This is a genomic window from Agromyces badenianii (assembly GCF_003070885.1).
GTDB classification, from domain to species: domain Bacteria; phylum Actinomycetota; class Actinomycetes; order Actinomycetales; family Microbacteriaceae; genus Agromyces; species Agromyces badenianii.
Window position 1 is genome coordinate 2,221,402 of sequence record NZ_CP028913.1, and the last position, 55,499, is coordinate 2,276,900.

Genomic DNA, 55,499 nt, shown 5'->3' on the forward strand with positions numbered 1-55,499 from the left:
TCGTGATCGCGCGGCCGGTGATGAGCTCGGTCGTCCAGATGAGCACCGACGCCGAGGCGACCGCCATGACCGCGCCGGCCAGTCCGAAGTAGCTCGCGAGCCAGAGCGTCGGAAACACCCACAGGAGTCCGACGCCCCCCGCCGGGTCGCTCATCCGCATGAGTCCGACCGCCACGATGTCGATGAGCGGCACGATCATGATGACGCCGCGCGGCAGTCGATGCCACGGGGTCACGATGCACACGCCGGTGGTGACGAAGACGAGCACGATCGCCGCGAGCATCAGGGGCTGCGATGCCGACGCAGTCGAGAAGATCTGCAGCGTGAAGACGACGACGATGACCACGGCGCCGAAGAGCAGCTGCGAGAGGATGACGGAGCGATCCAGTGTGGCGCTCATCCGCCGGGGTTCCCCCGATCCCATGCCCCGAGCCTAGTGGGACACGCGGCGCATCCGTGGACGACGGGCAGGCGGCGCGGCGACTTCAGCACCGCGTTGGCCACCACGTGTCGTGCGAGCGTGTCAGACGGCGGCCGGCAGCTTCGCCGCGACGAGTTCCGCGATCTGCACGGCGTTCAGCGCCGCGCCCTTGCGCAGGTTGTCGTTCGAGACGAAGAGCACGAGGCCGGTGCCGTCGGGTGCCGACTGGTCTTGGCGGATGCGACCGACGAAGCTCGGGTCGGCGCCCGCCGCCTGCAGCGGGGTGGGCACGTCGGAGAGCTCGACACCCGGTGCGGCCGCGAGCAGCTCCGTGGCACGCTCGGGGGTGATCGGGTTGGCGAATTCGGCGTGGATGGAGAGCGAGTGCCCCGTGAAGACGGGCACACGCACGCACGTGCCCGCGACCCGCAGCCCCGGCAGCTCGAGGATCTTGCGGCTCTCGTTGCGGAGCTTCTTCTCTTCGTCGGTCTCGTTGTCGCCGTCGTCGACGATCGAGCCGGCGAGCGGGATCACATCGAAGGCGATCGGCCGAGGGAACTTCACGGGCTCGGGGAAGACGACGGATGCCCCGTCGTGCACGAGCCCGATCGCGTCCTGTGCGACCGCCGCGCGCGCCTGCTCGAGCAGTTCTTCGCCGCCGGCGAGACCGGCCCCGGAAACGGCCTGGTAGGTCGAGATCATGAGTCGCTCGAGACCGGCTTCGTCGTGCAGCACCTTCAGCACGGGCATCGCGGCCATCGTCGTGCAGTTCGGGTTGGCGATGATGCCCTTCACGGCTTCGTCGATCGCGTGCGGGTTGACCTCGCTGACCACGAGCGGCACCTCGGGGTCCATGCGCCAGCCGCTCGAGTTGTCGATGACGGTGACACCGGCGGCGGCGAAGCGAGGGGCCTGCGCCTTCGAGAGGGTGGCTCCTGCGGAGAAGATCGCGATGTCGAGGCCGCTCGGATCAGCCGTCGAGGCGTCTTCGATGACCACGTCGTCGCCCCTCCACGGCAAGGTCGAGCCTGCCGACCGTGCCGACGCGAAGTAGCGGATCGAGGCGACCGGGAAGTCCCGCTCCTCGAGCAGCTTGCGCACGACCGCGCCGACCTGGCCGGTCGCGCCGACGATGCCGATGTTCACTCCGTTGCCCACGTGCACTCCTCCATCACCCCTCGGCCGCTCGGCCGTCGGGAAGCGTTGTTCCATTCTCCCAGCCGTGGCGAATGACGGCCGTCGGTTCGCGGAACCTTGGCAGGAATACCCCGGGATCCGCGAGGATGTCGATGATCGGGCGGATGCACGCATCCGCCCGCCGGTCAGCGCCCGGTGCCCGCGTGCACGATCGCGTCGTCGTCGCCGTCGAGCTCGAACGCCGAGTGCACGGCTCGCGCGGCGGCGTGCACGCTGTCGGCGCGGGTCACGACCGAGATGCGGATCTCGCTCGTCGAGATCATCTCGATGTTGATGCCCGCGTCGTAGAGCGCCTCGAAGAGCCGCGCCGAGACACCCGTGGCCGAGCGCATGGCCGCGCCCACGAGCGAGAGCTTGCCGATCTGGTCGTCGTACTGCAGCGAGAGGAAGCCGACGGCCTCCTGCGAACCCGCGAGCGCGGTGAGCGCACGTTCGCCGTCGGACTTCGGGAGGGTGAACGAGATGTCCGTGCGCCCGGTCGACGCGGCGGAGACGTTCTGCACGATCATGTCGACGTTCGCGTTCGCACCGGCGACGATCTTGAAGATCTTCGCTGCGACGCCCGGCTTGTCGGGCACGCCGACGACCGTGATCTTCGCCTCGCTCAGATCGACGGCGACACCGGCGATGACGGACTCTTCCACAGCTTCTCCTTCGGGAAGGCGCGCGGGGTCGTAGACGATGGTCCCCTCGCTGTTGTTGAACGACGAGCGCACGTGCAGGGTGACGCCGTGCCGGCGGGCGTATTCCACTGCGCGGATGTGAAGGACCTTGGCACCGGACGACGCGAGCTCGAGCATCTCTTCGCTCGTGATGCGGTCGAGCTTGCGGGCCTTCTTCACGACGCGCGGGTCGGCGGTGAACACGCCGTCGACGTCGGTGTAGATCTCGCACACATCGGCTTGGAGCGCGGCTGCGAGGGCGACCGCCGTGGTGTCGCTGCCGCCCCGGCCGAGGGTCGTGATGTCGCGGGTGTCGCGGTTGAAGCCCTGGAATCCGGCGACGATCACTATGGCGCCGTCGTCGAGCGCCTCGCGCAGCCGAACCGGCGTGACGTCGACGATGCGCGCTGCGCCGTGCGTGGCATCCGTGATCATGCCGGCCTGGCTGCCCGTGAACGAGCGCGCCTCGTGGCCCATGCCCTTGATCGCCATCGCGAGCAGCGCCATCGAGATGCGCTCGCCGGCGGAGAGCAGCATGTCGAGTTCGCGCGGCGCGGGGATCGGCGTAACCTCGTTCGCCAGATCGAGCAGTTCGTCGGTCGAGTCGCCCATCGCGGAAACCGCCACGACGACGTCGTTGCCCGCCTTGCGGGTCTCGACGATGCGCTTGGCGACCCGCTTGATGCTCTCGGCGTCGGCGACGGAGGACCCGCCGAACTTCTGCACGATCAAGCTCACGTGGTCTCCCAGGGGTGGTTTCGCTGGCGGCCGCTCGGGTGGCCCGCGCCGAAATCACCATCATACGGCGGGGCGCATACGCGCCCGACCATGTGACGCTCGGCCGGGCGACGGTAGCGTGAGCACATGTCGGAGGCGCTCGAGGGCTGGACGGAGTTCAATGTCGCGATGGTCGGCGCGACCGCCGCCCTCGCGGGCCTGCTCATCGTCGCGATGTCGGTGAACATCTCGACGATCATGACCTCGAAGACCCTGCCCCCTCGGGCCGCATCCTCGATCGCGACGCTCGTGCTCGCGATCGTCGCCGGAGCGCTCGGGCTCGTACCCGGACAGCCGGTCTGGGCGTACGGAGCGGTGGTGCTCATCGCGTCGCTCGTCGCCACCGCGTTCCAGGTGCACGCGATGCGCGTCATCGCCCGCGAACCGGGATCCGGGGCCGGCGACCGCGCACTGAAGTCGATCGCTGGCGTGCTGCCGGTCGCCGTGTTCCTCCTCGGTGCGGTGCTGATCGTCGCCGGCGCTGCCGGCGCCGGCCTCATCCTGGTGGCGGTCGGCTCCGTCCTCGCGATCGTCAGCGCCATCCTGATGGCGTGGATCGTGCTCGTCGAAGTGCTCCGCTGACTCGGATGCCGCGGAGACCGAGTGGTGCGCAACGCATCGCCTGCCGCGATGCGCCGGCGCCGAACGCTCAGCCCTCGTGCGGGCGCGGCATGTACCACTCGGTGAACTCGGCGGCTCGGCCGTCGTCCGCGAGGCGGACGATCCAGAGGTTCAGGTAATTCTGCTCTGCACGATAGTCGGTGCGCCCCTGCACGACGACGAACCCGTCGTGTTCGTGCAGGATGTGCCAGTCGAAGGCCCACGTGCCGGGGTCATCGATATCTTCGAGCCAGCCCGCGACGATCGCATCGCGACCGATGCGCGGTTCGGCGTCGGGGCTCGTGAGGTACCGGGCATCGTCGGCGAAGAGCGCGCCGACCTGTTCGGGATCGTTCGATTCCCATGCCGCGAGGTACCCGGCGACCCACTCCGCACCGTTTCTTGCCATGGCTCCGTTCTAGCGGCGGGAGTGGGGACCGTCAAGGGTCAGCCGACGACGCGCCGGCCCTCGAACGCGCGGCCGAGCGTGACCTCGTCGGCGTACTCGAGGTCTCCGCCGACGGGCAGGCCCGAGGCGAGCCGGGTGACCCGGATCTCGAGCGTGGTGAGCAGCCGGCTGAGGTAGGTCGCGGTCGCCTCGCCCTCGAGGTTCGGGTCGGTGGCGATGATCACCTCGGTGACCGTGCCGTCGGCCAGTCGCTGCATCAGCTGGCGGATGCGCAGCTCGTCTGGCCCGATGCCGTCGATCGGGCTGATGGCGCCGCCGAGCACGTGATAGAACCCGCGGAATTCCCGGGTGCGCTCGATCGCGACGACGTCTTTCGCCTCTTCGACGACGCAGATGAGCGCCGGATCGCGACGCGGGTCACGGCAGATGCCGCAGGTCGCCTCTTCGGAGACGTTGCCGCAGATCTCGCAGAATCGCACCTTCTCGCGGATCTGCATCAGGATCTCGGCGAGCCGGGAGACGTCGAAATGCTCGGTCTGCACGATGTGGAATGCGATGCGCTGCGCCGACTTCGGCCCGATGCCGGGGAGGCGGCCGAGTTCATCGATCAACTCTTGGACGATGCCTTCGTACACGGGCTACCCACGCTCCCCGAAGCCGGGTCGCGCCGGCGCCTCGACCTCTTCGAGGAAGGTCGCACCGAGCACCTCGCGAACGACGGCCTCGCCGTAGCGCTGGACGCCGCCGTCGACGGCGGCCCGCGCCGTGGCCGGCAGCGGGCGAGCTCGAGCCGGGGCCGGGGCGGGCGCCGGGGCGGGGGCGTGCGCCGGGGCCTCGACGACCATCTCGGGCTCGGGCCCGGGGTCGAAGGGCGGCTCTTCGTCTTCGGGCGGGGCATCGGCATCGTCGGGCAGCTCGTCGAGCCCGGTCGGACCGGACGCGGGTGCCGGAGCGATCGCGGGAGCAGACGAGGGGCCGCTCGATCGGTCATCGGATGCTGCCGCATCGCCCTGCGGACGCTCGGCGACGGCGGTCGCCGTGCGGGCGCTTGCCGACGTGTACACGGCACCCGCGCCGACGGCTGCATCTGCATCGGAGGTCGGGTCGCGTGGGATGGCGACGGTCGCCCAGGAGTCCACCGGGCCGGCCGGTGCGGCCGAGGTCGAGCCGGCCTCGGCCGTGGCAGCAGCCGGCGTGGCCGCCGCGGTCGACAGCATGCCCGCAGAGCCGCTCGGTGCAGGCCGTGCCGCACCTGACGCGGACCGGGTCGGCGCGCGATCGGAATCCGAGCGGGAACCCGCCGGCGACGGCCCGCCGGGAGCCGACGCGCTGGGAGCAGCTTCGGCGGGAGCCGAAGCGGCGGAGGCCGCTGACGGAGCCGGCGCAGCTGACGGAGCCGCCTCTGGCACGGCCGGAGCCGCCGTCTGCGCTCCGCCCGGCGCGTCGACCCTGGCGATGAACTTCACGCGCACCCCGAGCACCTCGACGATCGCCCCGCGGAGCAGTTCGCTGACGCTCTGCCCGGGCGCACCACCACGGAACCCCGCGACATCGTGCTCGCTCGGGAAGGTGAGCACGAGCACGTCGCCGTCACGGAAGTCGCGCACCTGGGCGGTGAACGCCACCATCCACGCGCTGCGCTTCGTGCGCTGGAGCGAGGCGAGCACCTCGGGCCACGCGTCGCGGATCTGCTGCAGGGTGACCGGTCCGACCGGTTTCACCGGTGCGGCTGCCTCGGCCGCGGGCTTCGCCGCTGCGACGGTGGCTGCCGCGACGGCGTCTGCCGCCGGCACAGCCGGCGACGTCGCGGCAGCGGCCGTCTGCCGCGCCGGCTCGGGTGCGGTTCGAGCCGCGGGAGCGACCGGCGCCGCGGTCGCCTGCGCCGCGGGGCGCGACTCGGTACCGGCCGCCGGCCCTTCTGCGGCAGCGGCGACACCGACGCGACGTTCGAGCCGCTCGACCCGGGCGAGCGCGCCGCGCTCGGTGTCGTCGGCCGACGGCACGAGCACGCGCGCGAGCATGAGTTCGAGGTGGAGCCTCGGCGAGGTGGCGCCCGTCATCTCGGTGAGCGTCTGATTGACGAGGTCGGCCACTCGCGAGAGCTCGGCCTGACCGAACGCGGCCGCCTGGGCGGCCATGCGGGCGAGCTCGTCTTCGGGAACGCCGCGCAGCACGGCCGCGGCCGCCTCTGGCGACGAGGCGGCGACGACGATGAGGTCGCGCAGGCGCTCGAGCAGGTCTTCGACGAAACGCCTCGGGTCTTGACCGGTCTGCACGACCCGATCGGCCGCGGCGAAGGCACCGGCTGCGTCGCCGGCGCCGATGGCATCGACGACCTCGTCGAGCAGCGCACCGTGGGTGTAGCCGAGCAGCGCGACTGCTCGCTCGTAGTCGATCGTCGGCCCTTCGGAGCCGGCGATGAGCTGATCGAGCAACGACAGCGCGTCTCGCGGCGACCCGCCGCCGGCGCGCACCACGAGGGGCAGCACGCCGGGCGCGACCTCGACGCCCTCTTCGGTGCAGAGCTGCTGCACGTACTCGAGCATGGGGCCCGGCGGCACCAGTCGGAACGGGTAGTGGTGCGTACGCGAGCGGATGGTGCCGAGCACCTTGTCGGGCTCGGTGGTCGCGAAGATGAACTTGATGTGCTCGGGCGGCTCTTCGACGAGCTTCAGCAGTGCGTTGAAGCCCTGCGGCGTGACCATGTGGGCCTCATCGAGGATGAAGATCTTGAACCGGTCGCGGGCTGGAGCGAAGACGGCGCGCTCGCGCAGGTCGCGAGCGTCGTCGACGCCGTTGTGGCTCGCGGCATCGATCTCGACGACATCGAGCGAACCGCCGCCGCCACGAGAGAGCTCGACGCAGCTGGGGCAGACCCCGCACGGGACATCCGTCGGGCCCTCTGCGCAGTTGAGGCAGCGCGCGAGAATGCGCGCCGACGTCGTCTTGCCGCAGCCGCGGGGGCCGCTGAACAGGTAGGCGTGATTGACACGATCGGTGCGGAGCGCCGTCATGAGCGGCTCCGTCACCTGGGACTGGCCGATCATCTCGGCGAATGTCTCGGGCCGGTAGCGGCGATAGAGGGCGGTGACCACGCATCAATCGTAGTTGCCGCGTCTGACACGACGGCAGGATGTCTCTGGCGTACCATTCGGGGATCGGAAGGGGGCGCGATGACATCGATGATGACACCGGCACAGCTCGAACGGTTCCAGGCGAAGTTGCTGAAGGAACGGGCGGATGCCGAGGGCCGATTCGCCGAGTTCGGCGACGTCATGACCGAGGTGCGAGCCGCTAGGTCGGGCGCGTCGGCCGACGACGAGCACGACCCCGAGGGCCCCACGATGACGCAGGAGTGGTCGCAGCGCACCGCGGTGCTCGCCGACGCGCGTGCCGAGCTCGCCGACATCGATCATGCCCTGGCCCGCATCGCCGACGGCACCTACGGCACGTGCAACAAATGCGGGAAGCGCATCACCGTGCCGCGCCTCGAGGCCCGGCCGACGGCCGAGCTCTGCATCGACTGCGCCCGGCTCGCGCGCTGACGGCGACGGCCGGAGCCGGCGGCCGGCGATCGCCCGCGCTCTCGCCGAACCTCAGTCGCGGCGGCGGTATTCGGAGATCATCGGGCAGTCGAAGGGGTCGCGCGCGGCGAGTCCGACGCGGTTCAGGTACGCGATGACGATCGCGTACGACTCGACGAGACCGGTCTCGGTGTAGCGCACGTCGTTCTCACGGCAGTACTCGCGCACGATCTGCTGCGTGCGCGCGAGCGCGGGCCGCGCCATGCTCGGGAACAGGTGGTGCTCGATCTGGTAGTTCAGGCCGCCCATGAACGAGTCCATGAACCTGCCGCCGCGGATGTTGCGGCTCGTGAGCACCTGGCGCTCGAGGAAGTCGACGCGCACGCCCCGCGGAATGAGGGGCATGCCCTTGTGGTTGGGGGCGAACGAGGCCCCCATGTACACCCCGAACACCCCGAGCTGCACGAGCAGGAACACGGTTGCGAGCAGCGGCGGGAAGGCCCAGAACACGAGTGCCACGACGCCGACCAGGCGAACTGCGATGAGCGTGATCTCGAGCCGGCGACGCTTCACTGCGCCCTTGCCGAGCACGTGGCGGATGCCGTGCACGTGCAGGTTGATGCCCTCGAGCAGCAGCAGCGGGAAGAAGAGGTAGCCCTGCTTGCGCGTGATCAACCGCACGAGCCCACGGCTCGCCGCGGCATCCTCTTCGAGGAAGGAGATCGTGTCCTTCGCGATGTCGGGGTCTCTGCCGATGACGTTGGGGTTGCCGTGATGGCGGGTGTGCTTGTTCATCCACCAGCTGTAGCTGATGCCGACCACGAGGTTCGCGAGGATCAGTCCGGCCCAGTCGTTGGCCGGCCCCGAACGGAACACCTGCCGATGCGAGGCCTCGTGCGCCATGAAGGCGAACTGCGTGAAGACGACACCGAGCGCGCCGGCGACGGCGAGCTGCCACCACGAATCGCCGATGGCGACGGATGCCGCGACGGCCGCGCCGAGCACGAGCGCCCAGAACACGGCCTTTCGCACGTAGAAGCCCACGAACCGGTCGAGCAGCCCCTCGGCCTTGATCTGGCGCGAGAGCCGGGCGAATCCGCTCTGCGCCGGATCGACGTCGTCCCTGCGGCGGCCGGCCGTGCGGATGACGGGCGACATGGTGCCCTGTGCACCGTCAGGGCGTTCTACGATCTGCAGGCTCACGTGCGCTCATCTCCTCGGCCGAATGCACGAATGAGACTCAGACGAACGCTTCGGGTGCGTGGACTACCACGGTCGGTTCGACCGTCAGGCGAGCGTAGGAAGCTCCCGGTGCCCGTCGCATCACACGGGTGAGCCATTTCACCCCCGTACCCCGGTAGGGGTGCGTACTAGTGCGAGCCCGGCGAACGGGCGCAGGACCACGAACGCGCCCGCCCCGATGGCGCGGGGATCCGACCGAATGCGCCCGCGCCGTGCGCCGGCGAGGCTGAAGCGACGCGGATCAGGCGGCGACGAGCTCGAGCGTCTGGCGGGCGATCTCGAGCTCTTCATTCGTCGGCACGACGAGCACGGCGGTCTTCGAGGCGTCGGTCGAGATGCGGCGGGCGTCGTCACCCCGTGCGTGATTGCGCTCGGCGTCGAGCTCGACCCCGAACGCCTCGAGCCCGGCGAGCGAGAGCTCGCGCACGAGGGGCGCATTCTCGCCGACACCCGCGGTGAAGACGATCGCGTCGACCCGGCCGAGCTGCGCCGCGTACGCGCCCACGTAGCCGCGGACGCGGTGCGCGTACACGTCGAGCGCGAGGGTCGCCGCCTCGTCGCCCGCATCACGTGCGGCCACGAGATCGCGCATGTCGGCGTGCCCGCCGAGACCGAGGATGCCGCTCTGCGAGTTCAGCAGGCGATCGACGCCATCGGCGTCGAGGCCGGCCCGGCGCTCGAGGTGCAGCAGCACCGCGGGATCGATGTCGCCGGAGCGGGTGCCCATGACGAGCCCCTCGAGCGGAGTCATGCCCATGCTCGTCTCGACCGAACGACCTTCGGCGACCGCGCACGCGGATGCCCCGTTGCCGAGGTGCAGCACGATCATGCGCAACTCTTCGACGGGACGCCCGAGGAAGGCGGCCGCAGCCCGCGAGACTAAGCGGTGCGAGGTGCCGTGGAAGCCGTAGCGGCGGATGCGGTGCTTCGCCGCGAGCTCGCGGTCGATCGCGTAGGTGTAGGCGGCCGGCGGCATCGTCTGGTGGAACGCGGTGTCGAAGACGGCGACGTGCGGCACGTCGGGAAACGCGCGCTGCGCCGCCTCGATGCCCTCGAGGTTCGCGGGGTTGTGGAGCGGCGCGAGCGCCGCGAGCTCGTCGATGTTGATCTTCACGAGCGGCGTGATGACGGTCGGCTCGAAGAAGCGTGCACCGCCCTGCACGACCCGGTGGCCGACCGCGATCGGCGGGTGCGCCTCGAGCGACGGGCCGTGGGCGGCGAAGGCCTCGAGCATCACCGCGAAGGCGGCCTCGTGGTCGGGCACCTCGACGGCCGCGTCCCACGTCGAGCCTGCGGCATCGTCGCCCGAACCGTCACGGTGATGACGGGCGTGGCCGACGCCGCGGCCGATGCGCTCGACGAGCCCGCTCGCGAGCGTCTGCGACGCCTCGACGTCGATGAGCTGGTACTTCAGTGACGAGGAACCCGAGTTCACGACGAGCACGATGCTCACGAGGCATCCGCCGCCTGGATCGCCGTGATCGCCACGGTGTTGACGATGTCTTGCACGAGCGCGCCGCGGGAGAGGTCGTTGATCGGCTTGCGCAGGCCCTGCAGCACCGGCCCGATCGCCACGGCCCCCGAGGAGCGCTGCACCGCCTTGTAGGTGTTGTTGCCCGTGTTGAGGTCGGGGAAGATGAACACCGTCGCCCGCCCGGCGACCTCCGACTCCGGCAGCTTCGTGCGCGCCACTGCGGCATCGGCGGCCGCGTCGTATTGGATCGGCCCCTCGACGGCGAGGTGCGGGGCGCGCTCACGCACGAGCTCGGTGGCCCGTCGCACTTTGTCGACATCGGCCCCCGAACCTGATTCACCGGTCGAGTACGAGAGCATCGCGACGCGCGGCGCGATTCCGAACTGGGTCGCCGTCTCGGCCGAGGAGATCGCGATGTCGGCGAGCTGCTCGGCCGTCGGGTCGGGCACGATCGCGCAGTCGCCGTAGACGAGCACCCGGTCGGCGAGGGCCATCAGGAAGACGCTCGAGACCACGTCGACGCCGGGCTTCGTCTTGATCACCTCGAACGACGGCCGGATCGTGTGCGCGGTCGTGTGCGCGGCGCCCGAGACCATGCCGTCGGCGAGGCCGAGCTCGACCATCATGGTGCCGAAGTACGACACGTCTTGCACGGTCTCTCGGGCCTGCTCGAGGGTCACTCCCTTGTGCGCACGACGACGCTGGTACTCCTCGGCGAAGCGGGTCACGTGCACGAAATCGTGGTTCGAGAGCACCTCGGCATTCGAGATGTCGAGGCCGAGTCCGATCGCCCGCGAGCGCACCTCGATCTCTTCGCCGAGGATCGTGAGGTCGGCGACGTCGCGGGCGAGCAGCGTCGCCGCCGCGCGCAGCACCCGGTCGTCGTAGCCCTCGGGCAGCACGATGCGCTTGCGCGCGTGTCGTGCGCGCTCGAGCAGGTCGTACTCGAACATGAGCGGCGTCACGACCTCGGGCCGGGCCACGTCGAGCAGGTCGAGCAGCGCCTGCCCGTCGATGTGCTTCTCGAAGAGGGCGAGCGCCGTGTCGCGCTTGCGCTGCGACTCGGCCGCGAGTCGCCCTCTCGTGTGGGTGATCGCGAGCGCCGTGTCGTAGCTCGAGAGCTCGGTGCGGATGATCGGCAGTCCGGCCTTCAGGCCGTCGACGAGTCGGTCGACCTGCTCGGCCATCGGGAACCCGCCGTTCAGCACGATGCCCGACAGCGACGGGAACGTCGCGCTCGAGTGCGCCGTGAGCACGCCGAGCAGCACCTCGCTGCGATCGCCCGGCACGACCACCACCGCGCCCTCGGTGAGGCGGGTGAGCACGTTCTCCATCGACATCGCGGCGATGACGACACCGAGCGCCTCGCGGTTCAGCAACTCGGGGTCGCCGGCGTGCAGGGCGCCGTCGACGGCGACCATGATCGCCTGCATCGACGGAGCGACGAGGTATGGGTCTTCGGGGATCGCCCAGGTGGCGACGGATGCCTCGGCGGCCGACCCGAAGCCGGTGGCGCGCACGCCGTTCTGCCCGGCGGCGACGGCGACGACCTCGACGATCTCCTGCAGCCGCTCGGGGTCGGCCCGGTTGGTCACGATGCCGAGCAGCGTCGCGTGCTCGCGCTCGAGCTCTTCGACGGCGAGTTCGGTGAGCTGGGCGAGATCTTCGGGGCTTCGGGCATCGGAGTACCCGAGTCGCTCCGAGGTGCTTCGACCCTGGCCCTGCCCGACCCGGCCCCCGAGCACGAGCAGCACGGGAGCGCCGAGGTTCGCGGCGATGCGCGCGTTGTAGGCGAGTTCGGTGGGGCTGCCGACATCCGTGAAGTCCGACCCGATGATGACGACCGCGTCGCAGCGGTCTTCGACCGCCTTGAAGCGGCTCACGATCGTCGCGAGCGCCCCCTCGGGGTCTGCGTGCACGTCGTCGTAGCGCACGCCCACCGCGTCGTCGTAGGGAATCGGCACCACGCCCTCGTGGGCGAGGAGCAACTCGAGCACGTAGTCGCGTTCGGCCGTCGAGCGTGCGATCGGCCGGAACACCCCGACCCGCGTCGCCCGGCGGGTCAGCGTGTCGAGTGCGCCGAGCGCCACGGTGGACTTGCCGGTGTTGCCTTCAGCCGAGCAGATGTAGATGCGGTGCGCCACCCGTCCACCCTATTGTGCGGGTCCGACCGGCGGTCTGGGAATCCACCCACCGTGATGGCGGCACCCGCCTCGGGGCCTGCCCGCGGGAACGCCTGCGGCAAGAACGGAAAAGACCCCCCGCGCACCCGCCAGAGCCCGGTTACCCTTGCTGCGTTTCCGCCCTGGGGGAGTTGGCCTGGATGGCGCCACGCGGGGAGCCGTCTTCCATTCTACCCCGTTCGCTGCGAGTCGTTCACCCCGCGGCTTCCGCTCACCGGAGGCATCCCATCGCCCGTGAACGGGAGGACCGCGGAAGTCGGGTACGATTTCATGTGGCCGTGCGCGTTCTCGAACGCCCGTGCCGTCCTGGAGGATTCGCCTAGTGGCCTATGGCGCACGCTTGGAAAGCGTGTTGGGTGCAAGCCCTCGGGGGTTCGAATCCCCCATCCTCCGCCAAGCAAGACCCCAGCGCCCCGGCGCGCGCAGCATCGGTCGGGCGATCGAATCCCCCATCCTCCGCCAAGGAAGACCCCAGCGCCCCGGCGCGCGGGTGCGCAAATCCCGGCGCGCGCAGCATCGGTCGGGGTTCGAATCGGCCCGGAATCGCGGGCCGTTTCGTGTTTCGCGGCGCTTGTCCTCATTAATGCGGATAGCGTTTCCGGGCGTCGCCCACCAATATTGCAGAGATGTCAGCGGCGGCGATGGAAAACATGACTGGGGATGCAGGGGTCTCCTCCATCGATCCGGTGGCAGTAGGGGGCGAGGGCCTCGGGGTGCAGACCCTGAGGCCGCGCCGCACGCTGGGCTGGAGCATCGGCATGACCATCGCGGCGCTCGCGCTGCCGCTGCTGGCCGCCGAACTCTGGCTGATGAACACGCGCGAATCCTGGCCGGTCATCGCGGCGACGGCGTCGGTCGGGGTGGTGCTGATCCTCGTCGCGTGGTTCGGCTATCGACGCACCCGCGCATCGATCAGCAAGTACGGCATCGTCGAACACGGATTCTTCGGCGGGGTCTCGACGGTCGCCGCACGGGACGTCGCCGGGGTGCTGCGCGTGCAGCTCTACCGGGCGAACAGCCTCGACACGACGCAGGAGCTCTTCGTTGTCGAACGCACCGGGCGCGGTGCCTTCCGCATGCGAGGCCGATTCTGGGATGAGCCCACGATGGATCGGGTCGCCGATGTGCTCGGCGTCGAGGAGACCGTCGGATCCGAACCGATGACGCTCGCCGAGCTGCGCGAAGCCAATCCGCGCCTTCTCTACTGGTTCGAGCGGCGCTCGCTCACCCGCTGAGTGCGGTGTCGCCGGTGGCGATGCCGAGGAGCGGTGATCGCGGCCGGCTCGAGGGCAGCTCGTGAAAGCCGAGCCGGTCGTAGAAGACTCTCGCTCCGGCGTTCGAGGCGTCGATGCCGAGGTGCACCGCGGGCACGCCGCGTGCGGCGAGCGCGGCGCGCATGGTGCCGATGAGGCGACGGCCGAAGCCTTGGCCCTGCAGTTCGGGCAGCAGGTCGATGTGCAGGTGCGCCGGATACTCGGCCAGTTCGTCGATGAGCATGCGCTCGGGCGAGGTGCCGGCCTCGACGAGACGGGCCTCGGTGAATCTCGGCTCGTGTCCGGTCGGTGCGCCGGGCGACGGATGCCTCGCTGCGAAGCCCGGCGACCATTCGCGCTTCCACCACTCGACGAATGCCGCGGTGTCGGCCACGCCGATCACGTAGCCGAGCACCCGATCGCCCTCGGCCACGACGAAGGCGAGCTCGGGCGCGTACTCGACGTACGGCAGCGCGAACACCTCGGGCATCAGCGAGTCGTCGGAGTAGACCCCTGACGCATCGCCCCCGGCGGCCGCGGTGAGCAGGCAGATGTGCGCGAGCTGGTCGCGGTCGGCGGCGCGGTACTGGCGGATCTCTGGCACCCGACCATCCTCCCGCACGACGGCCGCCCTCAGCGGCGCTTGGCCATGCCGAAGATGCCGGTGATGACGCTCGTCAGCACATTCTGCGTGGCCTTCGAGCCGAGCACCTGCTCGAGCGCGGACTTCTCCTTCGACCGCGACGACCGTGACGATCGCGACCGCGATGATCCCGAGGTCTGCTTCATGAGCCGGTCGTACTCGGCCTGCGCCTTCTTGTCGGCCTTCGCGGCATCCGCGGCGATCTTCGCCTGCATCTTCGCGTACTCCGCGTCGGCCTTCGACTTCGCCGCGGCGGCCTCTTCGGCATCGACCCTCGCCGCGGCGTCCGCGAGCTTCTTCGTCAGGATCTCGTGCGCCGACTCCCGGTCGATGCCGGTGCCGTACTTCGCGAGCAGCGGTGACGCGGCGACGGCGGCGTCGATCGAGGCATCCGTCGACGGCGACATGGAGGCCTGCGGAGCGCGGAGCCGTGTCCAGGCGACCGGGCTGGGAGCGCCCTTCTCGTTCATCACGGTGACGATCGCCTCGCCCGTGCCGAGCATGGTGAGGGTCTCCTCGAGGTCGTAGCCCGACTTCGGGTACGTCGAGACGGTCGCGCGCAGCGCCTTCGCATCGTCGGGGGTGAACGCGCGCAACTGGTGCTGCACGCGCGAGCCGAGCTGGGCGAGCACGTCGGCGGGCACGTCTTTCGGGGTCTGCGTCACGAAGAAAACGCCGACGCCCTTCGAGCGGATGAGGCGCACGGTCTGCGTGATCTGGGCGAGGAAGTCCCTCGACGCGTCCGTGAAGAGCAGGTGCGCCTCGTCGAAGAAGAACACGAGCTTGGGCTGGTCGAGGTCGCCGACCTCCGGCAGGTCGGTGAAGAGGTCGGCGAGCAGCCACATGAGGAAGGTCGAGTAGAGCGCCGGCTTGTCGGCGACGCCCGGCACCTCGAGCAGGCTGATGACCCCGCGACCGTCGGATGCCACGCGCAGGAACTCGGCCGTGTCGATCTCGGGTTCGCCGAAGAAGACGTCGGCGCCCTGATCGGCGAAGGTGATGAGTTCGCGCAGGATCACCCCGACGGTGGCCTTCGACAGCCCGCCGAGGCCCTCGAGTTCGGGCTTGCCCTCATCGCTGACGAGGTAGGCGAGCACGGCCCGCAGGTCTTCGAGGTCGAGCAGGGCGAGGTTGTTCGTGTTCGCGTAGTGGAAGACGAGACCGAGGCTCGACTCCTGCGTCTCGTTGAGGCCGAGCGCCTTCGAGAGCAGCAGCGGCCCGAATCCCGAGATCGTCGCCCTGATCGGCACGCCCCGGCCGACGCCGCCGAGGGAGTAGAACTCGGTCGGGAAACTCGCAGGCGTCCAGTCTTGACCGATGCCCGCCGTGCGCTCGAGCAGCTTCTCGTTGCCCTCCCCCGGCGTCGCGACGCCCGAGAGGTCGCCCTTGATGTCGGCGGCGAACACGGCGACGCCGTTGGCCGAGAGCCGCTCGGCGAGCAGCTGCAGCGTGCGGGTCTTGCCGGTGCCGGTCGCCCCGGCGACGAGTCCGTGCCGGTTCGTCATCGCGAGCGGAATGCGGATCGGCACCTCCGGCAGCGCCTCGCCGTTGACGAGGGCGCCCATCTCGAGCGCGGCGCCCTCGAAGGCGTAGCCGGCGCGGATCGCGTCGATGCGGCTCTGGTCGAGTGGGCCGGCGGATGCGGCGGGGCCTGGTGCCGACGGCGCCGCGGGCTGCTCGGGCCCGGCCGCGGCATCCGTCGTCGCCGCCCTGGCTGCGGCCGCAGCATCCGTCGCCGCCGCCTCGGCAGCCGCTTGCGCGAGCGCCGCGGCCTCCTCGGCCTTCTTGATGGCCTCGGCCGCCTGCGCCTGCAGGGCCTTCGCCGCCTCGGCCGCAGCAGCGGCCGCCTCCTGAGCTTGCTTCACCGCGTCATCGGCCATGGGGCGATCCTATCGACGGCGCAGGCGAACGACCCGGGCGAAATGATGCGGCACCCCCGAGGCGGGGGCCTCCCATTCCGCGATGCGCAGACCTAGGGTGGAGAACGTGAGCCCCAAGGCGTCGACGGCCGAGGTGCTGCTGATCGGCGATCGAGAGGTGCGCATCAGCAGCCCAGACAAGGTCGTGTTCCCAGAGCCCGGCCTGACGAAGCTCGACGTCGTGACCTACTACCTCGCGGTCGCCGACGGGGCCCTGCGCGGCGCCGGCGGGCGCCCGATGGTGCTCAAGCGCTTCGTGAAGGGCATCGACCAGGAGGCGTTCTTCCAGAAGCGCGCTCCCGAGAATCGGCCCGAGTGGATCGAGACGGCGACGCTGCACTACGCCTCGGGCAATTCGGCCGACGAGGTCGTGGTCCGCGATCCGGCCGCGCTCGCATGGGTCGTGAACCTCGGATGCCTCGACCTGAACCCGCACCCCGTTCGGGCCGAAGACCTCGACCACCCCGACGAGCTGCGGGTCGACCTCGACCCGATGCCGGGCGTGGACTGGAGCCAGATCGTCGACGTGGCCATGGTCGCGCGTGAGGTGCTCGCCGATCACGGGCTCGTCGGCTGGCCGAAGACCTCGGGCTCGCGCGGCATGCACATCTGCGTGCGCATCGAGCCGCGCTGGAACTTCCGCGACGTGCGCCTCGCCGCCGAGACCCTCGCCCGCGAGGTCGAGAACCGCGCCCCCGGGCTCGCCACCGCGCGGTGGTGGAAGGAGGAGCGCGGCGAGAGCGTCTTCGTCGACTTCAACCAGAACGCGAAGGATCGCACCGTGGCATCCGCGTACTCGATCCGGCCGCTGCCCGACGCGCGGGTGTCGACGCCGCTCGACTGGAACGAGGTGCGGGGCAGCCATCCCGAGCATTTCACGGTCGCGACGGTGCTCGAGCGGTTCGCCGAGCGCGGCGACCCGGCCGCCGGCATCGACGAGACCGCCGGCGGGCTCGACGCGCTGCTCGAGCTCGCCGAGCGGCTCGGCCCGGCCGAGAAGCCGCCGAAATCCTCCGACGGCTCCGGTCGGCGCACGTCGACGATGCCGCTGATCGAGATCGCACGGGCGAACACGAAGGCCGAGGCGCTCGAGGGGCTCGAACGGTGGAAAGCGCGGCATCCCGATGTCGTCGCCCTGCTCCACCCCGCCGACACCCTCGTCGACGGCATGCGCGGCAGTTCCTCGCTCTGGTACCGCATCCGGGTGAACCTGCAGCACGTGCCCGAGGCACGGCGACCCGAGCAGGAGCCGCTCGAGGTCGACTACGACCCGTGGGCGGGCAAGGAGTGGGCGCGGCCGTGAGCGACCTCGGCCCGGTGGACCCGGGACACGCCGGCGAGCTCGCCTGGTTGCGGCGGTGGCGGCTGCGCCCCGTCGGCGACGCGGTCACGACGGCGTCGAGCACGCTCATCCCGGTGCAGACGATGAGCGGCGAGCCGGCCATGCTGAAACTCGCGCACGCCCCCGAGGAGGTACGCGGAGCCGACCTCCTCGTCGCCCTCGACGGACACGGCGCGGCGCGAGTGCTCGAGCGGAGCGGCGCCGCGATCCTGCTCGAACGCGCGACCGGCGCCCGTGACCTCGTGCGCATGGTGGCTGACGGCCGCGACGACGACGCCACTCGCACGATCTGCGCGGCGGCGGGCCGAATCCACGTCGCGCCGGGCGCAGTGCTCGAGCGGGAGGATCCGCCCGAGCTCATCGACCTGCCGACGTGGTTCCGCGAGCTCTTCGCCAACGCCGACCGGATCGGAGCGCTGCACCGCCGCGGAGCCGACCTCGCCGAACAGCTCCTCGACGACCCGCGGGAACCCGTCGTGCTGCACGGCGACCTCCACCACGGCAACGTGCTCGACTTCGGCGAGCGCGGCTGGCTCGCGATCGATCCGAAGGGGCTCACGGGCGAGGCCGCCTTCGACTACTGCAATGTGCTCTGCAATCCGTCGCACGAGCGGGCGCTGCGCCCGGGCCGGCTCGAACGCCAGTTCGGCGTGGTCGTCGATGCGACCGGCGTCGAACGGGCACGGCTCGCCCGATGGCTCGTCGCGTGGTGCGCCCTGTCGTCGACCTGGTTCGCGATCGACGACGACCCCGGGCACGCCGAGTCGGCCGCGGAGATCGGCGAGCGTGCGCTCACGCTCCTCGACGAGTGAGTCGGTCCCGCCAGCGTCGCGTCGCGTCGGAGTGAGGTTCTCGTGTCGGAGGACGCGGAGGGGGTGACTCCGACGCGAGAACCTCCCTCCGACGAGCGCTGGCCGCGCGGCCGCGCGGTGGCGCAGCGCGTCAGCGCGCGAGGATGATCGGCGCCGCGCTCGCCCACTCGCGCAGGAGTTCCTCGCGCACGGTGACGCCGGTGCCCGGGGCATCCGGAACCTGCAGCTGCCCGCGGTGCTCGCCCTCGCCGAGTTCGAACGGCTCGGTGAGGTCTTCAGCGTAGTACCGCGACGACGCCGAGGTGTCGCCGGGCAGCACGAAGCCGGGCAGCGCGGCGAGCGCGACGTTCGCGGCGCGGCCGATGCCGGTCTCGAGCATGCCGCCGCACCACACGGGCACGTCGAGCGCGCGGCACACGTCGTGCACCCGCAACGCCTCGAGGTAGCCGCCCATGCGACCGGGCTTGATGTTCACGACCGAGGTCGCGCCGCGCTCGATCGCATCCACCGCGGTCGTGACGTCGAGGATCGACTCGTCGAGGCAGACGGGCGTCTCGCAGGCGCTCGCGAGCCGGGCGTGCGCGGCGAGGTCCTCCTCGGCGAACGGCTGCTCGATGAGGAGCAGCCCGAACGCGTCGAGGCTCGCGAGCAGCGGGATGTCGTCGGCGGTGTACGCCGTGTTCGCGTCCACCTGAAGCAGCGCATCGGGTCCGATGAGCTCGCGCACCGCGCCGACCGGCACGAGGTCCCACCCGGGCTTGATCTTCAGCTTGATGCGCCGGTAGCCGGCCTCGGCGTAGCCCGCGACCTCGTCGAGCAGTTCCTCGATCGTCGAGGCGATGCCGACCGAGACTCCGCAGTCGACCCAGCCGCGCACCGCACCGAACGCCTCGCCCATCGGCCGCCCCTGTGCCCGCAGCTCGGCGTCGAGCACGGCCGCCTCGATGGCGCCCTTCGCCATGCGATGGCCGGCGACGACGGCGAGCGCCGGCGCCACGGATGCCGCGAGCGGCACTCCGACCGAACGGGGGTCGTCGCCCGCGACCGCCCGGATCTCGCGGGCGTCGAGCAGGGCCGGTGCGAGGTACCGCTCGATGACGGATGCCGCGCCGCCGACGTATTCGGCGGAGTAGAAGGGGTCGCGGCCAGCCACGCATTCGCCCCAGCCGTCACCCGTGTCGGTGCGAACCCGCACGAGCAGCGCTTCGCGCACGGTCTCGCGCCCGAAGCTCGTCTCGAAGGGACGCACGAGCGGCACCTCGACGCGGTGCAGCTCGATCGCCTCGATGCGCGGCGTGCGTGTGGTCGTGGTCATTCGGGCTCCCGATCGGGGTCGTCGGTGGTGAAGACGTAATCGCCGGCGGTGTCGAGCTCGGGGCGCACCGACGGGTCGGCGAGAGCGGCGAAGGCCTCGCGCGAACGCTCGCGCAGGCGAGCGGCGGCGGCCGGGTCATCCGCTCGCAGCGCCTCGAAGTCGTGCACGAGGGCGAATCGGCCGCGCGACGACCAGACGGGCTGCCGAAGCCGGGCGAGCGCGCGGGCGGTGCGGGCCGACTCGAGGCGCCAGCGCACCTCGAAGCGGTCGCTCCGGTCGGCACCCGTGATGCGGTCGTCCATCCGCCCGTAGAAGTCGGGGTGGAAGGCGATGACCTCGGTGCCGAGACGCACAAGGTTCATTCGGGCGTTGCGGCGGATGAGCGGGTCGAAGGTCCAGCGCATCTCGGTGATGCCGTGCTCGAGGCAGAGGGCGCGCTGGCGCAGCTTCAGGGCGAGTCCGACACCGCGTCCGCGGGCGGCCCGGTCGACGGCGTTCATGTGCGAGTGCAGGTGGATGCCGCCCTGCCAGCCGAGGAAGCCGAGGGTCGCCCCGAGCACATCGTTCCCCGGGTGGTCGCGCCGGTTCGGCTCCCCCGCCGCCGATGGCTGCACGGGCACCGCCACCAGCACGGTGTTGCCCGCGTGCGCGAGCGCCTGCAGCATCGAGCGGTCGGGACCTCGACCCGCGCCCCACGTCGATTCGAACCTGGCGAGCACGCCGTCGAGCTCTGCGGTGGTCGCCTGCCGCGTCTCGACACCCGCACGCGCGTCGGCGGCGTCGGCGAGCTCGACGGCCGCGGGCCATCCGGCGACGACCGGTGCACGGGTCGTGGCGGTCACCCCAGCCGGTCCTCGATGCCCCAGGCCTGGCCGTACCCGCCCTCGGCGACCGGCCTCGCCATGAGTTCGAGGAACGGCGCCGCGTCGAACGCCTCGGGGCCGAGCACACCGCGCCCCTGCCACACCTCGGTCGCGAGCAGTTCGAGGGCGATGACCGGGTTCAGCGCGGTCTGCCAGACCACGCACTGGCTCTCGTACTCGCGCATCGTCCACTCGTTGTCGCTCACGTGGAAGAGGTACACCTCCCGCGGCTCGCCGTCGACGCCGGTGCCGGTGACCCAGAGCCCGGCGCACGTCTTGCCGGTCATGCGCGGGCCGATCGTCGCGGGATCGGGCAACGAAGCGGCGACGACGTCGCGCGGCGCGACATGCGCCGGGCCGGTCTCGCTCCGCACCGTGACCGGGCTCGTCGAGTCGAGGCCCAGCAGGTGCAGCACCTGCAGCACGTTGATGAACTCCGCGCCGAGCCCGTACTTGAAGGTGACGCGCTTCGCATCGACCCAGCGGGGCATGAGGAGCACCTCCTCGTGCTCGACGTTGACGCACTCGACCGGACCGATGCCCTCTGGGAAGACGAAGGTCTCGGGCTCCGAGAACGGCGCAGTCGTGAACCAGCCCGCGTCCTTCTCCCAGACGACGGGCGGATTCAGGCACTCCTCGATCGTCGTCCAGATCGAGAAGCTCGGGGCGAAGATCTCGTTGCCCTCCTCGTCGGTGACGACGAGGTTCGCGCCGTCGCGCACGCCGAGCTCGTCGATCTCGCTGAAGAGATGATCGGCGGCATAGCGGGCGAACACGTCGGAGAGGCCGGGCTCGACGCCCATGCCGACGAGCGCGAGCCTGCCCGCGGCATCCCAGTCGCCCGCTTGCGCGAACTGGTCGTCGCCGAGCTTCACCCCCGTGAGCGAGTGCGGCTCGCTCGGATGCGGCTCCGACAGGCTCATCGCCATGTCGAGGTAGTCGGCGCCCGCGGCGAGCGCACCGGCGAAGATCGACGGCACGAACTTCGGCTCCACGGCGTTCATGACGTGGGTCGCGTCGAACTCGAGTGCGACCGCCGTGACGACGTAGGGGTCGCTCGCGTCGATCTGCGTCGTGTCGAATCGGCTCGCGACCTCGTCGCCGTGCTTCGCCCGAATCCACGCGAGCGTGCGCTCGGCACGCGCCTCGTCGTAGTCGGCGATCACGAGCAGCTCGAAGAAATCACGGCGAGCGGCGATCTTGGCGATGGCGTCTCCGACGCCCCCGGCGCCGATGAGGAGGATGCGCATGCCTCGACGCTAGCGCGCATGGCCCGGCAGCGGGAGTCCCTGAGCACTGCCGCCGTCGACCGCGCTCAGCAGAATCCTGCGATGCCCTCCCAGGCCGCGGCCGGACTCACGACACCCTCCCGCGTGACGGCAGCCTCGATGAGCCCGTACGGACGATCGGCGGCGTAGAACACCTCGTTGGGGTTGTCGAGTCCGAACGGGGTGAGGTCGACGACGAAGTGGTGCTTGTTCGGCATCGAGAAGCGGATCTCGGCGATCTCGGGGCATTCCTCGAGCACCCGCGAACCCATCTCGAACAGCGTCGCCTGGAGGGCCGGCGAGTGCCGTTGCGCGAAGGCCTCGAGCAGGAGGGCGCGCACCCGCTCGTAGCTCGCGTCGTAGTCGGGCCCGCCGTCGCCGTCGCCCTCGCCCTCGCCCTCGCCCTCGCCCTCGCCCTCGCCCTCGCCCTCGCCCTCGCGGCGAGCATAGAGCCACCTCGCCGCGACATCCGTGGCGAGGACGCGGTCGCTCGTCTCAGCGAGCGTCGTGTATTGATCCCGAGGGAACCCCTCGAACCCCGACTCCGTCGTCTTCAGCACGGTCAAGCCCTTCAGTCCGCCGATCACGTGGCGCGCGGCGCCGTCGGCGACGACGACGGCGGTGCGCGTCTCGCGCCCCGACCGCACGAAGGAGTGGTCGTGCGCCGCGCCCTGCACCTCGATGCGATCCCAGGCGAAGCTCTCGGCCTCCCAGCGGCCGCCGCTCACCCAGTCGAACTCGCTCGTGAAATGCTCGGCGAGCCGCAGCAGGAACGCCTCCGGTGACCCGATGCCCCCGCGCGCGAATGCGAAGACGGTGTTCTTCTGGGTGTCGGTCGCGATCACGTGCGAGTTGTCGCCCGCGAGGTGGGCCCGATCGAAGTCGCCGCGCAGCTGCGAGGTGACGTTGAGATCCTCGATCTCGTGCCGGGCCGTTTCGCGCGTGACCTTGACGACGCGCACTTCGGCCTTGCCGTACTGGTTCGGCCCGAGCACGATGGCGGGTTCGGTCATGGTTCAGCTCCCTCGATAGCTCGAATAGGCGAACGGGCCGAGCAGCAGGGGCACGTGGCAGTGCCGCCCGTCGTCGGCGAGCGCGAAGGTCAGCAGCACCTCGGGGAAAAAGGCGTCGAGGTCGCGTGCGGCGAAGTAGGCGCGGGTGTCGAAGCGCAGCCGGTACTCCCCCGGCGCGATGGTCTCGGCGCCGAGCTGCATGATGCGCCCGTCGGCATCGGTGACGGATGTCGCGACGGAACGCCAGTCGGCGCCATCACGCACGAACAGCTCGACCGCGATGCCCTCGGCCGGCAGGCCCGTGCTCGTGTCGAGCACGTGAGTGGTGATGCGGGAGGCGGTGGCGCGGGAGGCGGTCATGCGGCGAAACGTCCCTTCAGTCTCAGCGCGGCGATCTCGCGCAGTTGCCCGGCGACGACGAGGTCCTCCTCGTCGGCCGTGTGCCCGAGGCGCTCGGTGAGCGCCCCGAGGATCTCTTCCGACGACCGGCCGGCGGCACGGATCAGGAAGACACGGCCGAACCGGCGCTCGTAGGCGAAGTTGCCTTCGGCGAGGGCGGCGGCGATCGCGGCATCCCCCGCATCGACGCCCGCCTGCTCGCTCCGCGAGAGGGCGGCCTCTGCACCGACGCCCGCTGCATGTTCGCCGATGCGGGGATGGCGGGCCATCGCGGCATCCACCTCTTCGGCCGTGAACGGCGACGCGGCGGTGCCGGCCGCGGTCACGAGCTCCTCGACCGAGCCGTAGGGGCGGCCGTCGACGAGTTCCTCGCACCAGCGGGTGATGTCGAGACACGGCCGGATCCACGCGATCGCCGCGTCGCGATCGGCGGCGTCGAACTCCGCGAGCCGCATGACGCGGCCCGGTTCCGACGTGACGCGGCCCGGTTCCGACGTGTCGCGGCGCAGCAGCCGCCCGCGCGGGTTCTCGCGCTCGATCGGCGCCCCCGCGAGGAGCACGGCGCGCACCACCCCGAAGAGCTCGCGGCCGTCGTAGGGCGTCATCGGATGGCGGTGCTCGAGCAGCGCCGCATCGACGACGCAGCTCGCGTCGGGAGCGACAACGACGAGATCGGCGGCGGCGCCCTCGACGATGCCGCCCTTCGCCGCGAGGCCGACTCGTCGGGCCGGCGCCGTCGACATCCACTCCACGACGCGTGCGAGCGGGATGCCGCGGCGGCGAGCCTCCGTCCAGACGAGGGGCAGCCCGAGCTGCAGCGACGCGATGCCGCCCCACGCCTCGGCGAAGTCACCGCCGCCCGCGCGTTTCAGCTCGGGCGGCGCCGGCGAGTGGTCTGAGACGATGAAGTCGATGACGCCGTCGACGAGCCCCTGCCAGAGCGCGTCCCGGTTGACGCCCTCGCGAATGGGCGGACAGCACTTGAACTCGGTGGCGCCGGCGGGCACCTCGTCGGCCGCGAGCACGAGGTAGTGCGGGCACGTCTCGACGGTGAGCCGCACGCCGCGATGCTTCGCCGTCGCGATCTGATCGAGGGCGTCGGCCGAGCTCAGGTGCAGGATGTGCGCCCGGACGCCGGTGCGTGCGGCCCGTTCGATCACGGCGCCGATCGCGGCGCCCTCGGCCTCCCGCGGGCGCGAGGCCAGGAAGTCGGCGTAGGCGGTGCTGTGCGCGTGCGGCGCAGCTTCGAGGAGCGCCGCGTCCTCGGCGTGCACGATGACGAGCGAGTCGGATTCCGCGGCGAGAACCGACATCGCCGCCTCCATCTCGTCGGCGGAGACGGGTGGGAACTCGTCGACACCGGAGTGCGCGAGGAAGCACTTGAACCCGAACACGCCGGCGGCCACGAGCGGCTCGAGTTCGGCCCGGTTGCCGGGCACGATGCCGCCCCAGAACCCCACGTCGACGAAGGCCTGCCCCGCTGCGGCCTGCCGCTTGAGCTCCAGCGCCGCGACGTTCGTCGTCGGCGGAATGCTGTTGAGCGGCATGTCGACGATCGTCGTGACGCCGCCGGCCGCGGCGGCACGGGTCGCCGAGGCGAAGCCCTCCCACTCGGTGCGGCCGGGCTCGTTCACATGCACGTGGGTGTCGACGAGTCCGGGGATCAGCACCTCGTCGTCGGCGAGGTCGATGCGGCGCTCGCCGACGAGCCCCGCCCCGAGCGGCGCGATGCGCGCGATGACCCCTCCCCGCACGCCGAGTTCGGCCGGCGCGAACCCGCCCGCCACGAGCACCTCGGCGCCCGTGACGACGAGGTCGAAGCCCGAGGCATCCGTCATCTGGGGCCGTTCGCGGCCGGCCCGGTGAGCCGCACCTGCCGGTTGACGTCTTTGTAGAGCAGGTAGCGGAACGGCCCCGGGCCGCCCGCGTAGCAGGCCTGCGGGCAGAAGGCGCGCAGCCACATGAAGTCGCCGGCCTCGACCTCGACCCAGTCGTCGTTCAGCCGGTAGACGCCCTTGCCCTCGAGCACGTAGAGCCCGTGCTCCATGACGTGCGTCTCGGCGAAGGGGATCGAGGCTCCGGGCTTGAAGGTCACGATGTTCACGTGCATGTCGTGTGCGAGGTCGTCGGGGTCGACGAACCGGGTCGTCGCCCACGCGCCATCCGTGCCGGGCATCTCCTGCGGCGCGACCGAGGCGTCGCTCGTCACGAACGAGTGGGGCGCGGCGATGCCGTCGACGGGTTCGTAGGCCTTGCGGATCCAGTGGAAGCATGCGGGCGCCTCGCCCTCGTTCGCGACCGCCCAGCTCGCACCCGCGGCGAGGTAGGCGTATCCGCCCGGCGCGAGCCCGTGCCGCTGCCCGTCGAGCGTGAGCGCGAGTTCGCCGCTCGTGACGAACACGACGCCCTCGACGCCCGGCTCCTGCTCGGGGCGCTCGGCGCCGCCGCCCGGCCCGATCTCGACGATGAGCTGCGCGAAGGTCGTCGCGAAGCCCGCGATCGGCCGCGCGAGGATCCACGAGCGGGTCCTCGTGAAACCGGGGAGCCTGCTCGTGACGATGTCGCGCAGCACGCCCCTCGGAATCACGGTGTACGCCGTCGTCACGATGGCGCGGTCGGTGAGCAGCTCGGTCTGGGCGGGCAGGCCGCCCGTCGGGGTGAAGTAGCTCATCCGGCCTCCTGAGGTCGTCTGGGGTGCGTGAGCGCGAGGAGCGCCGCGTCGTCGATGCCGAGGTCGGCCGCGAGCTCGGCGGGCGAGATCGCACCGCACCGCACTCCCCGCAGCACGAAGCCGGCGAGGGCGCGCACGGTGGCGGGCTCGTCGAGCACGTCTCGCTCCTCGCCGGCGGTCTGGTCGAGACGGTGGCGAAGTCGAGCGGATGCCTCGGAGTACCCTGCGCGGTAGTACGCGTACGTCGCGAGGAACCGGGTCGGCAGCTGGTGCGGATGCAGGTCCCAGCCCTGCGGGAAGCCGCGCTCGAGGGAACGCCGCACGAGCCGCGCGTGCAAGCGCCACGCCGCCTCGGCGTGCTCGCCGACGGGCAGCACGTTCGTCGACCCGTCGGAGAGTCGGATGCCCGTGCCCGCCACCGCGAGCTGCATGACCTGTTTGGCGAAGTCGGCGGCCGGATGCTCCATCGACTGCTCTCGCGCCGAGATGCCGAGCGCGGCGCTGTAGTCGTAGGTGCCGAAGTGCAGCCCGCTGATCCTGCCGCGCAGCGCGCTGGCGAGCTGTGCGACGGGCGAGGTGCCGTCGGCGCCGAGCACGAGCTGCGGGGTCTCGACCTGCACCTCGAACCGAAGCCGCCCGTCGGGCAGGCCGTGCACGCGTTCGAGGGCGGCCGCGACCTCGGCCATCGCCTCGGCCTGCGCCACCGTCGACACCTTCGGCAGGGTGAGCGCCAGGCCGTCGGGAAGGCCGCTCTGCTCGATGAGCGTCGTGATGAAGAGATCGAGCGTGCGGATGCCGCGGGCTCGCGTCGGCGCCTCGAAGCTCTTGAAGCGGATGCCGATGAACGGCGGGGTGAACCCGGCACCGCCGGCGGCCACGACCCGTTTGGCGGCGCGCACGGCGTCCGCGTCCTCGACGTCGTCTCCGCGGTCGCCGTAGCCGTCCTCGAAGTCGATCCGGAGGTCTTCGATCGGCTCGCGTTCGAGCTTCTCGAGGACGCGGGGCGCGATCTCGGCCGCGAGCGCCGCGTCGATCCCCACCGTGACGGCGAGCGCAGCGAGACCTCCGGCACCATCGGCGGCGGCGAGCGCCGCCCTCGCCCACTCGACCGACAGCTCCGGCATGAACCGGTCGGCGGGCACGTAGACCGTGTGCACGGGCTGACGCGAGCCGTCGTCACCCGGATACCCGGTGGCGAGGAGTTCATCGCTCGCAGCGAGCCGCGCGTCGATCGCGGTGAGGTCGCTCCGAGCGAGTGCGGTGCGCATCGTCACTCCAGCAGCTCGTAGGCGGGGAGGGTCAGGAAGTCGACGTAGTCGGTCGAGAGGCAGATCTCGGCGATGAGCGCGGCGGCCGGCTCGTAATAGGCCGTGAAGCGCTCGGCCGGGACGTCGGCGCGGAGCCGTTCGACCTCCTCGTCGAGGAGGGCGCGAACGAGTTCCGGGGTCACGGCGCGACCCGTGTCGACCAGTTCGACCCGATGCCGCAGTTGTTGCCAGACCTGCGAGCGCGAGATCTCGGCCGTCGCGGCATCCTCCATGAGGTTGTGCAGTGCGACCGCACCGTTGCCCGAGAGCCAGACCGCCGTGTAGGCCACCGCGATCGAGAGGTTGTCGCGCAGGCCCGCCTCGGTGACGTCGCCGCCCGCCGAGGCGACGTCGAGCAGCCCCGCTGCGGTGACCTCGACCTCGGGCCGCCGGCGATCGAGCTGGTTCGGCCGATCGCCGAGCACTCCGTCGAAGACCTCGCGGCAGACCGGCACGAGGTCGGGATGAGCGACCCACGACCCGTCGAAGCCGTCACCCGCCTCACGGGTCTTGTCGGCCCGCACCTTCTCGAAGGCCGCGGCCGTGACCTCGGGGTCGGCGCGATTCGGAACGAAGGCCGCCATGCCGCCCATCGCCATCGCCCCGCGGCGATGACAGGTCTTCACGAGCAGTTCCGTGTAGGCGCGCATGAACGGTGCGGTCATCGAGACCGACGCGCGGTCGGGCACGATGAACTCGGGCCCCGCGTCGCGGAACACCTTGATGATGCTGAAGAGGTAGTCCCAGCGGCCGGCGTTCAGGCCCGAGGCGTGCTCGCGCAGCTCGAAGAGGATCTCGTCCATCTCGAACGCGGCCGGGATCGTCTCGATGAGCACGGTCGCGCGGATTTCGCCGTTCGGAATGCCCAGCGCCGCCTCGGCGAAGGTGAACACGTCGTTCCACAGTCGGGCCTCGAGGTGGCTCTCGAGCTTCGGCAGGTAGTAGTACGGGCCGTGGCCGTTCTCGATGAGCTGCCGGGCCGTGTGGAAGCTGTGCAGCCCGAAGTCGACGAGCGAACCCGAGGCACGTCGGCCGTCGACGAGCACGTGCCGTTCGGGCAGGTGCCAGCCGCGGGGGCGGGTGATCACGGTCGGCCGGCGGAGGTCGTCGCGGAGCGAATAGGCCTTGCCCTCGGGCGAGGTGAACGCGAGCGTGCCGTGCGCCGCATCGCGCAGGTTGCGGATGCTGCCGACGACGTTGCCCCACATCGGGCTCGAGGCGTCCTCGAGGTCGGCGAGCCACACGCGCGCGCCCGAGTTCAGGGCGTTGATGGCCATCTTCGCGGGAGACGCGGGCCCGGTGATCTCGACCCGGCGGTCGACGAGCGCCTCGGGCGGCGGCGGTACCCGCCAGTCGCGCTCGCGGATGCTCCTGGTCTCGGGCAGGAAGTCCAGCTGCTCGCCTCGCGCGACGCGCTCGCGGCGCTCGTGCCTGGCCGCGAGCAGTTCGCGACGACGCTGGTCGAACCGGCGGTGCAGCTCCTCCACGAAGGCGAGCGCCTCACCGGTGAGGATCTCTTCACCGCCTGCGACGTCGGTGGCACGGGCGATCTCGATGGTCATGCGGCTGCGCCTCCCTTCCGGGGATCTGCTCCACACGCTGTGCTCATCTTCGCGCAGATGCGAACGCGGCGGAACCGGGAAGATCCGCGAGTGCGCGGCGTAGACTCCCGAGACAAGGAGCTCGACCATGGATCACATCGCTGTGACGGTCAACGGGCGGAACCTCCCGTTGCGTGGCATCGCCGCGCACACGACGGCGCTCGACTGGCTTCGCGACACGGGGCTGACGGGCAGCAAGGAGGGGTGCGCCGAGGGAGAGTGCGGCGCGTGCGCCATGCTGCTCGCGACATCCGATGGTCACGGCGGCACGGTCTGGACGGCCGTGAACGCGTGCCTCGTGCCGGCCGCGGCCCTCGACGGGCAGGAGATCGTCACGGCGGAGGGACTCGGCACCCCCGAGGCCCTGCACCCCGTGCAGGAGCGGCTCGCCGAGGGCGGCGGTTCGCAGTGCGGGTACTGCACGCCCGGGTTCGCGTGCAGCATGGCGGCCGAGTTCTACCGCGCCGGCCGCGTCGCCCCGGCACCGGCCGAGTCGGGTGACCGCGCCCACGAGATCGCGCCGAACGGCTTCGAGCTGCACGCCCTCAGCGGCAACCTCTGCCGGTGCACCGGCTACCGGCCGATCAGGGATGCCGCGTACGCCCTCGGAGCTCCCGAGCCGGGTGATCCGCTCGCCGAGCGACGCGGCAGGCCTGCACCCGGGCCCGTGGCGACCCGGCTCGAGGCGGGCGGCGAGCGGTTCCTCAGGCCGCCGTCGGTCGATGAGGCGCTGCGGGTGCTCGCGGCCGAGCCCGACGCCGTCGTCGTGGCAGGCTGCACCGACTGGGGCGTCGACGTGAACCTCCGCGGGCGACGGGCGCCGCTCACGCTCGCGGTCGAGCATCTAGCGGAGCTTCGTGCGTTGAGCTTCGGCGACGCCGCCGTCGAGATCGGTGCCGCCCTCCCGCTCGCCGAGATCGAGCGCCGCCTCGACGGTCGGGTCCCGCTGCTCGGCGAGCTCTTCCCGCAGTTCGCCTCACCGCTCATCCGCAACCGTGCGACGATCGGCGGCAATCTCGGCACCGCGTCGCCGATCGGCGATCTGGCGCCCGCGCTCCTCGCGCTCGAGGCGCGCGTGGTGCTCGTCTCCGCCGACGGCGAGCGCGAGGTCGATCTCAGCGAGTACTTCACCGGGTACCGGCAGACGCTGCGCCGGCCCGACGAGCTGATCCGCGCCGTGCGGATCCCGTTGCCCCTCGCGCAGCAGACCGCCTTCCACAAGATCGCGAAGCGCCGTTTCGACGACATCTCGAGCGTCGCCGTCGGCTTCGCCCTCGACGTCGACGACGGCGTCGTCGCGTCGGCTCGCATCGGCCTCGGCGGCGTCGCGGCCACACCGCTCCGCGCCCGCGCGACCGAGGCGCTGCTCGTGGGGCGATCGTGGAACGTTGAGACGGTTCGCGACGCGGCATCCGTGCTCGAGGCCGAAGGCACGCCGATGTCCGACCACCGGGCGAGCGCGGAGTACCGTTCACGCATGCTGGGCACCGCGCTGCTGAAGCTGTACCGCACCCGCCCGCTCACGGCAGAGGGGGTGCCGGCATGACCGAGCTCGCCACGCGCCCGGCGAACCCCGTGGTGGGCACGCTGGTCGCCCATGAGAGTGCGGCACTGCACGTCACCGGCACGGCCGTGTACACCGACGACGTCGCGGCGCGCGCGAGCGGCGTGCTGACCGCCTGGCCGGTGCAGTCCGAGCACGCGCATGCGCTCGTGAAGGTCGACCCGGGCGCTGCGCTCGTCGTGCCCGGCGTCGTGCGGGTGCTCACCGCCGCCGATGTGCCCGGCGTCAACGACGCCGGCGTGAAAGACGACGAGCCGCTGATCCCGAGCGAGGCGATGTTCCACGGTCATGCGCTCGCGTGGGTGCTCGCCGAGACGGCCGAGGCGGCTCGGCTGGGCGCGGCCGCAGTGCGGGTCGACTACGAGCCGCTGCCCTCGATCATCACCGTGGCCGAGGCGATCGAGGCGGGTTCGTTCCAGGGCATCCCGCGCACGGTGCGTCGCGGCGATCCGGAATCCGTGCTCGCGACGGCCCCGCACGTCTTCGACGGCGTCGTCGAGGTCGGCGGCCAGGAGCACTTCTACCTCGAGACGCACGCCTCGTTCGCCCACGTCGACTCGGAGGGCCAGGTCTTCGTCGAGTGCAGCACGCAGCACCCCTCGGAGACGCAGGAGATCGTGGCGCACGTGCTCGGGCTGCCGAGCAACCGGGTCACCGTGCAGACGCTGCGCATGGGCGGCGGATTCGGCGGCAAGGAGATGCAGCCGCACGGTTTCGCGGCGATCGCCGCGCTCGGCGCGACCCTCACCGGCCGCCCAGTGCGGCTGCGCCTGAATCGCACGCAAGACCTCACGATGACCGGCAAGCGGCATCCGTTCCACATCGTCTGGAAGGCGGGGTTCGACGACTCGGGCCGCATCCTCGCTCTCGCGACGACGCTCACCTCCGACGGCGGCTGGAGCCTCGACCTCTCGGAGCCGGTGATGGGCCGCGCCCTGTGCCACGTCGACAATGCCTACTGGATTCCGAACTTCGTCGCCCAGGGCCGCATCGCGAAGACGAACAAGACCTCGCAGACCGCGTTCCGCGGCTTCGGCGGCCCGCAGGGCATGTTCGTGATCGAGGACATCCTCGGCCGCGTCGCTCCGTGCCTCGGCATCGATGCCGCGACGCTGCGCGAGCGCAACTTCTACGCGCCCGGCCAGACGACGCCGTACGGGCAGCCCGTGCGCCACGCCGAGCGGCTGCACGAGATCTGGCGCCGCGTGCTCGACGAGAGCGCATTCGACGAGCGCCGTGCCGGGATCGCCGCGTTCAACGCCGAGCACGCCGACACGAAGCGCGCCCTCGCGATCACGCCGGTGAAGTTCGGCATCTCGTTCACCCTCACCGCCTTCAACCAGGCGGGCGCGCTCGTGCACGTCTACAAGGACGGCTCGGTGCTCGTCAATCACGGCGGCACCGAGATGGGGCAGGGCCTGCACACGAAGATGCTCCAGGTGGCGGCCACCGCGCTCGGCGTGCCGCTCGACGCGGTGCGGCTCGCTCCCACGCGCACCGACAAGGTTCCGAACACCTCGGCCACCGCCGCGTCGTCGAGCGCCGACCTCAACGGCGGCGCCGTGAAGCACGCCTGCGAGCAGATCCGCGACCGCATGGCCGGGGTCGCTGCCGGGCTCCTCGGCGTCGACCCCCACGATGTGCGGTTCTCCCGCGGCCGCGTCGGCGGCATCGGGGCATCCGACCCTTCGCTGACCTTCGCCGACGTGGCGAACGCCGCCTACCATCAGCGCGTGCAGCTCTTCGCCGCCGGGTTCTACCGCACCGAGGGCCTGCACTGGGACACCGAGAAGATGCAGGGCGAACCGTTCAAGTACTTCGCCTACGGCGCCGCCGCGACCGAGGTCGAGGTCGACGGCTTCACCGGCGCGTACCGCACTCGTCGGGTCGACATCGTGCACGACGTCGGCGACTCGCTCTCTCCGCTCGTCGACCTCGGCCAGATCGAGGGCGGGTTCGTGCAGGGCGCCGGATGGCTCACGCTCGAGGAGCTCCGCTGGGACGAGACCGACGGACCCGGTCGCGGTCGCCTCCTCACCCAGTCGGCCAGCACCTACAAGCTGCCGAGCTTCTCGGAGATGCCGGAGGTCTTCAACGTGCACTTCTTCGAGCGCGCGACCGAAGACGGCGTCGTCTACGGCTCGAAGGCCGTGGGCGAACCGCCGCTCATGCTCGCACTCAGCGTGCGCGAGGCGATCCGCGAGGCCGTCGCGGCATTCGGTGCCGCGGGCGGCATCGTGGAGCTCGCGTCGCCGGCGACCCCCGAGGCCGTGTTCTGGGCGGTCGAAGCAGCCCGGCGGGCCGCGGAGCGCGCCGCGCCCGAAGACCGCCCTGCGGGCGCGAGCGTCGGCGCCGAGTCTCCGCTCGTGCCCTTCGACCACTGACGGGCGGCGACGACCATGGACTGGTTGGAGGCCGTGCAACGGCATCGCGCGGCGCGGACCCCCGCGGTCATCGTGACGATGGCGGCGGTGCGCGGTCACGCACCCCGGAACGGCGGCGCGAAGATGGTGGTCTCAACCGACGCGCTCTTCGGCACGGTCGGCGGAGGCAACCTCGAGGCCACGGCGATCGCCCGTGCCCGCGCGATGCTGGCACGCGGCGCCGCGGAGCCCGAGCTGCTGACGCTGACGTTGAGCGAGAAGAGCACGACCGAATACGGCGTGCAGTGCTGCGGAGGAGAGGTCACCATGCTGCTCGAACCGGTTCCCGTCGTCGCCTCGGTGGCCGTCTTCGGCATCGGGCACGTCGGTCTCGAACTCGCCCGCATCCTCGGCCGTCAGCAGATCGAGCTCCATCTCATCGACTCCCGGGCCGAGATGCTCGCCCCTGAGCGCATCGGTGTGCCCGGGTCGAGCGGACCGCTCGGGGACGCCGAAGCGACCGTGCTCCTCCACCGCCTGCCGGTGCCCGAGTCGGCGCTCATGCTCGTGCCGCCGGGCACGCACGTGCTCGTCATGACGCACGATCACGTCGAGGACCTCGCGATCGTCGAGGCCGCCCTCGGCACCGACGGCGTCGCGTCGATCGGACTGATCGGCTCGAGATCGAAGTGGGCGCGCTTCGTGCAGCACCTCAGGGAGTCGGGTCACGACGACGCCGCGCTCGCCCGGGTGGCGACTCCCGTCGGCATCGCCGGCATCGACTCGAAGGATCCGGCGGCGATCGCGGTCAGCGTCGCGGCGCGCACCCTGCAGCAGATCGAGGAGCGGGCGGCAGCGACGGCTCAGTAGTCGACGCGCCCGGCGTTCTCGCGCCACGCGGTGAACGGGGCGATGCGGCGCTCGGCGTCGAGCTCGATGCTGCCGACGGGCATGGAGCGCCGGTCCTCCTCGCCGCCCTCGAAGTAGCGGTAGAAGGCGGCATCGTCGAAGCCCGCCGCCGCGGCATCCTCACGATCCGCAGCGAAGTAGACGCGGCCGAGACGCGCCCAGAGCGACGCGCCGAGGCACATCGGGCACGGCTCGCAGCTCGTGTAGAGGGTGGCACCGCCGAGGTCGAAGGTGCCGAGCCCCTGACACGCGGCGCGGATCGCGGTGACCTCGGCGTGCGCCGTCGGGTCGAGGTTCGCGGTCACGCGGTTCACCCCCTCGAACACGCGGCCGTCGGCGGCGACGACGATCGCGCCGAACGGCCCGCCGCCGCGTTCGACGTTCGCGGTGGCAAGGTCGACGGCGCGGGCGAGGTACTCGGCCGTCTGCGCGGCATCGGCGGAATGGGCGTCGGAACGGGGCTGGGGCGAGGTGTCGAACGGGTCCATGGGCGAAACCTCCTTGTCGTGTCCATGCTAAGGCGACCGTCGCCGACCTCGACAGCGTTGCCATTCCGCATCTGCGGATCTATCGTCGATTTCATGGCGCACTATCGGATCAGTGAAGCGGCGGCGCTCGTCGGTGTCAGCGACGACACCGTTCGTCGATGGGTGCGCGACGGACTCCTGAGCATCGCGAAAGACGAAGCCGGGCGACAGGTCGTGCCCGGCGTCGAGCTCGCGGCGCGCGCGCAGGCCGTCGCGAGCGAGGTCGCCGACCGCAGCCCGGTGCGCCGCAGCGCCCGCAACCGCTTCGTGGGACTCGTCACGAGCGTCGAGATCGACGGCCTCATGGCCCAGGTCGAATTGCAGTGCGGCCCGCACCGGGTGGTCTCGCTCATGTCGGCCGAGGCCGCCCGCGAACTGCGCCTCGAGGTCGGCTCCCGAGGCGTCGCCGTGGTCAAGGCGACGATGGTCATCGTCGAAACCGACGAGGACCCCGCCGCATGACACGGGCGTCCAGGGGCAGGGCGGCGAGCGCGGCGGCGAGCGCCGCGGCATCCGCGGCTCTCGTGCTCGCGCTCACGGGCTGCGCCGCGGCCGAGCGCGACCCCGCGGCATCCGTGCAGAACGAGCCCGCCGGCACGGCCGAACTCGAGGGGCAACTCACCGTCTTCGCGGCCGCATCGCTCACCGGCGCCTTCGACGAACTCGCGACGCGCTTCGAGCAGCTGCACCCGCGCCTCGAGGTCGCACCGATCACCTACGACGGCTCCTCGGTGCTGGCGACCCAGCTCATCGAGGGCGCCCAGGCCGACGTCTTCGCCTCGGCCGACGAGCGGAATCTCGCCACGGTCGCCGCCGAGGGCCTCATCGCGGGCGAAGCCGGCGTCTTCGCCGCCAACGTGCTCGAGATCGCGGTGCAGCCCGGCAACCCCCTCGGCATCGAGAGCCTCGACGACCTCGTCGAGACGACGGCGAGCGGAGCCGCGCCCATCGTCGTGACCTGCGCTCCCGAGGTGCCGTGCGGCACCGCGTCTGCCGCGCTCCTCGACCGCGGCGGCGTCGAGCTGGCTCCCGCGAGTGAAGAACAGAACGTCGGCGCCGTGCTCAGCAAGGTGCGCGCCGGCGAGGCCGACGCCGGACTCGTCTACGTCACCGACGTTCAGGCAGCGGGCGCCGAGGTCGAGGGGGTCGAGATCGAGGGTGCGGATGCCGCGACCAACGTCTACCCAATCGCGGCGCTCACGGGGTCGGCGAACCCCGAGGCGGCCGCGGCCTTCGTCGAGTTCGTGCGCTCGCCCGAGGGCGCCGAGGTGCTCGCCTCGTTCGGCTTCGGGGCGCCGTGACGGCCCTCCCCGCGTCGACGACGAGCCGCGGCGGCGACGAGCGCCGGGGCCGCGCACGTCTCGCGAAGCGCCTGCCCATCTGGCTCCTCGTGCCCGCCGTGCTCGGCGGCGCGGTGCTCGTGCTGCCGCTCGCGGCGCTGCTCCTGCGCCTCGACTGGGCGGGCGTGCCCGCCGCGATGAGTTCTCCCGCGGCGCTCCAGGCCCTGTCGCTCTCGCTCATCACCGCGACCGTCGCGACGCTCTGCTGCGTGCTCCTCGGCGTGCCGCTCGCCGTCGTCATCGCCCGCAGCACCCCGGCCGTCGCCGCGGTGCTGCGCACCCTGACCACGCTTCCGCTCGTGCTCCCGCCGCTCGTCGGCGGCATCGCCCTGCTCGCGCTCCTCGGCCGCAACGGGGTGCTCGGCGACTCCCTCGCCGTGCTGGGACTGCGCGTCCCCTTCACGACGGCGGCGGTCGTGATCGCACAGACCTTCGTCGCCCTGCCGTTCCTCGTGATCACGGTCGAGGGGTCGCTGCGCAGCATCGGCACCCGCTACGAGTCCGTCGCCGCGGGCCTCGGGGCCGGCCCCTTCACGGTGTTCCGCCGCATCACCGTGCCGCTCGTCGGCCCCGGGCTGCTCGCGGGCACGGTGCTGTGCTTCGCCCGCGCGCTCGGCGAATTCGGTGCCACGGCGCTGTTCGCCGGCAACGCCCCCGGCGTCACCCGCACCATGCCGCTCGCGATCTACACCGCCTTCAACGGCGCGGGCGTCAGCGAAGACACGGCGATCGCCCTGTCGCTCATGCTCATCCTCGTCGCGGTGGCCGTACTGCTCGTCATGCGGGCCTGGCGAGAGGATGCCACGCGGTGAGCACCCCGCCTGCGCCGAACCGGCTCGCCGTCGACGTGAGCGCGAGCCGCGGCGGCTTCACGATCGAGGTCGCGCTCGGCGTCGACGCGGGTGAGACGCTCGCGGTGCTCGGACCCAACGGCTCGGGCAAGTCGACCCTGCTCGCGATCATCGCCGGGCATCTCGCGCCCACCGCGGGAACGGTGCGGCTCGGCGGCCGAACGCTCGCGGCACGCCGCGATGACGGCCGAGTCGACGAGCTGCCGGTCGAGCGACGGCGGGTCGCTCTGCTCGGCCAGGAGGCGCTGCTGTTCCCCCACCTCACCGCGCTCGAGAACATCGCCTTCGGCCCGCGCGCGACGGGCATGCGCGCCGCCGATGCCCGGCGCGACGCGCTCGGAATGCTCGAGCGCTTCGGACTCGCCGAGTTCGCGGGCCGCCGGCCGCGGGAGCTCTCGGGCGGCCAGCAGCAGCGCGTGGCGATCGCCCGTGCGCTCGCCTCGCGACCCGATGCACTGCTGCTCGACGAGCCGTTCGCGTCGCTCGACGTGCAGACCGCCGCCGAGATGCGCCGGGTCATCGCCGAACAGCCGAGCGCCCGGCCCATCCCGACGCTCCTCGTGACGCACGACCCGATCGACGCGATCATGCTCGCCGATCGAGCCGCGATCCTGCAGGCCGGCAGAATCGTGCAGGAGGGCCCCACCGCCGAGGTGCTCGGCCATCCGGCGACGCCGTTCGCCGCCGCACTCGCCGGCGTCAACCTCGCATCGGGCATCGGCACGGCCGACGGCTCGGTCGAGGTGATCGGGCCGAGCGGCGCCCGGCTCGTGCTCCGCGGCGCCGCCGGTGCGGTCGAGCCCGGCGCCAGGGCCTCTGCGGTCTTCAGCCCGGGTGCCGTGCACGCGGCACGCGCCGATGACGGGCCGCCCGCGGCATCCGCCCCGCCGGTGCCGAACCGCTGGGCCGGCACCGTGACGTCGCTGCAGAGCGCGCCCGGCGGCGTGCGCATCGTGACCGCCGAGCATCCCGGCCTCGCCGTCGACGTTCCGTCTGCCGCCGCGGTCTCGCTGGGACTCGTCGCGGATGCGCGACTGGCGTTCGCGATCGCCGGGTCGGATGTCTCGGTGCGCGCGATCGACTGACCGCCTCGGTGTTACCGTGGACGCCACGACGAGGGGCGGTGCATCATGACGAACGCTCCCTCCACCGCGGGCTCGGCCGCGCGCCGGCTGCCGTCGACTGGCGTCATCACCGATCGCCTCGACCGGCCGATGCGCGACCTGCGCATCTCGATCACCGACCGCTGCAACTTCCGCTGCGTGTACTGCATGCCGAAGACGGTGTTCGGCCGCGACTACGCCTTCCTCGAGCGCGACGAGCTCTTGAACTTCGACGAGATCACCCGCCTCGCCCGCGTCGCGGCGGCGCACGGGGTCGAGAAGCTGCGCCTCACCGGCGGTGAGCCGCTGCTGCGGCGGGGCATCGAAGAGCTCATCGCACGCCTCGCGGAGCTCCGCACCCCCGACGGCCGCCCCCTCGAAATCGCACTCACGACGAACGGCGCCGCCCTCGCCGTGAAGGCCGCCGCGCTGAAGGCCGCAGGCCTGACCCGCGTGACCGTCTCCGTCGACTCGCTCGACGACAGCGTCTTCCAGGCGATGAACGACGTGAGATTCCCGATCTCGCGGGTTCTCGAGGGGTTGCACGTCGCGCACGACGCCGGGCTCGGCCCGATCAAGATCAACATGGTCGTCAAGCGCGGGGCGAACGACCACGAGGTGCTGCCGATGGCGCGCCACTTCCACGGCACGCCGTTCAGCCTGCGGTTCATCGAGTACATGGATGTCGGCACCTCCAACGGGTGGAGCCTCGACGAGGTGGTGCCGTCGGCCGAGATCGTCGAGATGATCGACCGCGAGATGCCGCTCGAGCCGCTCGACCCGCACGTGCCAGGCGAGACGGCGGCCCGGTGGCGATTCCGCGACGGCGGCGGCGAGATCGGCGTGATCTCGAGCGTCACGAAGGCGTTCTGCGGCACCTGCAATCGCGCCCGGATCTCGACCGAGGGGCGCCTCTACACGTGCCTGTTCGCGTCGACGGGGCACGACCTGCGCGCCCTAATGCGCGGCGGCGTCGACGACGCGGGCCTCGCCGCGGCGATGGGCGCGATCTGGGACGCCCGCGACGACCGGTACTCCGAGGTGCGCGCGAGCCTCACCCCCGCGCTGCGGGCGGCGCGGCCGAAGATCGAGATGTCGTACATCGGCGGGTGAGGCGCGTGGCAGCGTGCGCGTGCCGCCCCGGCGCTGGGCCGCCGAGATCCGGTCAGAGCCCGACCCACTCCGAGGCGCCGTCGGCGAAGTGCTGGCGCTTCCAGATCGGCACCCGCTGCTTGATGAGGTCGACGAGGCGCTCGCAGGCGTCGAAGGCCTCCGCTCGGTGCGCAGCGGATGCCGCGGCGACGAGTGCGACGTCGCCGATGCGCAGCTCACCGACCCGGTGCGCCGCGGCAACGGCGACGCCGGTCTCATCGGCGATCCGCCGCACGCACTCGGCGAGGAACCGGGCCGCCTCTGGATGGGCCCGGTAGTCGAGCGAGAGCACACCGCGCCCGCCGTCGTGGTCGCGCACGACCCCGCTGAAGATCACGAGGGCACCGCTCGAGTCGGACTCGACGGCGCCGCGCACGGCGGCTTCGTCGATCGGCTCGGCCGTCACCACGGCCAGGAGTTCGTTCATGCGCGTCTCGTCTTTCACGTGGGGTGGGTCATAGTCGACGGATGCCGCGACGGGTCACCGCTGCACGAGCTCGCCCGCGACCGCGGCGAAGCTCGCGATTCCGCCGGCGAGGTACGCCACGTCGGTGTGCCCTTGATCCTCGAGGATGCGTGCCGCCCGTCGCGAGCGCACGTCGCGTTCGCAGTAGACGACGACAGGACCTGAGCCGGGTTCGGGGCCGGCGCCATCGGCGAGCGCGGCGAGCGGCACGAGCACGCTGTCGCGGATGCGGCCGAACTCGGCTTCGGCGGGTTCGCGCACGTCGACCACGGTGATCGCCCGCCCGTCGCGCAGCCGCCCGAGGAGGTCGGCGGCCGTCATGGCCGTCACAGCCGAGGCATCCGTCGCCGCTCGTTCGCTCGGATCGAGACCGCAGAACCGTTCGTAGTCGATGAGGCTCGTGATCTCGGGCGCATCGGCGATCGCCGTGTACGCGATCTCGCGCGACCGCCCGGTGAGCGCGTCGATGGTGGTCACCCGGCCGAGCAGGGGCTCGCCGATGCCGGTGATGATCTTCACGACCTCGGTGGCCATGAGCCCGCCGATCGTCGCGCAGAGACTCGGCAACACGCCGCCGAGTTCGCACGAGAGCACCTCGTCGGGCGTCGGCGGCACGGGGAACAGGTCGCGGTAGCCGGGGCCGTGCTCGTGCCAGGCGACGCCGACCTGGCCGTGAAAGCGCAGGATCGCTCCCCAGACGAGCGGCACGCCGGCGAGCGCCGCAGCGTCGTTCGTGAGGTACCGCGTCGGAAAGTTGTCGCTGCCGTCGACGACGAGGTCGTAGCCGCCGAGGATCTCGCGGATGTTCGCGGCAGTGAGCCGGGCGCGGTGGCGCACCACCCGGCACTCGGAGTCGATCGCGGCGACCGTCTCGGCGAGCGAGTCGACCTTCGGCCGGCCGAGGTCGGCGACGCCGTGGCTCGTCTGGCGGTGCAGGTTCGAGAGTTCGACGAGGTCGTCGTCGGCGATGCCGATCGTGCCGACGCCGGCACCGGCGAGCGAGGGCACCATGGCGCTGCCGAGGCCGCCGGCCCCGACGACGAGCACTCGGGCTGCACCCAGACGACGTTGGGCGAGCTCGCCGAACCCCGGCAGCATGAGCTGTCGGCTGAATCGCGCGATTCGCTCGGCCGCGAGCGGCGGCCCGGGCTCGACGAGCGGGTGCATGCCCGCCATTGTACGCAGCGCGCCGTGCCGCCGGGCCGGTCGGCGGCCGGTCGGCGGGTACCGCTGCGGGTAGCATCGATGGCATGACGCTCGTGACCGTGCGGTACTTCGCCGCCGCCGCCGACGCGGCCGGTCTCGACGAGGAACGCCTCGATCTCGGCGAGTCGGCGACGCTCGACTCGCTCCGCGAGGTGCTCGTCGAGCGACACGGCACGGCGATGGCCCGCGTGCTGCGGTCGGGCTCGTTCCTCGTCGATGGCACGGTTCGACGAGACGGCGCTCACCCGGTCGCCGAGCAGGTCGACATCCTGCCGCCGTTCGCCGGCGGCTGAGTCCGAAAGGAGCGGATGATGCGAACCTTCGCCGAGCACCAGCACGCGGTGCGAGAGCTCCTCGCCCCGTTGCGGGCTGCCCTCGATGCGCCCACGGGTCTCGAACAGCTCGCAGTGCAGTCACCGGGCGGCTCCCCGGCCCTCGGGCGGGTACTGGCGGTCGACGTCGACTCCCCCGCCGATCTGCCGCCGTTCGCCAATTCGCAGATGGACGGCTACGCCGTTCGCTCGGCCGACCTCGCCGCCGCCCGGCCCGAGGCGCCCGTCGCACTGCCGGTGGGCGGCACGACCGCGGCGGGAGATCCGGTTCGCGCCCTCGATCCGGGCACGGCCGCTCCGGTGATGACGGGCGCTGCGGTGCCCGTCGGCGCCGACGCCGTCGTGCCGGTCGAGGCCGCCGACCCGCCCCGGTTCCCCGACTTCGGCTCCGACCGTGCCGCACCGCCCGGCACCGTCGTCGGCTTCACCCGCCCGGTCGATGCCGGCACCTTCGTGCGCGGCGCCGGCACCGATGTCGCCCGCGGTCACCGCCTCCTGCCCGCCGGCATCAGGCTCGGGCCGGCGCAGCTCGGGGCCCTCTCCGCGGCCGGGATCACGCACGTCACCGTGCGGCGGCCTCTCTCGGTGCTGCTCATCTCGACCGGTCACGAGCTTCGCCCGCCCGGCGAGCCGCTCGAGCCGGGCCAGATCCACGACGCCAACACCGCCATGCTCGCCGCCGCGCTGCGCGAGGGCGGGGCGACGGTGCGCGAGGTGGTCACCCCCGACGATGCGCGATCCGTCATGGCGGCGGTCGAGGCATCGGCCGGCGTCGTCGATCTCGTCGTGACGACGGGCGGCGTGAGCGCGGGCGCGTTCGAGGTCGTGCGCGAGGCGCTGGCGCCGCTCGGCGTGGAGTTCTCGAAGGTCGCGCTACAGCCCGGCGGGCCGCAGGGGCTCGGCCTCGCCCGCGTGCAGCCGTCGCTGACGCCCGCAACCGCCTCCGCGAGCGACGACGCGAGCGTCGCCGTGCCGGTCGTGTCGTTCCCCGGCAACCCGGTCAGCGCCCTCGTCTCGTTCGAGCTGTTCCTCCGGCCCGTGCTGCGCGCCTTCGCCGGGCTCGCCCCCGACCGGCCGCGGGCGAGGCTCAGGCTCGCGCACGAGGTCGTCTCGCCGCTCGACAAGCACCAGGTGCGCCGCGGCGTGCTCGACGGCGCGGGCGATGTCGAGGTCGGCGCGCCGAGCTCGCACCTGTTGCACGCCTACGCGAACGCGACCGTGCTCGTGCACCTGCCGGTGGGGGTCGATCGCCTGCCGGCCGGCGCCCACGTCGACATCTGGAGGATCGATGACTGAACCGCGGCTCACCCACCTGCGCGGCGACGGCTCCGCGCACATGGTCGACGTGACCGACAAGGCGGTGACCCGTCGCACGGCGAGCGCACAGGCCGTGCTCGTGACCAGGCACGACGTGGTCGCGGCGATCAGCGACGGCACCCTGCCCAAGGGCGAGGCGATCGGCACCGCGCGCATCGCCGGCATCATGGCCGCGAAGCAGACGTCGACGCTCATCCCCCTCTGCCACCCGTTGCCGCTCACGAAGCTCGACGTCGACGTCACGCCCGAGGGCGACCGGGTGCGCATCGTCGCGACGGTGACCACGAAGGGCGTCACCGGCGTCGAGATGGAGGCGCTCACCGCCGCGACCGTCGCCGCACTCACCCTCTACGACATGATCAAGGCCGTCGACAACCGCGCGACGATCACCGACGTGATGGTGCTCGCGAAGGTCGGCGGCAAGAGCGGCGACTGGTCGCGCGCATGACCCGGGCCGAGCCCGCATCGCAGGCCGAGCGGATGCCGCGCACCGCCGTCGTGATCGTCGCCTCGACCCGTGCCGCGGCCGGCGTCTCCCCCGACCGCACCGGCCCCGTGATCGCCCGATGGTTCGCCGATCGAGGCTTCGAGGTCGTGGGGCCCGAGGTGGTGGCCGACGGCGACGCCGTCGCCACGGCCCTTCGGCGCTCCCTCGAGGGCAGGCCCGCCGTGATCGTCACGACGGGCGGCACCGGGCTCTCGCCGAGCGATGCGACTCCCGAGGCGACCGCCCCGCTGCTCGATCGCGAGGTGCCGGGAGTCATGGAGGAACTGCGTCGCCGCGGCACCGCGTCGACGCCCACCGCGGTGCTCTCCCGCGGGCTCGCGGGAGTCGCCGGGTCGACCTTCCTCGTGAACCTGCCGGGTTCCACGGGCGGGGTGCGAGACGGCCTCGCCGTGCTCGACGACGTGCTCGACCACGTGCTCGACCAGCTCGCCGGCGGCGACCACGCGCCGAGCGCCTGACGAGTCAGCTCGAGCGGCGCTCGTGCCACGAGGTGCGTTCGCGCTCGAGCGGGTAGGCGAGGGCGGCCCACACCAGCAACGCGACTCCCGCCCCGGCGAGCGCACCGCCGATGGTGTCGGTCACCCAGTGCGCGCCGAGGTACGTGCGGCTGATCGCCATCAGCGCGGTGTAGACCGCACCGAGCACCCACACCCACAACCGTGGCGCGATCACGCCGACGACGACCGCGATCGTCGCCGCGTTCGCGACATGCCCCGACGGGAATGAGCCGAAGTCCGACGCGACGATCATGTCGTCGGGTCTCGCGCGGCCGACCAGGTGCTTCAGCAACTGCACGACGCCCGCGCTCGCTGCCGACGCCACGATGAAGTACACCGCGGCCCACGGCCGTCGCAGGAGCAGCAGCAGCAGCGCCGCGCCGATCGGCACCACGAAGACCCCGATGATGCCGCCGCCCAGCGCGTTCATGCCGAAGGCGAACCAGTCGCCGACCGGCCCGCGGAGGCTCAGCACCTCCTCGGCCCACTCCTCATCGATGGCGAACTGCAGCGCGCCCGACCGGGCGGTGAGCAGCAGGCCGAGCAGTCCGGTGATGATCAGTGCGGCGCCGCCCGCGACGAGGGGCACGCGACGGGCGACCCGCTTCGCGCTCGACTGCTCAGCGGCCTCCGACGTCATGCCATCACGTTACCCGCGGGCCCGCGGCATCCGCGTCATGCTCGCGGGGATTCAGCGGAAGGATGTCGCGAGCCCGCGTCATCGACCGGCCGCGATGACGTCAATCGCTGAGCGGCGGCACGGTCTTCGGGCGCACGAGCAACCACAGGGCGGCGATGGCCACCACGGCCGCGAGCAGCATCACGAAGGCCATCGGCACCGCGCTGCCGACGCCCATGAGGCCGATCAGCGGAGAGATGACCCCGGCGAGCCCGAAGTTCAGCGCGCCGAGCAGCGACGCCGCGGTGCCGGCCTCGGCCCCGTGGTGTGCGAGCGCGAGCACCTGCACGGCGGGGAAGGAGAATCCGCACGCGAGGATGTAGAACCACAGCGGGATCGCGGTGCCCCAGAACCCGGCGCCGGAGCTGTCGAGGACCATGATCACCGCGGCCATGGCGAGGTGCACGATCGTGGTGGCGGCGAGGATCCACTGCGGCTGCACGGAGCCGCGCATGAGTCGGGAGCTCGTCTGCACGCCGATGATCACGCCCACCGAGTTCACGGCGAAGAGCACGCCGTACTCCTGGGCGTTGAACGCGTAGATGCCCTGGAACAGGAACGACGAGGTCGAGAGGTAGCCGAAGAGACCGGTGAAGGTCATGCCGCCGATGATCGCCGCGCCGAGGTAGACGCGGTCGCGGAAGAGGGCGGCGTAGCGGTCGCGCAGCGTCGAGTGGCCCGCGACGTGGCGCCGGGAGGGGGGAAGCGTCTCGACGATGAAGAAGCCGACCGCGGCGACGACCACGGCGCCGTAGATCGCGAGCACCACGAAGATGCCCCGCCAGTCCATGACCGCGAGCAGTTGCGAGCCGATGACGGGCGCGAGCACCGGCGCGAGGCCGTTGACGAGCGCGAGGCGCGAGAGCATGCGCACGAGCGGCTTGCCGCCGAAGAGATCGCGGACCATGGCCATCGCGACCACGCCGCCGGCCGCAGCGCCGAAGCCCTGCAGCAGGCGGAAGACCGAGAGCCAGACGATGTCGGGGGCGAAGGCCGCCGCGAGGGATGCCGCGATGTGCAGCGCCGTGGCGAGCACGAGCGGCAGCCGGCGCCCGACCTTGTCGCTCCACGGCCCGACGATGAGCTGGCCGAGGCCGAAGCCGACCATGGTGCCGGTCAGCGTCAGCTGCACGGCCGAGGCCGAGACGCCGAGCTCGTCCTGCAGCACCGGGAAGGCCGGGAGGTAGAGGTCGATCGTGAACGGACCGAGCGCCGTGAGCGCGCCGAGCACGAGCACGTATACGAGACGCTGCCGACGGGTCAGCCGATCGCCCGGGTGGGTCGGGCGGTCGTAGTCGTCGGGACGGACGATGGGGATGGAGGACGTTGAGGACATGCGTGTTCCTGTGCGGGATCGAGCGTGGGCGGGAGTCGGCGCACGTCCTCGGGCACCGGTGGTCGGCGATGACACGCCATTCGACGCGTCGCGCGGGGATCCGAGGGTGGCGGACACCGCCTCGAATCGATTCGACAGGCGACAAGTCTATCGCCGCCCATCGGGCGATCTGCAACCGCATGCCCCAGGCGATCTTCGCCGGGCGCGAGGAACGACGATGGGCGCCTCCCCGGAGGGAGACGCCCATCGTGTGCGTTGCGTGAGGCGCGGACTTAGAAGTCCATGCCGCCCGTCGGGTCGCCGACCGGTGCCGCGTTCTTCTCGGGCTTGTCGGCCACGACGGCCTCGGTGGTGAGGAACAGGCCGGCGATCGACGCCGCGTTCAGCAGCGCCGAGCGGGTGACCTTCACCGGGTCGTTGATGCCGGCGGCGAGCATGTCGACGTACTCGCCGGTCGCGGCGTTCAGGCCCTGGCCGACGGGGAGGTTGCGCACCTTGTCGACCACGACGCCCGGCTCGAGGCCGGCGTTGAGGGCGATCTGCTTGAGCGGAGCGTCGATGGCGACGCGAACGATGTTCGCACCCGTCGCCTCGTCGCCGACCAGCTCGAGCTTCTCGAAGGCGGTCTTGCCGGCCTGGATGAGAGCGACGCCACCACCGGCGACGATGCCCTCTTCGACGGCGGCCTTCGCGTTGCGAACGGCGTCTTCGATGCGGTGCTTGCGCTCCTTGAGCTCGACCTCGGTCGCCGCACCCGCCTTGATGACGGCGACGCCGCCGGCGAGCTTGGCGAGGCGCTCCTGGAGCTTCTCGCGGTCGTAGTCGGAGTCGGTGTTCTCGATCTCCTTGCGGATCTGCGAGACACGGCCGGCGATGGCCTCCTCGTCGCCGCCACCCTCGACGATGGTCGTCTCGTCCTTGGTGATGATGACCTTGCGAGCCGTGCCGAGCAGGTCGAGGGTGACGTTCTCGAGCTTGAGACCGACCTCCTCGGAGATGACCTGGCCGCCGGTGAGGGTGGCGATGTCCTGCAGCTGCGCCTTGCGGCGGTCGCCGAAGCCCGGGGCCTTGACGGCGACCGACTTGAAGATGCCGCGGATCTTGTTGACGATCAGGGTCGCGAGCGCCTCGCCGTCGACGTCCTCAGCGATGATGAGGAGCTGCTTGCCGGTCTGGATGACCTTGTCGACGATGGGGAGCAGGTCCTTGATGTTCGAGACCTTGCTGTTGACGATCAGGATGTACGGGTCTTCGAAGACCGCTTCCTGGCGCTCGGGGTCGGTGACGAAGTACGCCGACAGGTAGCCCTTGTCGAAGCGCATGCCCTCGGTCAGCTCGAGCTCGGTGCCGAAGGTGTTCGACTCCTCGACGGTGACGACGCCCTCCTTGCCGACCTTGTCGATCGCTTCGGCGATGAGCGCGCCGATCTGCTCGTCGGCGGCCGAGATCGAAGCCGTGGCGGCGATCTCTTCCTTGGTCTCGACGTCCTTCGCGTTGGCGAGGAGCTCGGCCTCGACGGCCGCGACGGCCTTCTCGATGCCGCGCTTCAGCGAGATGGGGTCGGCGCCTGCGGCGACGTTGCGGAGGCCCTCGCGCACGAGCGCCTGGGCGAGCACGACCGAGGTCGTGGTGCCGTCACCGGCGACGTCGTCGGTCTTCTTGGCGACCTCCTTGACGAGCTCGGCACCGATCTTCTCGTACGGGTCGTCGAGCTCGATCTCCTTGGCGATCGACACACCGTCGTTCGTGATCGTGGGGGCGCCCCACTTCTTCTCGAGCACGACGTTGCGACCGCGCGGGCCGAGGGTCACCTTCACCGCGTCGGCGAGCGTGTTGAGGCCACGCTCGAGGCCGCGACGGGCCTCCTCGTTGAAAGCAATGATCTTTGCCATGTGTTTCTCTCGTCCTTTCCCGGACGTCTTCAAAGATTCGTTGGGTTAGCACTCAAAACGAGTGAGTGCTAAATCGATTCTGGCACTCGACCGTCACGAGTGCAAGCGAGCCCGGTGGTGTCCGCTCAGGGCGTGAACGTCGCCGACCCCTCGCCCGGCACGAGCTCGACCCACGTGTTGCCGGGGGCCAATCGAAGCGGCGAGCCGTCGTCGGCGGTGAGGGTGATCGGCGAGCCCGCGGCATCCTTCGCCCAGGTGCCGTGGGCGGTGCGACCGGCCGCCGAGACCCATGCCTCGCCCGAGCCGATCATGACGGTCTTCGGCACCTCGCCGTAGCTCCAGTCGATGCCGACCCGCAGCGTCACGATGTTCGTGGCGCCGACCCGCTCACCCGAGGCCTCGAGGTCTGGCGAGCCCTCTTGCGAGCGCAGCCAGGTGGATGCCGCGCCGTCCCATTCCCAAGCGGGGAATCGCGCATCGGAGAAGACGAGATCGATGCGCGACGTCGGGGCGGCCGCGAGCGCGGGGGCGACGAGCGGGTCGGCGGTGCCGTACGAGAACTGCATCGGCGGCGGCGCGAGCGCGGCATTGCGCGAGACCGCTTCGCCGGCACGGAGGACGACATCGTGCGGGCCCGGGCGGTCGTCGGCACGCGAGAAGAGTCCTGTGTCGTCGTAGTCGAACACGAGGTTCAGCAGCGGTGTCGCCATCATCATCTCGACGAACTGCTCCTGGCCGCCCGAGTAGGCGATGATGCCGCCGAAGGGCGAGGCGATGTCGGGGTCCATGGGCCGGATCGATCGCACCGGGCCGACCTCGTCGGGAACGTCGGAATGCCAGACGGCGACGTACCGCGTGATGCCGCCCTCGACGAGCTCTTCGAAGACGAGGTCGGTGCGGTTCAGCGCGAGGTGCGGCCGCGCCTCTTCGTGGTTGTCGATCTTCACCGCGAGCGAGGGATGCGCGAGCTCCGAGGCATCCGCCGCGGTTCCGCGAAGCGGCGCGAACGACACCGACGAGGGCGCCGAGCCGGCGGCCGGGCGCACCGGCACCTCAGTGTCGGGGGCGGGCACCGGCGCCGATTGGCATCCGGCGAGCAGCAAGGCCGCGACGGCGAGCACGGCGAACCGCGCTCCCCGTCGATACGGGGCAGGCCGGACCTGCGCTGCCATGACCGCCAGCGTAGCGGCGGGTCCGCCCCTGAGTGCGGGAACGCGCCGTCGGATCCGGCGGCGCGTCCACGAATCGACCTCGAGCCCGATCAGGCCGGACGCACCGCCTCGGCCTGCGGACCCTTCGAGCCGGTGCCGACCTCGAACACGACCTGCTGGCCCTCCTCGAGCACCTTGTACCCCGACATGTCGATCGCGGAGTAGTGGACGAAGACGTCTTGGCCCCCCTCGTCGACGGTGATGAATCCGTAGCCCTTTTCAGCGTTGAACCACTTGACGGTTCCGTTCGCCATGCGTTGCTCCCATGTTGCCGTGTGTCCGATCAGCACCTGCCAGTGGCCTGTGCCGGGCCACTCGATCGCAACGACGAACGCCAGGGACGGCGCCGGGTATTCGCACGGGAGAGCGGCCGAATCCAGATAGTCACGACAGTGCGCTCGGGCACAAGAGGCCGTCGAGTCGAGCAGGTCTCGGAATGGCAACGATTCGCCTGCTCGCGCCGGCCAGGTGGCGGTCAGTCGGCCGCCGTGAGCCGGTCAGGCGGCTGGTCGGGCCTCGGTCGGGCCGTCGCGATCAGCCGGCGGCGGTCGCGTCGGCGTAGTCGGAGCCGAGCACGACGACGAGCTGGTTGCCCGTGGCCGCGAACTGCTCGGACACCCGCACATCCGCCTCCGGCAGGAACTGCGCGACGCCGCGAGCCGCCCCCTCGAGCTCGGGCGCGACGTAGTAGACGACCGTCTCGGTCAGCGTGTTCTCGCTCGCGTTCGCCGTCGAACCGACGGGCACGCCGTTGGCCACGAGCGTCTCGGCGGCCTTGGCCGCGAGCCCGGCCGTCGACGTGCCGTTCAGCACGAGCACCGGAACGTCGGGCGCGATCACCGGCTCGGCCGTGACGACCGGCTCGGCGCTCGGGCTCGCCACCGGGGGGTTGCCGAAGTTCAGCCGATCGTTGAACAGCATGACGCCGCCGATGCCGGCGGCGACCAGCACGACGGTCGCGAGCGCTCCCCAGGCGACCACGATCCAGCCGGCGCCGCGGCGTGCCGGCGCCCGATGGGCACCGACCCGGTCGATGCCGTGCGGGATCGAGTCGAAACGGTCGCGGGGGAACTTCTGTGCCATGGTTCCAGTCGTCGGGTCGGGGCCGGGCTCAGTCGAGCGGTCGGCCGATCGAGAGCGAACGCCGGGTTCGCGCCGCCGCGCGGGCCGCACGCAACCGCTGCAGTCGCTTGACGAGCATGGGGTCGTGGCGGAGCGCCGCGGGCGAATCGATGAGCTCGCCGAGTATCCGATAGTACCGGGCTGCGGAGATGCCGAACTCGTCGCGAATCGCCTCGGCCTTCGCACCCGGATGCTGCCACGCGCGTGATTCGAACGCGAGCACTCGCACCTCGCGCTCGTCGAGCGCCGACTCCGCCAGGCGGTGCGGCAGTCGCTCGGCGCTCATGCGACCTCCCGTCGAGGCGAGCCGGATGCACCGCCTGCACGTCATCCTAGACACCGTCGTCCGTGCGCGCGCCGAGTGAGGGCGGCGTGTGGGGGCGGCGTGTGCCCGCGCGATGGGCGGCAGCAGGAACATCGACGCGGCCGCCGGCGTTGCATCCGTTGTCGGAACCCGTCGGCAGACCTGCGAGCATGGTGGGGCACCGACGCGAGCACTGGGAGGACCGCTTCATGGCGTACAACGTGGACAAGACCGACGAGGAGTGGCGCGCCGAACTCGGCGGCGAGCAGTACTCCGTGCTCCGCGAGGCGGCGACTGAACGGCCGTGGACGGGCGAGCTGCTCGATGAAGACCGGGCCGGCGTCTACACCTGTGCCGCCTGCGGCTCGGAGCTCTTCCAGAGCGGCACGAAGTTCGACTCGGGCTGCGGCTGGCCGAGTTTCTACGAGTCGGTGCGGCCCGAGGCCGTCGAGCTCATCGAGGACTCCTCGCTCGGCATGGTGCGCACCGAAGTGCGCTGCGCGAACTGCGGATCGCACCTCGGGCACGTCTTCCCCGACGGCTTCGGCACGCCGACCGGTGACCGCTACTGCATGAACTCCATCGCCCTCGATTTCACCGCCGAGTCCTGAGTGGCGGCGTCCGCTCGCGAGGCGATGCTCGCCAGGCGGTCGGCGCCCAAGGTCACGGATGCCGCGCCTGACGACGACGTCGTCGTGTCACTGCTCGAAGCGGCGGGCCGGGTCGCCGACCACGCGGCCCTCCGCCCGTGGCGCGTCATCGCGATCCGCGGCGACGCACGGGCACGCCTGGGCGCGGCACTCGCCGCCGCGGCCGGACTCGACGGCGAGCACGCCGCCCGGCTCTCGCGAAAGCCCCTGCGCGCCCCGCTGCTGCTCGCGATCGTCGCCGTCACGACGACTCATCACAAGGTCGCCGCGTGGGAGCAGGAGGCCGTAGCCGCGGGGGTCGCCCACCAGCTCAGCCTGCTGCTTGACGAGGCGGGGTGGGGCGTGATGTGGCGCACCGGGCCGCACACGCGGCATCCGCTCGTCGCCGAGATGCACGGCCTCGCTCCAGGTGAGAGGCTGCTCGGCTGGCTGTACGTCGGCGGCCTCCCGGCCGGAACACGCCCCGAGCGCGGTCTCGACTCGGGCGCCGCCGCTCGGTTCAGCTCACTCGACTGAACGACGCCGACGTCAGGCGGCGCCGTCGCCCTGTTGCGCGGCGCCCGCCGGTGCAACGGCGTGCTTGCGACGACCCCAGCGGATCGAGGCGACGGCGACGGCGATCAGGGCGAGCACCGTTCCGCCGATCGTCGCGATGTCGACGCGGGCATCGGCCGTCGGCAGGAGCAGGTCGAGCGCGAGCGCCGCGACGAGTTGCCCGGCGACCCCGCAGAGCGCGAGCAGCAGCACCCCGAGCACCCGCACGAGCATCGCCTGCCCGGCGATGAAGATGCAGCCGAGCGCCCCGCCGGCGTAGAGCCACGGCTCGCCCGGCAGCGCCGTCGGCCAGCCTGCGGATGCCGCGTGCACGATCATCGCCACGACGAGCGCCGTCGTTCCGACCGCGAAGTTGACGACGGTCGCGGTGAGCGCGCTGCCGGCGACCATCTTCACTCGCCCGTTGACGGCCTGCTGCCATGCGGCGCCGATGCCCGCGATGAAGGGCAGCACCATGAGCAGCACCGGCACGTCTCGAGTGATCTGGGCGGAGACCGCCCAGCCGATCGCGGCGAGCGCGAGCACCGCGCCGATCACCCGAGTCGCCGAGAGCGGGCGCCGGCCTCCCGGCCCGAGGCCCAGGAGGTCGAACACGATGCCGCCCACCGTCTGTCCGGCGACGATGGCGATCGTGAACAGGGCGACCCCGATGACCCCGGCCGACAAGCCCTGCGTGGTCACGAACCAGGCGCCGGCGAGCCCGCCGAGCACCATCCACCAGGCGAGTCGCCCGCCGCGAAGCGCGCCGGCCACTCGCGCGAGGCCCGTGCGACCCGGGCTCCAGAAGGCGAGCACCACGAGCAGGATGACGAGCCCGCTGCCGAACGAGATCGCGGCCGCGGTGAACGGATCGTCGAGTGCCGAGGCGAGCTCGCCGTTCACCCGGGACTGCAGCGCCGTGGCAGCTCCGAGCAGCAGCGCGATGACGAGCGCGAGCCAGATCGGAATCCGTGAGCGCTCGACGTGTGCGTGCTGGTCAACAGGGTCGGCGGCGTGCGCCAGGGGAACCGTCTGGGGTGAATCTTGAGTCAAGAGCCGGCTGCGGGACTCGAACCCGCAACCCCCGCTTTACAAGAGCGGTGCGCTACCAATTGCGCCAAGCCGGCGAGGGGATGCCTCCCCGACATCCTATCGATCGGCGGCGGGCCGAACGCACGAAGGCCCGGCATGGTGCCGGGCCTTCGTGGAGCGCGTCGAGGGTCAGGGCGCGGGTGTCGAGGTCGACTCCGAGAACGTCTCGCCGGTCGCCTGCAGCACGAACGACTGGAACTCGGCCGGGTCTTTCAGCGAGCCCTCGTACTGCTTGCCGTTGACGAGCACCGTCGGGGTGCCCTTGATCGACTCGAGGTCGGAGTTCGGCACCGGCTCGGTCAGGGCGCGCGTCGTGGCATCCTGCACCCATTTCTTGAACTGGGTGTCGTCGATGCACTTCTCGATCGTCGAGAGCGAGCTCACGCCCGCCTCCTTCGCGAGCGCCTTGATCTGGGTGTTGTCGAGTCCGGCGGAGGTCTCCTCGGGCTGGTTCTCGAAGAGCAGCTCGTTGAAGTCGAAGAACGACTCGGGCGAGGCGTCAGCGACGCACGCCGCGGCGTTGGCGGCGCGCAGCGAGTACTGGGTGCCGGCCGACTTGTTCGTCAGCAGGGCGATCGGGTGCACTTCGAGCGTCGCGGCCCCCGACTCGACCATCGTCCTGATCGATTCGGAGTTCGTCGTCTCGAACTGGCCGCAGAAGGGGCAGAGGTAGTCGATGTAGGTGACGATGTTGGCGACGGTGCCGCTGTCGTCGGGCGTCGACGGCGTCGGCGCCTCTCCCGCGGCGAGCGCAGGGGTCTCGGTCGCGGTGATGACCCCGTCGACTCCCGTGAGCAGGATGCCGTCGCTCGCCATGTTGGCCGGGCCCGGACCGTCGGGCTTGGCGTTGTTGAGGATCACGCTGAGGATGAGCGCCGCGACCGCGAGCACTGCGACGATGACGCCGCCCTGGATGAGCACCTTGTTGCGTCGCTCACGCTTCTTCTGCTCCTCTCGGAGCACCCGCGCCTTCTCGCGCGCGGCTTCGCGCTGTTCGTTACGGGTGGGGCGTGGCTGATTCGATCCGCCGTTGCTCATCGATGGTCACTCCGGTCGCTGTGGGGGCGCGCGCGTAGGCATGCGGGCACACACGATAGTAGGGACGATGGCTGGGAAACACCCAAACGGCATCCGCGAGCGGGCCGAATCCGAGCTGGGTGCCGCGGCACCCGTGGATCGGGCTCGTGCCGGGCGAGGACGCCCCGTGCGATACTGAGTGGGCGTCAGCGTCGACGCAGTCCATCACTACGGATCGTCCGGCACGTACCTGCCGGTGAAGGAGAACACGAATCATGGCGTCAGTCACGTTCGACAAGGCCACCCGCCTCTACCCCGGGGGCACCCGACCGGCCGTCGACAAGCTCGACCTCGAGGTCGCAGACGGTGAGTTCCTCGTGCTCGTCGGCCCCTCGGGCTGCGGCAAGTCGACCTCGCTCCGCATGCTCGCGGGCCTCGAAGAGGTCAATGAGGGCAACATCTTCATCGGCGACCGCAACGTCACCGACGTGCCGCCGAAAGACCGTGACATCGCCATGGTCTTCCAGAACTACGCGCTCTACCCGCACATGACCGTCGCCGAGAACATGGGCTTCGCGCTCAAGATCGCGGGCGTCGGCAAAGAGGAGCGCGCCGCGCGAGTGCTCGAGGCGGCCAAGCTCCTCGACCTCGAGCCCTACCTCGCCCGCAAGCCGAAGGCACTCTCGGGCGGCCAGCGCCAGCGCGTCGCCATGGGGCGCGCGATCGTGCGTCAGCCGCGGGTGTTCCTCATGGACGAGCCGCTCTCGAACCTCGACGCGAAGCTCCGCGTGCAGACCCGCACGCAGATCGCCTCGCTCCAGCGCCGTCTCGGCGTCACCACCGTCTACGTCACGCACGACCAGACCGAGGCCCTCACCATGGGCGACCGCATCGCGGTGCTGAAAGACGGCCTGCTGCAGCAGGTCGGCACCCCGCGCGACCTCTACGAGAAGCCGAACAACGTCTTCGTGGCCGGCTTCATCGGCTCGCCCGCGATGAACCTCTTCCACGCCGACCTCGTCGAGGGCGGAATCATGTTCGGCACTGCCAACGTGCCGGTCGAGCGTGAGGCGCTCGCCGACACGAGCAGCAAGGTCGCCACCATCGGCGTTCGTCCCGAAGACATCGTCGTGTCGCCGCACGAGGGCGAGGGCCTCGCGGTCGACGTCGACCTCGTCGAGGAGCTCGGCGCCGACGGCTACCTCTACGGCCACTCGACGGTCGAGGGCAAGCGCACCGACATCGTCGCGCGGGTCGATGGCCGCGTGCACCCGAATGCGGGCGAGCGGGTGTACCTCACGGCCACGCCGGGCCACGTGCACATCTTCGACGCCGAGACGGGCCTCCGCCTCAGCAATAAGCCGGTCGTCGCCTGACCTCCGCCTCCAGATCGATGATGCCGGTCGGGCCCTCGGGCCCGGCCGGCATCGCCGTTCTCCGGCATGATCAACCGCGACTACGCTGAACCACAATGAGCGGATCACTCTCCATCACTTCGGCCATGGCCGACCCCGCACTGCTCGACCTTCCCTGGGACCTCCCTCTCGAGGCGTGGCCGAGCGACACGATCGCGGCACTGCCGAAGGGCATCTCCCGCCACCTCGTGCGGTTCGCGCACCTCGGCGCCCACATCGTGGCGATCAAGGAGACCACGTCCGAGATGGCCAAGGGCGAGTACGAGATGCTGCGCACCCTGCAGCGTCTCGACATCCCCTGCGTCGACCCGGTCGCGGTCATCACGAACCGCACCGACGCCGAGGGCGAGCCGCTGAAGCCGGTGCTCGTCACCCGGCATCTGCGATTCTCGCTCCCGTACCGCGCGCTCTTCTCGCAGACTCTGCGGCCCGACACGGCGACGCGGCTCGTCGACGCCCTCGCGGTGCTGCTCGTGCGCCTGCACATCGTCGGCTTCTTCTGGGGCGACGTGTCGCTCTCGAACACCCTCTTCCGACGTGACGCCGGAGCGTTCGCGGCGTACCTCGTCGACGCCGAGACCGGCAAGCTCTACGAGGGAGGTCTCTCGAACGGCCAGCGCGAGAACGACCTCGAGATCGCCCGGGTGAACATCGCCGGCGAGCTGCTCGACCTCGAGGCCGGCGGCAAGGTCGCCGACGAACTCGACCCCGTCAACATCTCGAACGGCATCGTCGAGGCCTACCGCAGTCTCTGGATCGAGCTCACCGGCTCCGAGTCCTTCTCGAGCGCCGAGCGGTGGCGCATCAACGAGCGCGTGAACCGACTGAACCAGCTGGGCTTCGACATCGAAGAGCTCGCCATCAAGACGGATGAGACCGGCACGACCGTGCGCATCCAGCCGAAGGTCGTGGACGCCGGCCATCACCAGCGGCGCCTGCTTCGGCTGACCGGGCTCGATGCGGGTGAGAACCAGGCTCGCCGTCTGCTCAACGACCTCGACTCCTATCGGGCCGCCTACGGCAAGACCGAGCTCGACGAGGAGATGGTCGCCCACGAGTGGCTCATGCGCGTCTTCGAACCGGTCGTGCGGGCGATCCCGCTCGAGTTGCGCGGCAAGCTCGAACCCGCCGAGGTCTTCCACCAGTTGCTCGATCACCGCTGGTACCTCGCCCAACAGGCCGGACACGACATCCCGCTCGCCGAGGCGGTGAACTCC

At 71.2% G+C, this 55,499-nt stretch carries 53 protein-coding genes, 2 tRNA genes, 1 other RNA gene and 1 pseudogene (2 of these 57 only partly in view); 22 read left to right on the plus strand and 35 right to left on the minus strand.

What is annotated here, in order from left to right; all coding sequences use genetic code 11:
• From DCE93_RS10510 to DCE93_RS10520, 3 genes are all read right to left on the minus strand, one after another.
• A protein-coding gene (locus DCE93_RS10510; RefSeq protein ID WP_165906000.1) for a sensor histidine kinase crosses the window boundary here: on the minus strand, positions 1-400 show its beginning. 1,214 nt of this gene lie to the left of the window's left edge; 400 of the gene's 1,614 nt are visible here — the first part of the coding sequence; its start codon is at positions 398-400; the stop codon falls past the left edge of the window.
• Between the two features lie 123 nt (positions 401-523).
• Complete coding sequence (locus tag DCE93_RS10515) at positions 524-1,579, minus strand: aspartate-semialdehyde dehydrogenase (RefSeq protein WP_244284149.1); 1,056 nt, start codon at positions 1,577-1,579, stop codon at positions 524-526.
• A gap of 164 nt (positions 1,580-1,743) precedes the next feature.
• Entirely contained in the window at positions 1,744-3,018 is a 1,275-nt protein-coding gene (locus DCE93_RS10520) for an aspartate kinase (RefSeq protein ID WP_108595844.1), read from the minus strand.
• Positions 3,019-3,144: 126 nt separating this feature from the next.
• Between DCE93_RS10520 and DCE93_RS10525 the strand changes: the two genes are divergently transcribed.
• Positions 3,145-3,639, plus strand: a complete 495-nt coding sequence (locus DCE93_RS10525) for a hypothetical protein (protein ID WP_108595845.1) — start codon at positions 3,145-3,147, stop codon at positions 3,637-3,639.
• 67 nt (positions 3,640-3,706) lie between these two features.
• Here DCE93_RS10525 and DCE93_RS10530 read toward each other — a convergent pair whose 3' ends face one another.
• Genes DCE93_RS10530 through DCE93_RS10540 form a run of 3 tightly spaced genes read right to left on the minus strand, consistent with a single transcriptional unit; the run spans position 3,707 to position 7,161 of the window.
• A complete protein-coding gene (locus DCE93_RS10530; protein ID WP_108595846.1) occupies positions 3,707-4,066 on the minus strand; it encodes a nuclear transport factor 2 family protein in 360 nt (119 codons plus the stop codon).
• A gap of 38 nt (positions 4,067-4,104) precedes the next feature.
• Positions 4,105-4,701, minus strand: coding sequence for a recombination mediator RecR (gene recR, locus DCE93_RS10535; protein WP_108595847.1), 597 nt, complete (start codon positions 4,699-4,701; stop codon positions 4,105-4,107).
• 3 nt (positions 4,702-4,704) lie between these two features.
• Positions 4,705-7,161: a DNA polymerase III subunit gamma and tau gene (locus DCE93_RS10540; RefSeq protein WP_108595848.1), complete on the minus strand. Its 2,457-nt coding sequence runs from the start codon at positions 7,159-7,161 to the stop codon at positions 4,705-4,707.
• A gap of 78 nt (positions 7,162-7,239) precedes the next feature.
• On the opposite strand from DCE93_RS10540, the gene DCE93_RS10545 reads away from it, so the two are divergent.
• The gene (locus DCE93_RS10545) at positions 7,240-7,611 is read left to right on the plus strand and encodes a TraR/DksA family transcriptional regulator (protein WP_235825123.1); all 372 of its coding nucleotides are present in this window, start codon (positions 7,240-7,242) and stop codon (positions 7,609-7,611) included.
• 51 nt (positions 7,612-7,662) lie between these two features.
• Here the strand turns inward: DCE93_RS10545 and DCE93_RS10550 are convergent, their stop codons facing one another.
• The 4 genes from DCE93_RS10550 to ffs all read right to left on the minus strand — a co-directional run bounded on the left by DCE93_RS10550 (position 7,663) and on the right by ffs (position 12,652).
• Entirely contained in the window at positions 7,663-8,748 is a 1,086-nt protein-coding gene (locus tag DCE93_RS10550) for a fatty acid desaturase family protein (protein ID WP_108595849.1), read from the minus strand.
• Between the two features lie 325 nt (positions 8,749-9,073).
• Positions 9,074-10,285 carry an acetate/propionate family kinase gene (locus DCE93_RS10555; protein WP_108595850.1) on the minus strand — a complete coding sequence of 404 codons (1,212 nt, stop codon included), beginning with the start codon at positions 10,283-10,285 and terminating at the stop codon, positions 9,074-9,076.
• Positions 10,282-12,450 (minus strand): phosphate acetyltransferase, encoded by a 2,169-nt coding sequence (gene pta / locus DCE93_RS10560; RefSeq protein WP_108595851.1) that lies wholly within the window; start codon positions 12,448-12,450, stop codon positions 10,282-10,284. Before pta ends, DCE93_RS10555 begins: the two co-directional genes overlap by 4 nt.
• 105 nt (positions 12,451-12,555) lie before the next feature.
• Positions 12,556-12,652, minus strand: an RNA gene (gene ffs / locus DCE93_RS10565) — signal recognition particle sRNA small type.
• Between the two features lie 145 nt (positions 12,653-12,797).
• Here ffs and DCE93_RS10570 point away from each other — a divergent pair.
• Positions 12,798-12,885: transfer RNA gene (locus DCE93_RS10570), tRNA-Ser, on the plus strand.
• A 254-nt stretch (positions 12,886-13,139) separates the two neighbouring features.
• Entirely contained in the window at positions 13,140-13,724 is a 585-nt protein-coding gene (locus DCE93_RS14595; protein ID WP_168186205.1) for a hypothetical protein, read from the plus strand.
• Here the strand turns inward: DCE93_RS14595 and DCE93_RS10580 are convergent.
• Positions 13,714-14,346: a GNAT family N-acetyltransferase gene (locus DCE93_RS10580; RefSeq protein WP_244284150.1), complete on the minus strand. Its 633-nt coding sequence runs from the start codon at positions 14,344-14,346 to the stop codon at positions 13,714-13,716. The two genes, DCE93_RS14595 and DCE93_RS10580, sit on opposite strands and share 11 nt — an antisense overlap.
• Positions 14,347-14,375: 29 nt before the next feature.
• Positions 14,376-16,265 carry a helicase HerA-like domain-containing protein gene (locus DCE93_RS10585; protein ID WP_108595853.1) on the minus strand — a complete coding sequence of 630 codons (1,890 nt, stop codon included), beginning with the start codon at positions 16,263-16,265 and terminating at the stop codon, positions 14,376-14,378.
• 106 nt (positions 16,266-16,371) lie between these two features.
• On the opposite strand from DCE93_RS10585, the gene ligD reads away from it, so the two are divergent.
• Positions 16,372-17,607: a non-homologous end-joining DNA ligase gene (ligD, locus tag DCE93_RS10590; RefSeq protein WP_205647421.1), complete on the plus strand. Its 1,236-nt coding sequence runs from the start codon at positions 16,372-16,374 to the stop codon at positions 17,605-17,607.
• A complete protein-coding gene (locus DCE93_RS10595; protein ID WP_244284151.1) occupies positions 17,604-18,458 on the plus strand; it encodes an aminoglycoside phosphotransferase family protein in 855 nt (284 codons plus the stop codon). Before ligD ends, DCE93_RS10595 begins: the two co-directional genes overlap by 4 nt.
• Before the next feature lie 130 nt (positions 18,459-18,588).
• Here DCE93_RS10595 and menC read toward each other — a convergent pair whose 3' ends face one another.
• From menC to aceB, 10 genes and pseudogenes are all read right to left on the minus strand, one after another.
• A complete protein-coding gene (gene menC / locus DCE93_RS10600; protein WP_108595855.1) occupies positions 18,589-19,773 on the minus strand; it encodes an o-succinylbenzoate synthase in 1,185 nt (394 codons plus the stop codon).
• Positions 19,770-20,615 (minus strand): hypothetical protein, encoded by an 846-nt coding sequence (locus DCE93_RS14600; RefSeq protein WP_165906002.1) that lies wholly within the window; start codon positions 20,613-20,615, stop codon positions 19,770-19,772. The genes menC and DCE93_RS14600 overlap by 4 nt, the downstream gene beginning before the upstream one ends.
• Positions 20,612-21,886, minus strand: coding sequence for a saccharopine dehydrogenase family protein (locus DCE93_RS10610; protein WP_108595856.1), 1,275 nt, complete (start codon positions 21,884-21,886; stop codon positions 20,612-20,614). The genes DCE93_RS14600 and DCE93_RS10610 overlap by 4 nt, the downstream gene beginning before the upstream one ends.
• A gap of 65 nt (positions 21,887-21,951) precedes the next feature.
• Positions 21,952-22,917, minus strand: a complete 966-nt coding sequence (gene pucL, locus DCE93_RS10615) for a factor-independent urate hydroxylase (RefSeq protein WP_108595857.1) — start codon at positions 22,915-22,917, stop codon at positions 21,952-21,954.
• Between the two features lie 3 nt (positions 22,918-22,920).
• Positions 22,921-23,277: a hydroxyisourate hydrolase gene (gene uraH / locus DCE93_RS10620; RefSeq protein ID WP_108595858.1), complete on the minus strand. Its 357-nt coding sequence runs from the start codon at positions 23,275-23,277 to the stop codon at positions 22,921-22,923.
• Positions 23,274-23,771 carry a 2-oxo-4-hydroxy-4-carboxy-5-ureidoimidazoline decarboxylase gene (uraD, locus tag DCE93_RS14605; protein ID WP_165906071.1) on the minus strand — a complete coding sequence of 166 codons (498 nt, stop codon included), beginning with the start codon at positions 23,769-23,771 and terminating at the stop codon, positions 23,274-23,276. The genes uraH and uraD overlap by 4 nt, the downstream gene beginning before the upstream one ends.
• Positions 23,772-23,816: 45 nt before the next feature.
• Positions 23,817-25,154 (minus strand): annotated as a pseudogene (gene allB / locus DCE93_RS10625) (allantoinase AllB); the annotation flags it as partial.
• The gene (locus tag DCE93_RS10630; RefSeq protein WP_108595860.1) at positions 25,151-25,987 is read right to left on the minus strand and encodes a bifunctional allantoicase/(S)-ureidoglycine aminohydrolase; all 837 of its coding nucleotides are present in this window, start codon (positions 25,985-25,987) and stop codon (positions 25,151-25,153) included. The gene DCE93_RS10630 and the pseudogene allB, both read right to left, overlap by 4 nt.
• Positions 25,984-27,255: a DUF6986 family protein gene (locus DCE93_RS10635; RefSeq protein ID WP_108596721.1), complete on the minus strand. Its 1,272-nt coding sequence runs from the start codon at positions 27,253-27,255 to the stop codon at positions 25,984-25,986. The genes DCE93_RS10630 and DCE93_RS10635 overlap by 4 nt, the downstream gene beginning before the upstream one ends.
• A 2-nt stretch (positions 27,256-27,257) precedes the next feature.
• Positions 27,258-28,856 carry a malate synthase A gene (aceB, locus tag DCE93_RS10640; RefSeq protein WP_108595861.1) on the minus strand — a complete coding sequence of 533 codons (1,599 nt, stop codon included), beginning with the start codon at positions 28,854-28,856 and terminating at the stop codon, positions 27,258-27,260.
• Positions 28,857-28,983: 127 nt separating this feature from the next.
• Between aceB and DCE93_RS10645 the strand changes: the two genes are divergently transcribed.
• The 3 genes from DCE93_RS10645 to xdhC are packed head-to-tail and all read left to right on the plus strand — an operon-like array spanning position 28,984 to position 33,692.
• Positions 28,984-30,441 carry a xanthine dehydrogenase small subunit gene (locus DCE93_RS10645; RefSeq protein ID WP_108595862.1) on the plus strand — a complete coding sequence of 486 codons (1,458 nt, stop codon included), beginning with the start codon at positions 28,984-28,986 and terminating at the stop codon, positions 30,439-30,441.
• Positions 30,438-32,843 (plus strand): xanthine dehydrogenase molybdopterin binding subunit, encoded by a 2,406-nt coding sequence (xdhB, locus tag DCE93_RS10650; protein WP_108595863.1) that lies wholly within the window; start codon positions 30,438-30,440, stop codon positions 32,841-32,843. Before DCE93_RS10645 ends, xdhB begins: the two co-directional genes overlap by 4 nt.
• 15 nt (positions 32,844-32,858) lie before the next feature.
• Positions 32,859-33,692: a xanthine dehydrogenase accessory protein XdhC gene (gene xdhC, locus DCE93_RS10655; protein ID WP_108595864.1), complete on the plus strand. Its 834-nt coding sequence runs from the start codon at positions 32,859-32,861 to the stop codon at positions 33,690-33,692.
• On the opposite strand, the gene DCE93_RS10660 is transcribed toward xdhC, so the two are convergent.
• Entirely contained in the window at positions 33,686-34,219 is a 534-nt protein-coding gene (locus DCE93_RS10660) for a nucleoside deaminase (RefSeq protein WP_108595865.1), read from the minus strand. The two genes, xdhC and DCE93_RS10660, sit on opposite strands and share 7 nt — an antisense overlap.
• Before the next feature lie 93 nt (positions 34,220-34,312).
• Between DCE93_RS10660 and DCE93_RS10665 the strand changes: the two genes are divergently transcribed.
• The 5 genes from DCE93_RS10665 to moaA all read left to right on the plus strand — a co-directional run bounded on the left by DCE93_RS10665 (position 34,313) and on the right by moaA (position 38,665).
• Positions 34,313-34,720: a TOBE domain-containing protein gene (locus DCE93_RS10665; protein WP_108595866.1), complete on the plus strand. Its 408-nt coding sequence runs from the start codon at positions 34,313-34,315 to the stop codon at positions 34,718-34,720.
• On the plus strand, positions 34,717-35,559 hold the full coding sequence (gene modA / locus DCE93_RS10670) for a molybdate ABC transporter substrate-binding protein (protein ID WP_108595867.1): 843 nt from the start codon (positions 34,717-34,719) through the stop codon (positions 35,557-35,559). The genes DCE93_RS10665 and modA overlap by 4 nt, the downstream gene beginning before the upstream one ends.
• A gap of 71 nt (positions 35,560-35,630) precedes the next feature.
• Positions 35,631-36,410 (plus strand): ABC transporter permease, encoded by a 780-nt coding sequence (locus tag DCE93_RS10675; RefSeq protein WP_108596722.1) that lies wholly within the window; start codon positions 35,631-35,633, stop codon positions 36,408-36,410.
• Positions 36,407-37,534 (plus strand): sulfate/molybdate ABC transporter ATP-binding protein, encoded by a 1,128-nt coding sequence (locus tag DCE93_RS10680; RefSeq protein WP_168186206.1) that lies wholly within the window; start codon positions 36,407-36,409, stop codon positions 37,532-37,534. Before DCE93_RS10675 ends, DCE93_RS10680 begins: the two co-directional genes overlap by 4 nt.
• Before the next feature lie 45 nt (positions 37,535-37,579).
• Positions 37,580-38,665 (plus strand): GTP 3',8-cyclase MoaA, encoded by a 1,086-nt coding sequence (gene moaA / locus DCE93_RS10685; protein ID WP_108595869.1) that lies wholly within the window; start codon positions 37,580-37,582, stop codon positions 38,663-38,665.
• Positions 38,666-38,717: 52 nt separating this feature from the next.
• On the opposite strand, the gene DCE93_RS10690 is transcribed toward moaA, so the two are convergent.
• Positions 38,718-39,131: a molybdenum cofactor biosynthesis protein MoaE gene (locus tag DCE93_RS10690; protein ID WP_108596723.1), complete on the minus strand. Its 414-nt coding sequence runs from the start codon at positions 39,129-39,131 to the stop codon at positions 38,718-38,720.
• Between the two features lie 54 nt (positions 39,132-39,185).
• Complete coding sequence (locus DCE93_RS10695; protein WP_108596724.1) at positions 39,186-40,337, minus strand: ThiF family adenylyltransferase; 1,152 nt, start codon at positions 40,335-40,337, stop codon at positions 39,186-39,188.
• 83 nt (positions 40,338-40,420) lie between these two features.
• On the opposite strand from DCE93_RS10695, the gene DCE93_RS10700 reads away from it, so the two are divergent.
• Genes DCE93_RS10700 through DCE93_RS10715 form a run of 4 tightly spaced genes read left to right on the plus strand, consistent with a single transcriptional unit; the run spans position 40,421 to position 42,991 of the window.
• Positions 40,421-40,669 carry a MoaD/ThiS family protein gene (locus tag DCE93_RS10700; protein ID WP_108595870.1) on the plus strand — a complete coding sequence of 83 codons (249 nt, stop codon included), beginning with the start codon at positions 40,421-40,423 and terminating at the stop codon, positions 40,667-40,669.
• 15 nt (positions 40,670-40,684) lie between these two features.
• A complete protein-coding gene (locus DCE93_RS10705; protein WP_108595871.1) occupies positions 40,685-42,004 on the plus strand; it encodes a molybdopterin molybdotransferase MoeA in 1,320 nt (439 codons plus the stop codon).
• The gene (moaC, locus tag DCE93_RS10710) at positions 41,997-42,473 is read left to right on the plus strand and encodes a cyclic pyranopterin monophosphate synthase MoaC (protein WP_108595872.1); all 477 of its coding nucleotides are present in this window, start codon (positions 41,997-41,999) and stop codon (positions 42,471-42,473) included. The genes DCE93_RS10705 and moaC overlap by 8 nt, the downstream gene beginning before the upstream one ends.
• Positions 42,470-42,991 (plus strand): MogA/MoaB family molybdenum cofactor biosynthesis protein, encoded by a 522-nt coding sequence (locus tag DCE93_RS10715; protein ID WP_205647423.1) that lies wholly within the window; start codon positions 42,470-42,472, stop codon positions 42,989-42,991. Before moaC ends, DCE93_RS10715 begins: the two co-directional genes overlap by 4 nt.
• 4 nt (positions 42,992-42,995) lie before the next feature.
• Here the strand turns inward: DCE93_RS10715 and DCE93_RS10720 are convergent, their stop codons facing one another.
• The 7 genes from DCE93_RS10720 to DCE93_RS10750 form a co-directional block, all read right to left on the minus strand.
• The gene (locus DCE93_RS10720; protein ID WP_108595873.1) at positions 42,996-43,670 is read right to left on the minus strand and encodes a phosphatase PAP2 family protein; all 675 of its coding nucleotides are present in this window, start codon (positions 43,668-43,670) and stop codon (positions 42,996-42,998) included.
• 100 nt (positions 43,671-43,770) lie between these two features.
• Positions 43,771-45,045 carry a multidrug effflux MFS transporter gene (locus DCE93_RS10725; RefSeq protein WP_108595874.1) on the minus strand — a complete coding sequence of 425 codons (1,275 nt, stop codon included), beginning with the start codon at positions 45,043-45,045 and terminating at the stop codon, positions 43,771-43,773.
• Between the two features lie 272 nt (positions 45,046-45,317).
• Positions 45,318-46,937, minus strand: a complete 1,620-nt coding sequence (gene groL, locus DCE93_RS10730) for a chaperonin GroEL (RefSeq protein ID WP_108595875.1) — start codon at positions 46,935-46,937, stop codon at positions 45,318-45,320.
• Between the two features lie 125 nt (positions 46,938-47,062).
• Positions 47,063-48,109, minus strand: a complete 1,047-nt coding sequence (locus tag DCE93_RS10735; protein ID WP_108595876.1) for a DUF3048 domain-containing protein — start codon at positions 48,107-48,109, stop codon at positions 47,063-47,065.
• An 89-nt stretch (positions 48,110-48,198) separates the two neighbouring features.
• Positions 48,199-48,402, minus strand: a complete 204-nt coding sequence (locus DCE93_RS10740; protein ID WP_108595877.1) for a cold-shock protein — start codon at positions 48,400-48,402, stop codon at positions 48,199-48,201.
• A 280-nt stretch (positions 48,403-48,682) separates the two neighbouring features.
• Positions 48,683-49,231 (minus strand): LytR C-terminal domain-containing protein, encoded by a 549-nt coding sequence (locus DCE93_RS10745; protein WP_108595878.1) that lies wholly within the window; start codon positions 49,229-49,231, stop codon positions 48,683-48,685.
• A gap of 28 nt (positions 49,232-49,259) precedes the next feature.
• Positions 49,260-49,556, minus strand: coding sequence for a DUF3263 domain-containing protein (locus DCE93_RS10750; protein ID WP_108595879.1), 297 nt, complete (start codon positions 49,554-49,556; stop codon positions 49,260-49,262).
• 227 nt (positions 49,557-49,783) lie between these two features.
• Between DCE93_RS10750 and msrB the strand changes: the two genes are divergently transcribed.
• Both msrB and DCE93_RS10760 read left to right on the plus strand, forming a co-directional pair.
• The gene (msrB, locus tag DCE93_RS10755) at positions 49,784-50,185 is read left to right on the plus strand and encodes a peptide-methionine (R)-S-oxide reductase MsrB (RefSeq protein WP_108596726.1); all 402 of its coding nucleotides are present in this window, start codon (positions 49,784-49,786) and stop codon (positions 50,183-50,185) included.
• Positions 50,186-50,209: 24 nt separating this feature from the next.
• Positions 50,210-50,740 (plus strand): nitroreductase family protein, encoded by a 531-nt coding sequence (locus DCE93_RS10760; RefSeq protein ID WP_108596727.1) that lies wholly within the window; start codon positions 50,210-50,212, stop codon positions 50,738-50,740.
• 12 nt (positions 50,741-50,752) lie between these two features.
• On the opposite strand, the gene DCE93_RS10765 is transcribed toward DCE93_RS10760, so the two are convergent.
• From DCE93_RS10765 to DCE93_RS10775, 3 genes are all read right to left on the minus strand, one after another.
• Positions 50,753-51,811, minus strand: coding sequence for a DMT family transporter (locus DCE93_RS10765; protein ID WP_244284152.1), 1,059 nt, complete (start codon positions 51,809-51,811; stop codon positions 50,753-50,755).
• Between the two features lies 1 nt (position 51,812).
• Positions 51,813-51,885 (minus strand) — tRNA-Thr (locus DCE93_RS10770).
• Positions 51,886-51,979: 94 nt separating this feature from the next.
• Positions 51,980-52,813: a DsbA family protein gene (locus DCE93_RS10775; protein WP_244284153.1), complete on the minus strand. Its 834-nt coding sequence runs from the start codon at positions 52,811-52,813 to the stop codon at positions 51,980-51,982.
• A 329-nt stretch (positions 52,814-53,142) separates the two neighbouring features.
• Here DCE93_RS10775 and DCE93_RS10780 point away from each other — a divergent pair, with 329 nt between their 5' ends.
• Together DCE93_RS10780 and DCE93_RS10785 are read left to right on the plus strand one after the other, a co-directional pair.
• Positions 53,143-54,243, plus strand: coding sequence for an ABC transporter ATP-binding protein (locus tag DCE93_RS10780; RefSeq protein WP_108595881.1), 1,101 nt, complete (start codon positions 53,143-53,145; stop codon positions 54,241-54,243).
• A gap of 95 nt (positions 54,244-54,338) precedes the next feature.
• On the plus strand, positions 54,339-55,499 hold the 5' portion of the coding sequence (locus DCE93_RS10785; protein ID WP_108595882.1) for a DUF4032 domain-containing protein. It continues 162 nt past the right edge of the window; 1,161 of the gene's 1,323 nt are visible here — the first part of the coding sequence; the start codon lies at positions 54,339-54,341; the stop codon falls past the right edge of the window.

What these genes read in the sequence shown, in the direction of transcription:
- msrB (WP_108596726.1), top strand. Translation starts at nt 49,784, where the DNA reads ATGGCGTACAACGTGGACAAGACCGACGAGGAGTGGCGCGCCGAACTC.
- xdhB (WP_108595863.1), top strand. Translation starts at nt 30,438, where the DNA reads ATGACCGAGCTCGCCACGCGCCCGGCGAACCCCGTGGTGGGCACGCTG.
- modA (WP_108595867.1), top strand. Translation starts at nt 34,717, where the DNA reads ATGACACGGGCGTCCAGGGGCAGGGCGGCGAGCGCGGCGGCGAGCGCC.
- DCE93_RS10780 (WP_108595881.1), top strand. Translation starts at nt 53,143, where the DNA reads ATGGCGTCAGTCACGTTCGACAAGGCCACCCGCCTCTACCCCGGGGGC.
- uraD (WP_165906071.1), bottom strand. Translation starts at nt 23,771, where the DNA reads ATGCGGCTCGCGGAGTTCGACGCCGCCGATCGCGACGCGGCGATCGCG.
- DCE93_RS10585 (WP_108595853.1), bottom strand. Translation starts at nt 16,265, where the DNA reads ATGGCCGATGACGCGGTGAAGCAAGCTCAGGAGGCGGCCGCTGCTGCG.
- DCE93_RS10720 (WP_108595873.1), bottom strand. Translation starts at nt 43,670, where the DNA reads ATGACGTCGGAGGCCGCTGAGCAGTCGAGCGCGAAGCGGGTCGCCCGT.
- DCE93_RS10705 (WP_108595871.1), top strand. Translation starts at nt 40,685, where the DNA reads ATGATGCGAACCTTCGCCGAGCACCAGCACGCGGTGCGAGAGCTCCTC.
- DCE93_RS10525 (WP_108595845.1), top strand. Translation starts at nt 3,145, where the DNA reads ATGTCGGAGGCGCTCGAGGGCTGGACGGAGTTCAATGTCGCGATGGTC.
- DCE93_RS10760 (WP_108596727.1), top strand. Translation starts at nt 50,210, where the DNA reads ATGCTCGCCAGGCGGTCGGCGCCCAAGGTCACGGATGCCGCGCCTGAC.
- DCE93_RS14595 (WP_168186205.1), top strand. Translation starts at nt 13,140, where the DNA reads ATGACTGGGGATGCAGGGGTCTCCTCCATCGATCCGGTGGCAGTAGGG.
- uraH (WP_108595858.1), bottom strand. Translation starts at nt 23,277, where the DNA reads ATGACCGCCTCCCGCGCCACCGCCTCCCGCATCACCACTCACGTGCTC.
- DCE93_RS10550 (WP_108595849.1), bottom strand. Translation starts at nt 8,748, where the DNA reads ATGTCGCCCGTCATCCGCACGGCCGGCCGCCGCAGGGACGACGTCGAT.
- aceB (WP_108595861.1), bottom strand. Translation starts at nt 28,856, where the DNA reads ATGACCATCGAGATCGCCCGTGCCACCGACGTCGCAGGCGGTGAAGAG.
- DCE93_RS10695 (WP_108596724.1), bottom strand. Translation starts at nt 40,337, where the DNA reads ATGCACCCGCTCGTCGAGCCCGGGCCGCCGCTCGCGGCCGAGCGAATC.
- DCE93_RS10745 (WP_108595878.1), bottom strand. Translation starts at nt 49,231, where the DNA reads ATGGCACAGAAGTTCCCCCGCGACCGTTTCGACTCGATCCCGCACGGC.
- xdhC (WP_108595864.1), top strand. Translation starts at nt 32,859, where the DNA reads ATGGACTGGTTGGAGGCCGTGCAACGGCATCGCGCGGCGCGGACCCCC.
- DCE93_RS10530 (WP_108595846.1), bottom strand. Translation starts at nt 4,066, where the DNA reads ATGGCAAGAAACGGTGCGGAGTGGGTCGCCGGGTACCTCGCGGCATGG.
- DCE93_RS10725 (WP_108595874.1), bottom strand. Translation starts at nt 45,045, where the DNA reads ATGTCCTCAACGTCCTCCATCCCCATCGTCCGTCCCGACGACTACGAC.
- DCE93_RS10545 (WP_235825123.1), top strand. Translation starts at nt 7,240, where the DNA reads ATGACATCGATGATGACACCGGCACAGCTCGAACGGTTCCAGGCGAAG.
- moaA (WP_108595869.1), top strand. Translation starts at nt 37,580, where the DNA reads ATGACGAACGCTCCCTCCACCGCGGGCTCGGCCGCGCGCCGGCTGCCG.
- DCE93_RS10645 (WP_108595862.1), top strand. Translation starts at nt 28,984, where the DNA reads ATGGATCACATCGCTGTGACGGTCAACGGGCGGAACCTCCCGTTGCGT.
- moaC (WP_108595872.1), top strand. Translation starts at nt 41,997, where the DNA reads ATGACTGAACCGCGGCTCACCCACCTGCGCGGCGACGGCTCCGCGCAC.
- DCE93_RS10665 (WP_108595866.1), top strand. Translation starts at nt 34,313, where the DNA reads ATGGCGCACTATCGGATCAGTGAAGCGGCGGCGCTCGTCGGTGTCAGC.
- DCE93_RS10735 (WP_108595876.1), bottom strand. Translation starts at nt 48,109, where the DNA reads ATGGCAGCGCAGGTCCGGCCTGCCCCGTATCGACGGGGAGCGCGGTTC.
- pucL (WP_108595857.1), bottom strand. Translation starts at nt 22,917, where the DNA reads ATGACCGAACCCGCCATCGTGCTCGGGCCGAACCAGTACGGCAAGGCC.
- DCE93_RS10690 (WP_108596723.1), bottom strand. Translation starts at nt 39,131, where the DNA reads ATGAACGAACTCCTGGCCGTGGTGACGGCCGAGCCGATCGACGAAGCC.
- menC (WP_108595855.1), bottom strand. Translation starts at nt 19,773, where the DNA reads ATGACCACGACCACACGCACGCCGCGCATCGAGGCGATCGAGCTGCAC.
- DCE93_RS10635 (WP_108596721.1), bottom strand. Translation starts at nt 27,255, where the DNA reads ATGCGCACCGCACTCGCTCGGAGCGACCTCACCGCGATCGACGCGCGG.
- DCE93_RS10750 (WP_108595879.1), bottom strand. Translation starts at nt 49,556, where the DNA reads ATGAGCGCCGAGCGACTGCCGCACCGCCTGGCGGAGTCGGCGCTCGAC.
- DCE93_RS10700 (WP_108595870.1), top strand. Translation starts at nt 40,421, where the DNA reads ATGACGCTCGTGACCGTGCGGTACTTCGCCGCCGCCGCCGACGCGGCC.
- DCE93_RS10660 (WP_108595865.1), bottom strand. Translation starts at nt 34,219, where the DNA reads ATGGACCCGTTCGACACCTCGCCCCAGCCCCGTTCCGACGCCCATTCC.
- DCE93_RS10610 (WP_108595856.1), bottom strand. Translation starts at nt 21,886, where the DNA reads ATGCGCATCCTCCTCATCGGCGCCGGGGGCGTCGGAGACGCCATCGCC.
- DCE93_RS10715 (WP_205647423.1), top strand. Translation starts at nt 42,470, where the DNA reads ATGACCCGGGCCGAGCCCGCATCGCAGGCCGAGCGGATGCCGCGCACC.
- groL (WP_108595875.1), bottom strand. Translation starts at nt 46,937, where the DNA reads ATGGCAAAGATCATTGCTTTCAACGAGGAGGCCCGTCGCGGCCTCGAG.
- DCE93_RS10740 (WP_108595877.1), bottom strand. Translation starts at nt 48,402, where the DNA reads ATGGCGAACGGAACCGTCAAGTGGTTCAACGCTGAAAAGGGCTACGGA.
- DCE93_RS10630 (WP_108595860.1), bottom strand. Translation starts at nt 25,987, where the DNA reads ATGAGCTACTTCACCCCGACGGGCGGCCTGCCCGCCCAGACCGAGCTG.